38 protein-coding genes, 1 other RNA gene and 1 pseudogene are annotated in these 42,129 nt (G+C 58.5%); 20 read left to right on the forward strand and 20 right to left on the reverse strand.

The window, feature by feature from the left end; translation table 11 throughout:
- The first annotated feature begins 105 nt into the window (after positions 1–105).
- Positions 106–243, forward strand: a non-coding RNA gene (locus ABLV54_RS07790) — RtT sRNA.
- Between the two features lie 88 nt (positions 244–331).
- On the opposite strand, the pseudogene ABLV54_RS07795 reads toward ABLV54_RS07790, so the two are convergent.
- Positions 332–478 (reverse strand): annotated as a pseudogene (locus ABLV54_RS07795) (hypothetical protein); the annotation flags it as partial.
- A gap of 69 nt (positions 479–547) precedes the next feature.
- Here ABLV54_RS07795 and nadA point away from each other — a divergent pair.
- Positions 548–1,591: a quinolinate synthase NadA gene (gene nadA / locus ABLV54_RS07800; protein WP_023288879.1), complete on the forward strand. Its 1,044-nt coding sequence runs from the start codon at positions 548–550 to the stop codon at positions 1,589–1,591.
- 35 nt (positions 1,592–1,626) lie between these two features.
- On the forward strand, positions 1,627–2,346 hold the full coding sequence (gene pnuC, locus ABLV54_RS07805) for a nicotinamide riboside transporter PnuC (RefSeq protein ID WP_050532973.1): 720 nt from the start codon (positions 1,627–1,629) through the stop codon (positions 2,344–2,346).
- Here pnuC and zitB read toward each other — a convergent pair.
- Both zitB and ABLV54_RS07815 read right to left on the reverse strand, forming a co-directional pair.
- Positions 2,343–3,287 carry a CDF family zinc transporter ZitB gene (zitB, locus tag ABLV54_RS07810; RefSeq protein WP_032455168.1) on the reverse strand — a complete coding sequence of 315 codons (945 nt, stop codon included), beginning with the start codon at positions 3,285–3,287 and terminating at the stop codon, positions 2,343–2,345. The two genes, pnuC and zitB, sit on opposite strands and share 4 nt — an antisense overlap.
- A 118-nt stretch (positions 3,288–3,405) precedes the next feature.
- Positions 3,406–3,801, reverse strand: a complete 396-nt coding sequence (locus ABLV54_RS07815) for a YbgS-like family protein (protein ID WP_072413661.1) — start codon at positions 3,799–3,801, stop codon at positions 3,406–3,408.
- 315 nt (positions 3,802–4,116) lie between these two features.
- On the opposite strand from ABLV54_RS07815, the gene aroG reads away from it, so the two are divergent.
- A complete protein-coding gene (gene aroG / locus ABLV54_RS07820; RefSeq protein WP_050532971.1) occupies positions 4,117–5,169 on the forward strand; it encodes a 3-deoxy-7-phosphoheptulonate synthase AroG in 1,053 nt (350 codons plus the stop codon).
- A gap of 73 nt (positions 5,170–5,242) precedes the next feature.
- On the opposite strand, the gene gpmA is transcribed toward aroG, so the two are convergent.
- From gpmA to modE, 7 genes are all read right to left on the reverse strand, one after another.
- Positions 5,243–5,995 carry a 2,3-diphosphoglycerate-dependent phosphoglycerate mutase gene (gene gpmA, locus ABLV54_RS07825; RefSeq protein WP_002895089.1) on the reverse strand — a complete coding sequence of 251 codons (753 nt, stop codon included), beginning with the start codon at positions 5,993–5,995 and terminating at the stop codon, positions 5,243–5,245.
- A 291-nt stretch (positions 5,996–6,286) separates the two neighbouring features.
- Entirely contained in the window at positions 6,287–7,330 is a 1,044-nt protein-coding gene (gene galM, locus ABLV54_RS07830; RefSeq protein ID WP_050532970.1) for a galactose-1-epimerase, read from the reverse strand.
- The gene (gene galK / locus ABLV54_RS07835; RefSeq protein WP_032455171.1) at positions 7,324–8,472 is read right to left on the reverse strand and encodes a galactokinase; all 1,149 of its coding nucleotides are present in this window, start codon (positions 8,470–8,472) and stop codon (positions 7,324–7,326) included. The genes galM and galK overlap by 7 nt, the downstream gene beginning before the upstream one ends.
- 2 nt (positions 8,473–8,474) lie before the next feature.
- Positions 8,475–9,521 carry a galactose-1-phosphate uridylyltransferase gene (gene galT, locus ABLV54_RS07840; RefSeq protein ID WP_050532969.1) on the reverse strand — a complete coding sequence of 349 codons (1,047 nt, stop codon included), beginning with the start codon at positions 9,519–9,521 and terminating at the stop codon, positions 8,475–8,477.
- A gap of 9 nt (positions 9,522–9,530) precedes the next feature.
- Positions 9,531–10,547 (reverse strand): UDP-glucose 4-epimerase GalE, encoded by a 1,017-nt coding sequence (galE, locus tag ABLV54_RS07845; RefSeq protein WP_023288886.1) that lies wholly within the window; start codon positions 10,545–10,547, stop codon positions 9,531–9,533.
- Positions 10,548–10,756: 209 nt separating this feature from the next.
- Positions 10,757–12,229 (reverse strand): molybdate ABC transporter ATP-binding protein ModF, encoded by a 1,473-nt coding sequence (gene modF / locus ABLV54_RS07850; RefSeq protein ID WP_023288887.1) that lies wholly within the window; start codon positions 12,227–12,229, stop codon positions 10,757–10,759.
- Between the two features lie 67 nt (positions 12,230–12,296).
- Positions 12,297–13,085 carry a molybdenum-dependent transcriptional regulator gene (gene modE / locus ABLV54_RS07855; protein ID WP_004886029.1) on the reverse strand — a complete coding sequence of 263 codons (789 nt, stop codon included), beginning with the start codon at positions 13,083–13,085 and terminating at the stop codon, positions 12,297–12,299.
- A 152-nt stretch (positions 13,086–13,237) separates the two neighbouring features.
- Here modE and ABLV54_RS07860 point away from each other — a divergent pair, with 152 nt between their 5' ends.
- From ABLV54_RS07860 to modC, 4 genes are all read left to right on the forward strand, one after another.
- Complete coding sequence (locus ABLV54_RS07860; protein WP_002895156.1) at positions 13,238–13,387, forward strand: AcrZ family multidrug efflux pump-associated protein; 150 nt, start codon at positions 13,238–13,240, stop codon at positions 13,385–13,387.
- Positions 13,388–13,529: 142 nt separating this feature from the next.
- Positions 13,530–14,303 (forward strand): molybdate ABC transporter substrate-binding protein, encoded by a 774-nt coding sequence (modA, locus tag ABLV54_RS07865; RefSeq protein WP_023288888.1) that lies wholly within the window; start codon positions 13,530–13,532, stop codon positions 14,301–14,303.
- Positions 14,303–14,995 carry a molybdate ABC transporter permease subunit gene (modB, locus tag ABLV54_RS07870; RefSeq protein ID WP_023288889.1) on the forward strand — a complete coding sequence of 231 codons (693 nt, stop codon included), beginning with the start codon at positions 14,303–14,305 and terminating at the stop codon, positions 14,993–14,995. The genes modA and modB overlap by 1 nt, the downstream gene beginning before the upstream one ends.
- Positions 14,995–16,053 carry a molybdenum ABC transporter ATP-binding protein ModC gene (gene modC, locus ABLV54_RS07875; RefSeq protein ID WP_023288890.1) on the forward strand — a complete coding sequence of 353 codons (1,059 nt, stop codon included), beginning with the start codon at positions 14,995–14,997 and terminating at the stop codon, positions 16,051–16,053. The genes modB and modC overlap by 1 nt, the downstream gene beginning before the upstream one ends.
- Here the strand turns inward: modC and ABLV54_RS07880 are convergent, their stop codons facing one another.
- A complete protein-coding gene (locus ABLV54_RS07880; protein ID WP_050532968.1) occupies positions 16,054–16,872 on the reverse strand; it encodes a pyridoxal phosphatase in 819 nt (272 codons plus the stop codon).
- 228 nt (positions 16,873–17,100) lie between these two features.
- On the opposite strand from ABLV54_RS07880, the gene pgl reads away from it, so the two are divergent.
- Entirely contained in the window at positions 17,101–18,096 is a 996-nt protein-coding gene (gene pgl, locus ABLV54_RS07885; RefSeq protein ID WP_023288892.1) for a 6-phosphogluconolactonase, read from the forward strand.
- A gap of 108 nt (positions 18,097–18,204) precedes the next feature.
- On the opposite strand, the gene ABLV54_RS07890 is transcribed toward pgl, so the two are convergent.
- The 3 genes from ABLV54_RS07890 to ycgZ all read right to left on the reverse strand — a co-directional run bounded on the left by ABLV54_RS07890 (position 18,205) and on the right by ycgZ (position 19,199).
- Positions 18,205–18,471: a biofilm development regulator YmgB/AriR family protein gene (locus ABLV54_RS07890; protein WP_004886050.1), complete on the reverse strand. Its 267-nt coding sequence runs from the start codon at positions 18,469–18,471 to the stop codon at positions 18,205–18,207.
- A gap of 51 nt (positions 18,472–18,522) precedes the next feature.
- Positions 18,523–18,828: a hypothetical protein gene (locus ABLV54_RS07895; RefSeq protein ID WP_023288893.1), complete on the reverse strand. Its 306-nt coding sequence runs from the start codon at positions 18,826–18,828 to the stop codon at positions 18,523–18,525.
- A 125-nt stretch (positions 18,829–18,953) separates the two neighbouring features.
- The gene (gene ycgZ, locus ABLV54_RS07900; RefSeq protein ID WP_023288894.1) at positions 18,954–19,199 is read right to left on the reverse strand and encodes a regulatory protein YcgZ; all 246 of its coding nucleotides are present in this window, start codon (positions 19,197–19,199) and stop codon (positions 18,954–18,956) included.
- Positions 19,200–19,526: 327 nt separating this feature from the next.
- Here ycgZ and ABLV54_RS07905 point away from each other — a divergent pair, with 327 nt between their 5' ends.
- Positions 19,527–20,738: a diguanylate phosphodiesterase gene (locus tag ABLV54_RS07905; protein WP_023288895.1), complete on the forward strand. Its 1,212-nt coding sequence runs from the start codon at positions 19,527–19,529 to the stop codon at positions 20,736–20,738.
- A 154-nt stretch (positions 20,739–20,892) separates the two neighbouring features.
- On the forward strand, positions 20,893–21,627 hold the full coding sequence (locus ABLV54_RS07910; RefSeq protein ID WP_050532967.1) for a MerR family transcriptional regulator: 735 nt from the start codon (positions 20,893–20,895) through the stop codon (positions 21,625–21,627).
- A gap of 41 nt (positions 21,628–21,668) precedes the next feature.
- On the opposite strand, the gene ABLV54_RS07915 is transcribed toward ABLV54_RS07910, so the two are convergent.
- Together ABLV54_RS07915 and ABLV54_RS07920 are read right to left on the reverse strand one after the other, a co-directional pair.
- The gene (locus ABLV54_RS07915; protein ID WP_017899620.1) at positions 21,669–22,223 is read right to left on the reverse strand and encodes a helix-turn-helix transcriptional regulator; all 555 of its coding nucleotides are present in this window, start codon (positions 22,221–22,223) and stop codon (positions 21,669–21,671) included.
- A gap of 82 nt (positions 22,224–22,305) precedes the next feature.
- Positions 22,306–22,518 (reverse strand): biofilm development regulator YmgB/AriR family protein, encoded by a 213-nt coding sequence (locus ABLV54_RS07920; protein ID WP_050532966.1) that lies wholly within the window; start codon positions 22,516–22,518, stop codon positions 22,306–22,308.
- Between the two features lie 732 nt (positions 22,519–23,250).
- Here ABLV54_RS07920 and ABLV54_RS07925 point away from each other — a divergent pair.
- Entirely contained in the window at positions 23,251–23,757 is a 507-nt protein-coding gene (locus ABLV54_RS07925) for a hypothetical protein (protein WP_050532965.1), read from the forward strand.
- 16 nt (positions 23,758–23,773) lie between these two features.
- Here the strand turns inward: ABLV54_RS07925 and ABLV54_RS07930 are convergent, their stop codons facing one another.
- Genes ABLV54_RS07930 through ABLV54_RS07940 form a run of 3 tightly spaced genes read right to left on the reverse strand, consistent with a single transcriptional unit; the run spans position 23,774 to position 28,887 of the window.
- Positions 23,774–24,697 (reverse strand): acyltransferase family protein, encoded by a 924-nt coding sequence (locus ABLV54_RS07930; protein WP_072096501.1) that lies wholly within the window; start codon positions 24,695–24,697, stop codon positions 23,774–23,776.
- Between the two features lie 38 nt (positions 24,698–24,735).
- A complete protein-coding gene (locus ABLV54_RS07935; RefSeq protein WP_050532964.1) occupies positions 24,736–27,801 on the reverse strand; it encodes an efflux RND transporter permease subunit in 3,066 nt (1,021 codons plus the stop codon).
- Positions 27,802–28,887 (reverse strand): efflux RND transporter periplasmic adaptor subunit, encoded by a 1,086-nt coding sequence (locus ABLV54_RS07940; protein WP_050532963.1) that lies wholly within the window; start codon positions 28,885–28,887, stop codon positions 27,802–27,804.
- 534 nt (positions 28,888–29,421) lie between these two features.
- Between ABLV54_RS07940 and ABLV54_RS07945 the strand changes: the two genes are divergently transcribed.
- Together ABLV54_RS07945 and ABLV54_RS07950 are read left to right on the forward strand one after the other, a co-directional pair.
- Complete coding sequence (locus ABLV54_RS07945; RefSeq protein ID WP_049013653.1) at positions 29,422–29,853, forward strand: universal stress protein; 432 nt, start codon at positions 29,422–29,424, stop codon at positions 29,851–29,853.
- Between the two features lie 51 nt (positions 29,854–29,904).
- Complete coding sequence (locus ABLV54_RS07950; protein ID WP_050532962.1) at positions 29,905–32,592, forward strand: cation-transporting P-type ATPase; 2,688 nt, start codon at positions 29,905–29,907, stop codon at positions 32,590–32,592.
- A 77-nt stretch (positions 32,593–32,669) separates the two neighbouring features.
- Here the strand turns inward: ABLV54_RS07950 and ABLV54_RS07955 are convergent, their stop codons facing one another.
- Positions 32,670–33,953 (reverse strand): putative acyl-CoA thioester hydrolase, encoded by a 1,284-nt coding sequence (locus tag ABLV54_RS07955; RefSeq protein WP_050532961.1) that lies wholly within the window; start codon positions 33,951–33,953, stop codon positions 32,670–32,672.
- 214 nt (positions 33,954–34,167) lie between these two features.
- Between ABLV54_RS07955 and hutI the strand changes: the two genes are divergently transcribed.
- The 6 genes from hutI (at position 34,168) to ABLV54_RS07985 (ending at position 42,007) form a co-directional block, all read left to right on the forward strand.
- Positions 34,168–35,427 carry an imidazolonepropionase gene (gene hutI / locus ABLV54_RS07960; RefSeq protein ID WP_072096466.1) on the forward strand — a complete coding sequence of 420 codons (1,260 nt, stop codon included), beginning with the start codon at positions 34,168–34,170 and terminating at the stop codon, positions 35,425–35,427.
- The gene (gene hutG / locus ABLV54_RS07965; protein ID WP_048334463.1) at positions 35,424–36,380 is read left to right on the forward strand and encodes a formimidoylglutamase; all 957 of its coding nucleotides are present in this window, start codon (positions 35,424–35,426) and stop codon (positions 36,378–36,380) included. Before hutI ends, hutG begins: the two co-directional genes overlap by 4 nt.
- Positions 36,381–36,437: 57 nt before the next feature.
- The gene (locus ABLV54_RS07970; protein ID WP_023288907.1) at positions 36,438–37,163 is read left to right on the forward strand and encodes a histidine utilization repressor; all 726 of its coding nucleotides are present in this window, start codon (positions 36,438–36,440) and stop codon (positions 37,161–37,163) included.
- Between the two features lie 142 nt (positions 37,164–37,305).
- A complete protein-coding gene (gene hutU / locus ABLV54_RS07975) occupies positions 37,306–38,994 on the forward strand; it encodes a urocanate hydratase (RefSeq protein WP_023288908.1) in 1,689 nt (562 codons plus the stop codon).
- A complete protein-coding gene (gene hutH / locus ABLV54_RS07980) occupies positions 38,991–40,526 on the forward strand; it encodes a histidine ammonia-lyase (RefSeq protein ID WP_023288909.1) in 1,536 nt (511 codons plus the stop codon). The genes hutU and hutH overlap by 4 nt, the downstream gene beginning before the upstream one ends.
- A 98-nt stretch (positions 40,527–40,624) precedes the next feature.
- On the forward strand, positions 40,625–42,007 hold the full coding sequence (locus ABLV54_RS07985) for an amino acid permease (RefSeq protein WP_023288910.1): 1,383 nt from the start codon (positions 40,625–40,627) through the stop codon (positions 42,005–42,007).
- Positions 42,008–42,129 lie beyond the last annotated feature (122 nt).

The following is a 42,129-nucleotide window of genomic DNA, read 5'->3' on the forward strand; positions in this document are numbered from 1 at the left end:
CGACCCACCAATGTAAAAAGGCGCCCTAAAGGCGCCTTTTTGCTATGCGCGGAACTTAACGATTCGACAAAATTGTCGGGAACAATTTTGAACAACGCAGCGGCGTTGGCCCGCAGGGCGAGTCTCAGGATGAGACGAGTGTCTCTGCAGCAGGTTCGGGTCGAACGCAGTGAGACAACGGAGCCGCTTGCGGCGACGGCCCGAAGGGCGAGGCGAAGCCGAGTCATCCTGCACGACCCACCAATGTAAAAAGGCGCCCTAAAGGCGCCTTTTTGCTATCTGCCCGCCCATCAATTTCCACAATATTGTATGCAGCGCTTTCCCACGCTCGCGCTGCGCTTACCACGCCTGCACAGGGCGCGAACCGGTAGCCCGGACAGCGACGCAGCATCGTCCCCTGGAACAGGCGCTGATGTACAAAATTCATCACGACTTTTGGCGCGTAATCGGCTATCTTGTTTAGCATATAAAACACCATGACCGTATCATGGCGCGGGCAGGCCATACTAACGGTCTTAGAGTTAAGCCAGTAAAACGAGATTGCATGATGAGCGTAATGTTTGATCCTGAAACGGCGATTTATCCCTTCCCACCGAAACCGCAGCCGCTGACCGTCGATGAAAAGCAGTTTTACCGCGAAAAAATCAAGCGTCTGCTGCGCGAGCGCGATGCCGTGATGGTGGCGCATTACTACACCGATCCTGAAATTCAGCAGCTGGCTGAAGAGACCGGCGGCTGTATTGCCGACTCGCTGGAGATGGCGCGCTTTGGCGCCCGCCATTCGGCCTCCACGCTGCTGGTCGCCGGGGTGCGTTTTATGGGGGAAACCGCCAAAATCCTCAGCCCGGAAAAGACCATTCTGATGCCGACCCTGAACGCCGAGTGTTCCCTGGATCTGGGCTGTCCGATTGAGGAGTTCAACGCCTTTTGCGACGCTCATCCTGACCGCACTGTGGTGGTCTATGCCAATACGTCTGCCGCGGTGAAGGCTCGCGCCGACTGGGTGGTGACCTCCAGCATCGCCGTGGAACTCATTGACCATCTGGATAGCCTTGGTCAAAAAATCCTCTGGGCGCCGGACCGCCATCTTGGCCGTTACGTTCAGCGTCAGACCGGCGCAGATGTGCTCTGCTGGCAGGGGGCGTGCATCGTGCACGACGAGTTTAAAACCCAGGCGTTGATGCGGATGAAGGCTCTGCATCCCGAAGCCGCTGTGCTGGTCCATCCCGAGTCGCCGCAGGCGATCGTCGAGATGGCCGATGCCGTAGGCTCCACCAGCCAGCTGATCGCGGCGGCGAAAAGCCTGCCCCAGCGCCAGCTGATCGTGGCGACCGATCGCGGTATCTTTTATAAAATGCAGCAGGCGGTGCCGGAGAAAACGCTGCTGGAAGCGCCCACCGCCGGTGAAGGGGCGACCTGCCGCAGCTGCGCGCATTGTCCGTGGATGGCGATGAACGGCCTGAAAGCCATTGCCGAGGGTCTCGAGCAGGGCGGCGCTGAACATGAAATCCACGTCGACGAAGCGCTGCGGACTGGCGCATTAATTCCCCTTAACCGGATGCTGGATTTTGCGGCTACACTACGGGGATAACCTATTGCCGCGTCATCTGGCGCTGAGAGGATAAAATGGATTTTTTTAGCACGCAGAATATTTTAGTACATATACCCATCGGCGCCGGGGGATACGATCTCTCCTGGATAGAGGCCGTGGGGACCATCGCCGGGCTGTTGTGCATCTGGCTGGCGAGCCTGGAGAAGATCAGTAACTATGTCTTCGGTCTGGTCAACGTCACGCTGTTCGCCATCATCTTCTTTCAGATCCAGCTGTACGCCAGCCTGTTGCTGCAGCTGTTCTTCTTTGCCGCTAACGTTTACGGCTGGTATGCCTGGTCGCGGCAAAGCAGCAACCATGAGGCTGAGCTGCAGATCCGCTGGCTACCGCGCAGTAAAGCCCTGGGCTGGCTGGCGGCCTGCGTGGTGGCGATCGGCTTGCTGACCCTGTTTATCAATCCTTTTTTTGCTTTCCTGACGCGGATCGCGGTCAGCCTGATGCAAGTGCTCGGTTTGCAGGTCACTATGCCGGAACTGCAGCCGGACGCCTTCCCGTTCTGGGACTCCTGTATGACGGTGCTGTCGGTAGTGGCGATGATCTTAATGACCCGCAAATACGTTGAAAACTGGCTGCTGTGGGTCATCGTCAACGTCATCAGCGTGGTGATTTTTGCCCGTCAGGGCGTCTATGCGATGTCGCTGGAATATCTCTTGCTGACGTTCATTGCGCTGAACGGCAGCCGGATGTGGATAAACAGCGCGCGTGAGCGAGGTTCTCACGCGTTTTCTGGCTAATGGTGGTGGTGATGATCGTGCCCGGCGTGCATCGTGTTGAGATGGCACTCCGGGCCGCTGCAGGGCTGGTACTCCATCTGTACCGTGGCATGCTCAATTTCATATTTATGTTCCAGGAAATGCAGGATACGGTTGAGTAACGCATCATGATCGTGCGGCGGCACAACCTGCACATGCAGCGTCATCACCGGTTTTTCCCCCACCAGCCAGACGTGGACGTGGTGAACATCGCGCACCTCCGGGATAGAGCGGCGGATATCCCGCTGCAGGGCCGTCACATCCAGCGAACGCGGCGCGCCTTCCAGCAGCTCATTCAGACTCTCCTTCAGCAGACGCCAGGCGCTACGTAACACCAGGCAGGAAACCAGCACGGAAAGGATCGGGTCGACGGGTGTCCAGCCGGTGGTGAGGATCACCACGGCGGCCACAATCGCGCCAACCGAGCCCAGCAGATCGCCGAGCACGTGTAGCGCCGCGGCGCGCACGTTGAGGTTCCGCTCTTCGCTGCCACGATGCAGGATCCAGAAAGCCAGCACGTTGGCCAGCAGGCCAGCGACCGCAATCACCATCATCGTCACGCCGGCAACCGGCTGCGGGTGCTGGAAGCGCTGAATGGCCTCCCAGACAATCAGCATGGTGATCACCACCAGAGCAATGGCATTGAGAAACGCCGCCAGGGTGGTCAAACGCAGCCAGCCAAAGGTATGGCGGGCATTCGGGGGACGGCTGGCGAAGCGAACCGCCAGCAGCGCAAACAGCAGGGCGGCGGAGTCGGTGAGCATATGGCCGGCATCCGCCAGCAGGGCCAACGAGCCGGAGATCGCGCCGCCGATTGCTTCTACCAGCATAAAACCGGCGGTGACGATGAACGCCCAGAGCAGCCGGCGGGCGTTGCCGTTATCCGGAGCCTGGGCAGGGGAGTGCGAATGCGAGTGCGCCATAGTGTCGTCCCTTGATAGTTATCATTATCACGCTATGACATCATAAACAGAGAACGATAACAAACAGAGAAAAGGCGAGCCCGGCTCGCCTTTTCTCTGTTTGCACTCACCGCATCAATTATTGGGTGGTGCCGTCGGTTTTGCTGTTGTCATGGTTCATGCTGTCGCCGTTGTCCAGCTTCTTACCGGTGTCCGGACAGCGGCCGTCTTTACACATCGAGTTTTTATGGACCTCATCGCTCGACATATTGTCCTGGCTCATCGTCGAGCCGTCAGGATGAAGCATGGTGCCGCCAGTGCCAGTGCCAGTGCCAGAGCCAGAATTGATTTGGCTATTATCGACGTTATTCGGCGCCACGTTTTCACGGGCGTCCGGCGCCACCTGACCGGCATCAGCGGAAGAGTTGGCCTGGCCATTGTTGGACTGGGCGCCGGTGTCTGCCGCCAGGGCCGCGCCGCTGGCAAGACCTAAGGTGGCGGTGAGCAAAAGGGTCGTCAGTTTTTTCATGTTCATCGGATACTCCTGTTGGGTCGGGAAGCGGTAACTACGCCTCCAGCGGTAAGTGTGCCAGGGATCTGACTCGCTATGGTTAAAGACTCCGCAGACGATCGCAGTGTCACTATATAATCCTGAAACGTAAGACTTAATTAGCTTTAACAGTTAAATATTGTAGTTCATGAGTCTGGTTTCGCTACTTTATGGCGTATTTTTGCCTATTTCCAGGATTATTCCATCACTACTGTAAAATCACGTTTACACTATTTCAGCGAAGAGATAGATTGGAGGGATTGCATTTCATTGAATAAGTATGGCAACGCTGGAAAGAAGATGAATTATCAGAACGACGATTTACGCATTAAAGAGATCAACGAATTATTACCTCCCGTTGCGCTCCTGGAAAAATTCCCTGCTACCGAAAATGCTGCAAACACCGTTGCACATGCTCGCAAAGCGATCCACCAGATCCTCAAAGGTGATGATGACCGCCTGCTGGTGGTGATTGGGCCCTGTTCTATTCACGACCCGGCGGCAGCGAAAGAGTACGCTTCCCGTCTGCTGACCCTGCGCGAGGCGCTGAAGGGCGAGCTCGAGATCGTCATGCGCGTCTATTTTGAGAAACCGCGCACTACCGTCGGCTGGAAAGGGCTTATCAACGATCCCCATATGGATAACAGCTTCCGCATCAACGACGGGTTGCGCATTGCGCGCAAACTGCTGCTGGATATTAACGACAGCGGCCTGCCGGCGGCGGGGGAATTCCTCGATATGATCACCCCGCAGTATGTCGCCGATCTGATGAGCTGGGGCGCCATCGGGGCGCGCACCACCGAATCCCAGGTGCACCGCGAGCTCGCCTCGGGGCTCTCCTGCCCGGTGGGCTTTAAAAACGGTACCGATGGCACCATCAAGGTGGCTATCGACGCGATTAACGCCGCCGGCGCGCCGCACTGTTTCCTGTCGGTCACCAAGTGGGGCCACTCCGCTATCGTCAATACCAGCGGCAACGGCGACTGCCATATTATTCTGCGCGGCGGCAAAGAGCCGAACTACAGCGCGAAGCACGTGGCGGAGGTGAAAATCGGTCTGGCGAAAGCGGGACTGCCGGACCAGGTGATGATCGACTTCAGCCACGCCAACTCCAGCAAGCAGTTCAAGAAGCAGATGGAAGTAGGCGCCGACGTATGCCAGCAGATTGCCGGCGGCGAGCGCGCCATTATGGGCGTGATGATTGAAAGCCATCTGGTGGAAGGCAACCAGAGCCTCGAGAGCGGTGAACCGCTGACCTACGGCAAGAGCGTTACCGACGCCTGCATCGGCTGGGAGGATACCGAAGCGATCCTGCGTCAGCTGGCGGAAGCGGTGAAAACCCGCCGCGGCTAAGCTACGTTGCGCTCGCGCAGGTCATAAAAAAAGCGTGGAGATTTCCACGCTTTTTTATTTTCACCGGGGGAAATTACTTCGCTTTACCCTGGTTGGCGACGGCAGCCGCTTTCGCCGCGATCTCTTCCGCATTGCCCAGATAGTAATGTTTGATCGGCTTGAAGTTTTCATCGAACTCATACACCAGCGGTACGCCGGTCGGGATGTTCAGTTCGAGGATCTCGTCTTCGCCCATGTTGTCGAGGTATTTAACCAGCGCGCGCAGGGAGTTACCGTGAGCGGCGATGATCACGCGCTCACCGCTTTTCAGGCGCGGCAGAATGGTTTCGTTCCAGTAAGGCACGACGCGGTCGATGGTCAGCGCCAGGCTTTCAGTGGTCGGCAGTTCCGCGTCGGTCAGTTTTGCATAGCGCGGATCGTGGCCCGGGTAGCGCTCGTCGTCTTTGGTCAGCTCCGGCGGAGTAACGGCGAAGCCGCGACGCCACTGTTTAACCTGCTCGTCACCGTATTTCTCAGCAGTTTCCGCTTTGTTCAGGCCCTGCAGCGCGCCGTAATGACGCTCGTTCAGCTTCCAGGATTTCTCAACCGGCAGCCAGGCCTGATCCAGTTCGTCCAGCACGTTCCACAGGGTGTGGATGGCACGTTTCAGCACGGAGGTATAAGCAAAATCAAAGCTGAAGCCTTCAGCCTTCAGCAGTTTACCTGCTGCTTTCGCTTCGCTAACGCCTTTCTCGGACAGATCAACGTCGTACCAACCGGTGAAGCGGTTTTCGTTGTTCCACTGGCTTTCGCCATGACGAACCAGTACCAGCTTAGTTACAGCCATTCTCTTACTCCTCTCTACACGCCATCCCTCGCGCCGCGAACGGTGCGCTGAATATGTTGGTGTATGTGTTATTGATTGATAACTATTCTCATTATATTGCCGTGATTTGGCTCACGGCAATGCTTATCCCTAACCATAGCGAAAATAGTGGCTCAGTGTAAGGTGCTTGTAAAACACAGGTTATTTTTTTGTCCTTTGATGATGGAAAATAGAGCAGGATGCTGAAAAAAGAGGCAGGAGAGAAGAGGGCGGGGACGAAACTCAGCGCCCCCCGGCGGAGGGCGCTGGCGATTAGCGGGCGATAAACTGATATTCCGTCAGGCTGACGTACTCCTGGCCTGGACGTAACACACAGTCCGGCTGCGGCCATTCTGGATGATTCGGCGAATCCGGCAGGAATTCGCTCTCCAGCGCCAGCCCCTGCCAGTCGGCGTAGGGTTCCGTCGTCTGCGACGGGGTGCCGCCGAGATAGTTGCCGGAATAAAACTGTAGCGCCGGAGCGGAGGTATAGACCGTCATCTGCAGCTTACCGTCCTGCGACCAGACCTGCGCCGCAGGTTGACTGGCGTCGCCTCTGGCGTCCAGCAGGAAGGCATGGTCATAACCCTTCACCTTTTGCTGATCGGCATCCGCGAGGAAGTCGGCGGCGATGGTTTTCGGCTGGCGGAAATCAAAGCTGGTGCCGGCGACGTCTTTGAGTCCGCCGCCCGGGATACCATCGCTTTCCACCGGCAAATAGCGATGGGCGAGGATCTGCAGCTGGTGCTGGCGCACGTCGCCCTGGTCACCGTCGAGGTTGAAATAGACGTGATTGGTCATGTTCACCGGGCAGGGTTGGTCCACGGTGGCGCGATAGGTAATCACGATGCGGTTATCGTCGGTCAGACGATAGTGCGCGGTGGCCTGCAGAGTGCCCGGAAAGCCTTGATCGCCATCGGGCGAGGTCAGGGCGAACAGCGCTTCCTGCTCGTCAGCGCGGACGATGCGCCAGCGGCGTTTATCAAACCCTTCCGGGCCGCCGTGAAGCTGGTGGCCCGCGTCGTTTGACGGCGTGACGGTGACGAGCTGGCCGTCAAGCGGGAAGCGGCTATTGCCGATACGGTTGGCGTAGCGGCCTACCGAGGCGCCAAGAAACGCGGACTGGTGGGCATAGTCTTCCAGCTTTGCGCAGCCCAGCAGCGGATGGCGCACGCTGCCATCGGCCAGCGGCACCTCGGCGCTGAGCAGCGTCGCGCCCCAGTCCGCCACGGTGACGGTCATCCCCGCCTTATTGCGCAGGGTTACCTGCTGCCATGGCTGGCCGTCCGGCGCCAGCGCGGTAGTTTGCGTTACCATTGACCAGCCCCCTGTGACGGTTTGCAGACATAAAACGTCTCTTTAATTCCGGTTTTCGCTTCATACTCGTTGGCAACGGCCTGCTGAACGGTATCGACCAGATCTTCCGGGACCAGCGCTACCACACAGCCGCCAAAACCGCCGCCGGTCATGCGCACGCCGCCCTTATCGCCGATTGTCGCCTTGACGATCTCCACCAGGGTGTCGATCTGCGGGACGGTGATCTCGAAATCATCGCGCATCGAGGCGTGGGATTCGGCCATCAGCTCGCCCATCCGCTTCAGGTCGCCTTTTTCAAGGGCGCTGGCGGCTTCCACGGTGCGGGCATTCTCCGTCAGCACATGACGTACCCGCTTCGCCACCACCGGATCCAGCTCATGGGCGACAGCGTTGAATTGCTCAAGGGTGACATCGCGCAGAGCGGGCTGCTGGAAGAAGCGCGCGCCGGTCTCGCACTGTTCACGACGGGTGTTGTACTCGCTGCCGACGAGGGTGCGCTTAAAGTTGCTGTTGATGATCACCACCGCCACGCCTTTCGGCATCGAGACGGCTTTGGTGCCCAGCGAGCGGCAGTCGATCAGCAGCGCATGGTCTTTTTTGCCCAGCGCCGAAATCAGCTGATCCATGATCCCGCAGTTGCAGCCGACGAACTGATTTTCCGCCTCCTGGCCGTTGAGGGCGATTTGCGCGCCGTCCAGCGGCAGATGGTAGAGCTGCTGGAACACGGTGCCGACGGCGACCTCCAGCGAGGCTGAGGAGCTTAAGCCTGCGCCCTGCGGCACATTGCCGCTGATCACCAGATCTGCGCCGCCGAAGTGGCTGTTCCGCTGTTGCAGATGCTTCACCACGCCGCGGACATAGTTCGACCACTGCTGGGTGTCGTGGCTGAGAATCGGCGCGTCGAGAGAGAATTCGTCGGTCTGATTGTCGTAATCGGCGGCAATCACCCGCACGGTACGATCGTCGCGCGGCGCACAGCTGATCACCGTCTGGTAGTCGATGGCGCAGGGCAGCACAAAGCCGTCGTTGTAATCGGTATGCTCGCCGATCAGGTTGACGCGGCCTGGCGCCTGAATGACATGGCTGGCCGGGTAGCCGAAGGCCTCAGCAAACAGGGTTTGGGTTTTCTCTTTCAGACTCATCATTACACTCCGGATTCACGAAAATGGACGTCGCTGACGGCGCGCAGTCGTTCGGCAGCTTGCTCGGCGGTGAGATCGCGCTGCGTTTCGGCCAGCATTTCGTAGCCAACCATAAACTTGCGGACCGTCGCGGAGCGCAGCAGCGGCGGATAAAAGTGGGCGTGAAGCTGCCAGTGGTTATGGTCTTCATCGTTAAACGGCGCGCCGTGCCAGCCCATGGAGTAGGGGAATGAGCACTGGAACAGGTTGTCGTAACGGCTGGTCAGCTTTTTCAACGCCAGCGCCAGATCGCTGCGCTGGGCGTCGCTTAAATCGGTAATACGCTGCACGGGCGCTTTCGGCAGCAGCAGCGTTTCGAACGGCCACGCGACCCAGTAGGGCACGACCGCCAGCCAGTGATCGGTGTCGATCACCGTGCGGCTGCCGTCGGCCAGTTCGCGCCGGGCATAGTCCAGCAGCATCGGCTGGCCCTGGCTGGCGTAATACGCTTTCTGCAGACGGTCTTCCCGTTCCGCTTCATTAGGCAGGAAGCTGTTGGCCCATACCTGACCGTGCGGGTGTGGGTTGGAGCAGCCCATCGCTGCTCCTTTGTTTTCAAAGACCTGCACCCACGGGTAGCTTTTCCCGAGGTCCGCGGTCTGTTCCTGCCACGCTTTAACCACGCCTTCCAGCGCTTCAAGGCTCAGTTCCGGCAGCGTTTTGCTGTGGTCTGGCGAGAAGCAGATCACCCGACTGGTGCCGCGCGCGCTCTGGCAGCGCATCAGCGGATCGTCACTCTCCGGGGCATCCGGCGTGTCGGTCATCAGGGCCGCAAAGTCGTTGGTAAACACGTAGGTGCCGGTGTAATTCGGATTCGTGTCGCCGGTGACCCGGGTGTTGCCCGGGCACAGGAAACAGTCCGGATCGTGGGCCGGCAAGGTCTGTTTTGCCGGTGTCTCCTGCGCTCCCTGCCAGGGGCGCTTGGCGCGATGCGGAGAAACCAGAATCCACTGCCCGGTTAACGGGTTATAACGACGATGCGGATGGTCAACGGGGTTAAATACGCTCATGAAGGTTCCTTAGTCTGGATAACCCTGCGGATGGCGGGACTGCCAGTTCCAGGTGTCCTGCGCCATTTCGTCCAGGTTGCGCGTCACGCGCCAGTTCAGCTCGCGGTCGGCCTTGGCGGCATCCGCCCAGTAGGCCGGGAGGTCGCCATCGCGGCGCGGCGCGAAATGGTAGTTAATCGGTTTGCCGCAGGCCTTGCTGAAAGCATTGACCACGTCGAGCACGCTGCTGCCGACGCCGGCGCCAAGGTTGTAGATATGGACCCCGGCTTTGTCAGCCAGTTTTTCCATGGCCGCGACGTGGCCGTCGGCAAGGTCCATCACGTGGATATAATCGCGCACGCCGGTGCCATCTTCGGTCGGGTAGTCGTTACCAAACACGGCCAGCGATTCGCGACGGCCAACGGCGACCTGGGCGATATACGGCATCAGGTTATTCGGGATCCCCTGCGGGTCTTCGCCCATGTCGCCCGACGGGTGGGCGCCGACCGGGTTGAAGTAGCGCAGCAGCGCAATGCTCCACTCCGGCTGCGCTTTTTGCAGGTCGGTCAGTATTTGCTCCACCATCAGTTTGCTTTTACCGTAGGGGCTTTGCGGGGTGCCGGTCGGGAAGCTTTCGACATACGGGATTTTCGGCTGGTCGCCGTAGACGGTGGCGGAGGAGCTAAAGATGAAGTTCTTCACGCCCGCGGCGCGCATGGCGGAGACTAATTTCAGTGTGCCGGTGACGTTATTGTCGTAATATTCCAGCGGCTTGGCGACGGACTCCCCGACGGCTTTCAGCCCGGCGAAGTGGATCACCGCTTCAATGGCGTGATCGTGGAGGATCTCGGTCATCAGCGCTTCGTTACGAATATCGCCTTCAATAAAGGTGGCTTCTTTGCCGCCGAGACGCTCAATCACCGGCAGTACGCTGCGCTTGCTGTTGCAGAGATTGTCGAGGATCACCACCTCATGCCCCTGCAGCAGCAGTTGAACGCAGGTATGACTTCCAATGTAACCGCTACCACCTGTAACCAGAACTTTCATGATTCGCTCCATTCGGCTTATCGTGTATGAAGAAGATAGCATATCAAAGAAGTGAAAAGTGTGACACAGAACAAGTTAGTGGAATCGTTTACACTCAGGGGTGAAACGGCATCGCTTAATATATTTTGTTTTAAATACATTTGGTTAGGTGAGTAAGGCGCTATTTTTCTGAAAAATACCAGGGATCTTGCGATCCCCGGCAGGGGGCGTCAGGCCACGGGGCCGAGCTGATAAGTGTAACCGTCTCCACTGGGAACGAACGCCAGGCGATGGGTAATACAGTCCGGGGCATCTTCCGCATGGTGCGAGACAAACAGCAGCTGCGTGGCGCCTTCGCCTATCAGGACGTCGACGAAGCGGCGCACCAGCTGGCGATTGAGGGGATCCAGCCCCTGCAGCGGTTCATCAAGGATCAGCAGGGTTGGATGCTTCACCAGCGCGCGGACGATAAGCGCCAGCCGCTGCTGGCCCCACGACAGGCTGTGAAACGGCGCGTCGGCGGTGCGCTTATCGATGCCGAGAATATCCAGCCATTGCTGCACCAGCTTATGCTGTTTATCCGACACCGCCTGATAAATGCCGATCGAGTCAAAATAGCCCGACAGAATCACGTTGCGGACGTTGGTGCTGACCCGGTAGTCCAGATGCAGGCTGCTGCTGACGTAGCCGATATGCTTTTTAATATCCCAGATGGTCTCGCCGCTGCCGCGCCGACGGCCAAAGAGGGTGAGATCGTTGCTGTAGCCCTGGGGGTGATCGCCGGTGATAAGGCTTAAGAGGGTGGATTTACCCGCGCCGTTGGGGCCGACGATCTGCCAGTGTTCGCCGGGGTTCACGGTCCAGGAGAGGTGGTTGATGACCGGGCGATCGTTGTAGGAGACCACCCCGTCATTGAGGACGATACGCGGCGCCGTCTCCGTCAGCGTATGGCGGGCCGGTGGGGCATCCGGCTCCGGCAGGGTGATACCGTCCAGTTTTTCACTGTGCGCCAGCTGGGCGACCAGCGCCTGCTGCAGCAGAGCGTGCTTCTCGCCGGTCTCGCTGAGGAGGCAATCAGCCAGCACGCCGGCGTATTGCACAAAGTCCGGGATCTCATCGAAACGGTTGAGCACCAGCACCAGGGTGATGCCGGCGCGATGCAGGTCGGCCAGCAGGGCGGCCAGCTGCTGGCGGGAGTTGACGTCGAGGCCGTCGAACGGCTCGTCGAGGATCAGCAGTTGCGGATCGCTCATCAGGGCCTGGCACAGCAGGGTCTTACGCGTTTCGCCAGTGGACAGATACTTAAAGCGGCGGTCCAACAGGGCGCTGATGGCAAACTGTTCGGCAAGCTGCGCGCAGCGGGCCGGATCTTTCACCTCATCCTGAATAATCTCCGCGGTAGTGCGTCCGGTATCTTCTTCTCCGGGGCTGAGCAGGTCGGTGTTATTGCGCTGCCACTCGTCACTGACCAGCTTCTGCAGCTGTTCGAAGGAGAGGCGGGTTACGCGGGAGAAGAGGCTTTCGCGCTGGCCGCTGAGCAGGGTCAGGTCGCCGGCCAGGGCCCGCGCGAGGGCGGACTTGCCGCTGCCGTTGCTGCCGACGAACGCCCAGCTTTCACCCGCCGCCACGCTCAGGTGGTCTATTTTTAAGGTTTTTGTATCGCTCAGGCGAAACGTGCCTTGCGAAATTTGCAATGATGACATGATGTATCCCATTTTTTGCAGCGATGTGCATCAGGGATACGACGTCAGGCGCGCAATGTCAATGGGGTCAGCATAATGTAGCGAGAATGATGCGATCGGCGTTGAAGTACGCGATCGCCTCCGTCCCTTCGGTCAGGCCAGAGGTCTGGGCCTGCGGCAGGGTGGCGCACAGGGTCTGGCCGTCCGCAAGGGTCATCAGCACTTCGCACTGCCCGGAGCCGCATTCGATATGGCTGATGCGACCCGACAGCTGGTTCTCGGCCTGGCGGGCCACCGCCGGGTCGAGGGTGATGCCAACCCAGGGCGCTTTCAACAGGACCAGCACCTCCTGGCCCTCATCGAGCCCCAGCTTTTCAGCGCTTTGGGCGGTAATGGCGACGTTCAGGCGGGTCTGCCCGTCGGCCAGCAGCACCTCGACATGCTGCTGCACCTGCTGGCGATCGCGGCCGGTGATAGTGCCGAACCACTGGTTGCGGGCGCTGGTTTGCAGGGAAAAGCGCGAGATGGCCGCCAGCAGGCTGTCCAGCGGCAGGGCGTCGTCATCGCTGAGCACATCAAACGCTTTCTGCTGGATCTGCGCCAGCAGATCGTACAGTTGGATCAGACGCTGCCCGTAGCGGGTCAGCACCGCGCCGCCGCCGCCTTTGCCGCCGGTGGCGCGATCCACCAGCGGCTGTTCGCTGAGCTGGTTCATCTCGTTGATGGCATCCCACGCGCTTTTATAGCTGATACCCGCGTGCTTCGCCCCCTGGCTTATCGAACCGGTCTGGTCAATCTGTTTGAGCAGGGCGATCCGCCGGGGGTCGGCAAACAGGCGCTGCTGAAGCTTAAGGGTGAGAAGAATTTCGGCCTGCATAATCGTTTCCTGACAAAAAAGCGTATTGTGACCGATAGTCACCCCGTTGCAAAACCTCTCTGCGCGGTTTGTCATTAACCACCGCACAAATGGGGCGTGTTTTTTCGGCTGAAACCGTTACAATCAGGGAATCATACTATCTGGAGTGAACCATGTTAGAGCTTTTGAAAAGTCTGGTTTTTGCGGTCATCATGGTACCGGTGGTGATGGCGGTCATCCTGGGATTGATTTACGGTCTTGGCGAAGTGTTCAACCTCTTCTCCGGCGTCGGCCACAAAGATCGCAGCCAGCAAAATCATTGATTTCCCGGCGCCCGGTTTAACCGGGCGCTGTGCTATTTCCCTCCTGTATCATTTCCCTTCATTTTATTGTCCTGCGTCACTATAAAAACGCTTCGCATATCGTTATATTGTCGAGTACATAACGCATTGACAGGAGATTCAGATGACAGGTTCTTGGTTACGCGGGGTGGTCGGGGTATCGCTCACGCTGTGCGTCGCGGGTCAGGCGCTGGCGGCAGAGGGGAAAGTGACCGTTTTCGCGGCCGCGTCGTTAACCAACGCGATGCAGGATATCGCCCAGGCGTATAAGAAAGCGAAAAACGTCGAGGTCGTCTCGTCGTTTGCCTCGTCGTCGACGCTGGCGCGGCAGATTGAAGCAGGCGCCCCGGCGGACCTGTTTATCTCCGCCGATCAAAAGTGGATGGATTACGCGGCAGACAAAAAGGCCATCGATCCGGCGACCCGCGCCACCCTGCTTGGCAACAGCCTGGTGGTGGTGGCGCCGAAAGCCAGCGCGCAGGGGGCGATAACCATTGATGAGAAAACCGACTGGACCAGCCTGCTGAAAGGGGGCCGTCTGGCGGTGGGCGATCCGCAGCACGTTCCGGCAGGTATCTACGCCAAAGAAGCGCTGCAGAAACTGGGCGCCTGGGAGACCCTGTCGCCGAAGCTCGCCCCGGCGGAAGACGTGCGCGGCGCGCTGGCGCTGGTGGAGCGTAGCGAAGCGCCGCTGGGCATCGTCTACGGATCGGATGCCGTGGCCAGCAAAGGGGTGAAAGTGGTTGGCACTTTCCCGGAGGCGTCGCATCAGAAAGTCGAGTACCCGCTGGCGATTGTCGATGGCCACCGCAATGCGGCCGTGAGCGCTTTCTATGACTACCTGAAAGGGCCGGAAGCGTCGGCGATTTTTCAACGTTACGGATTTACCACCCGCTGATGTTTCTGAGCGAACCCGAATGGCAGGCGGTGCTGCTGAGCCTGAAAGTCTCCTCCCTGGCGGTGGCCCTGAGTCTGCCCTTTGGCATCTTTTTTTCCTGGCTGCTGGTCCGCCGCACCTTCCCCGGCAAGGCGCTGCTCGACAGCCTTCTCCATCTGCCGCTGGTGCTGCCGCCGGTGGTGGTGGGGTATCTGCTGCTGGTGGCCATGGGGCGGCGCGGGTTTATTGGCAGCTGGCTGTATGACTGGTTCGGCATCAGCTTTGCCTTCAGCTGGCGCGGGGCGGTGCTGGCGGCGGCGGTGATGTCTTTCCCGCTGATGGTGCGCGCCATCCGCCTGGCGCTGGAGGGGGTGGACATCAAACTGGAGCAGGCGGCGAGAACCCTCGGGGCCAGCCGCTGGCGGGTATTTTTCACCATTACGCTGCCGCTGACTCTGCCGGGAATTATTGTCGGCACGGTGCTGGCCTTCGCCCGCTCGTTAGGGGAGTTTGGCGCGACCATCACGTTCGTCTCCAATATTCCCGGTGAAACGCGCACCCTGCCTTCGGCGATGTACACCTTGATCCAGACCCCGGGCGGGGAGGGGGCGGCGGCCCGCCTCTGCCTCATTGCTATCGGCCTGGCGCTGGTCTCGCTCTTGATTTCAGAATGGCTGGCCCGCGTGAGCCGCCAGCGAATGGGAGGATCATGATGCTCGAGCTGGACTTTACCCAGACCCTCGGCAGCCACTGTCTGCAGATCCGTGAAACGCTGCCCAGCAGCGGGATCACCGCCATCTTTGGCGTCTCAGGCGCCGGGAAAACGTCGTTGATCAACGCTATCAGCGGCCTGACCCGGCCGCAGGTGGGGCGGATCGTCCTCAACGGCAGGGTGCTGAACGACACCGCGCAGCGTATCTGCCTGGCGCCGGAGCAGCGGCGGATCGGCTATGTATTTCAGGATGCGCGCCTGTTTCCCCATTATAAAGTGCGCGGCAATCTGCAGTACGGAATGGCGAAATCCATGGTCAGCCAGTTCGATAAGCTGGTGGAACTGCTGGGAATTGCGCCCTTGCTGGATCGGCTGCCGGGCCGGTTATCCGGCGGCGAAAAGCAGCGCGTGGCCATCGGCCGCGCCCTGCTGACAGCGCCGGAGCTGCTGCTGCTGGACGAGCCGCTGGCCTCGCTGGATATTCCGCGCAAACGCGAACTGTTGCCCTATCTGCAGCGGCTGGCGCAGGAGATCCATATTCCGATGCTCTACGTCAGCCACTCGCTGGACGAGATCCAGCATCTGGCCGATCGCGTGCTGGTGCTGGAGGCCGGTAAGGTGAAGGCTTTCGGTCCGCTGGAGGAGGTCTGGAGCAGCAGCGTGATGCACCCCTGGCTGCCGGCGGAACAGCAGAGTACGATCCTCAGCGCCACCGTCGCCGCGCAGCATCCGCAGTACGCGATGACCGCGCTGACGCTGGGGGATCAAATGCTGTGGGTTAACCGGCTCGATCGTCCCGCCGGGGAGAGCGCGCGGATCCGCATCCAGGCGTCGGACGTCTCGCTGGTGCTGGCCCAGCCGTCCGCAACCAGCATCCGCAATATCTTACGCGCCGAGGTGGTTCAGTGTCTGGAGGTCAACGGGCAGATTGAGGTTCAGCTCAGGGTGAGCGGCCATCCGCTGTGGGCTCGAATCAGCCCGTGGGCGCGGGATGACCTGGCGATAGCGCCAGGCCAGCAGGTATTTGCCCAGATCAAAAGCGTGTCGATTGCCGCCTGATCACAGCAGCTGACGGTAGATAAACTCGGCGATGCTGGCGGACTCATTGTCGCCGATGACCACGTTGGCGCGGGCTTTGACGTCGTCCACCGCATTACCCATCGCCACCCCGGTGCCTGCCGCTTCCAGCATACTCAGATCGTTGTAGTTATCGCCGAAGGCCACTACGTTCTGCATCGACAGCCCCTGGTCAGCGACCCACTGCGCCAGGCGTTTGCCTTTGCTGTTGCCGGCGCGAGCGATATCCACCTGGTCGTGCCACGACCATTCGCACTCGAGGCCCAGCGTCTCGCCGACCTCCTGCGCAAAGCGCTGCAGACGGGGAATGTCGTCGTCGGTGAGGGCGAATTTCCATACCGCCTTGACCTCGCGGACCGCCTGCGCCAGCGAGTCGACCTGGCTGAAGACCGGGCGCTGATCCTCCGGTAACGCCTGCGCCCAGTTGCGGGTGCGGATCACATGCCCGGTGGGCTGTTCGTAAAGCATCGCGTCATCCACATAGGCCAGGCCGTGGATCTGCTGTTCGGCGAGCATGGCGGTGAGGCTTACCGCGTGTTCCACCGACATAGGATCGGCCGCCAAAACCTTTTTTGCGTGATAATCATACAAATAAGTGCCATTACAACAAATTGCAGGTGTATCGAGAGCCAGTGCCTGATAAAAAGGATGAATAGCGACGTGATGACGTCCGGTAACGACGATCACCTGGTAGCCCGTCTCTCTGGCGCGGGCCAGCGCTTCCAGCGAAGCGTGCAGGATGGTTTTTTTGCTGGTGAGCAGGGTGCCGTCTAAATCCAGGGCAATCACGCGTGTTGTCATGTGTTATTTCCGGTTGATGTTGAAAAGTGACCTGGCCATGATGGTACACCGCCGTGGCGTCAGGACCAATTTTTCCACATCTGCCGTGAATGTCTGTATGCCCTTTGTGCCGCCGTCCGTCGGTAATTCGGCGGGCGATGCGAGTATCATGGGCGGATGTCTTATAATTTTCAGGGTGCAGTTATCCTGAAAATGAAAAATCCACGTGCAGTGAGGGAAGGAGTAGTCATGAAACAAACCGTTTATACCGCCAGCCCGGAAAGCCAACAAATCCACGTCTGGAGTCTTGAAGCGGACGGCAAACTGACGCTGGTGCAGGTGGTTGATGCCCCGGGGCAGGTCCAGCCGATGGTGGTCAGCCCCAATAAGGAGTATCTGTACGTTGGCGTTCGTCCGGAGTTTCGCGTGTTAGCTTATCGCATCACGCCGGATAACGGGGCGTTGACCTTCGCAGGGGAAGCGGCGCTGCCGGGCAGCCCGACCCACATCTCTACCGATCATCATGGTCGCTTTGTCTTCAGTGCCTCTTACAATCAGGGCTGCGTCAGCGTGACCCCGCTGCAGGATGGTCTGCCGGGCGAAACCATCACCGTGGTGGACGGGCTGGAAGGCTGCCACTCGGCCAATATCTCCCCGGACAATCGTACCCTGTGGGTGCCGGCGCTGAAGCAGGATCGCATCTGCCTGTTTACCCTCAGCGAGGATGGTTTCCTCTCCGCCCAGGAGCCAGCGGAAGTCACCACCGTCGAAGGGGCGGGTCCGCGCCACATGGTGTTCCATCCGAACCAGCAGTATGGTTACTGCGTCAATGAGCTAAACAGCTCAATTGACGTCTGGGAGCTGAAAGACCCGAATGGCAATATCGAATGTGTACAAACGCTGGATATGATGCCGTCTGATTTCACCGGCGTGCGCTGGGCGGCGGATATTCATATCACTCCGGACGGTCGTCACCTGTACGCCTGCGATCGTACCGCCAGCATCATCACGGTGTTCAGCGTGTCGGAAGATGGCAGCGTGCTGGCGGTGGAAGGCTATCAGCCGACCGAAACCCAGCCGCGCGGCTTTAATCTCGATCACAGCGGTAAGTATCTGATTGCCGCCGGGCAGAAGTCGCACCATATCGCGGTGTACGAAATTACCGGCGAGCAGGGGCTGCTGCAGGAGAAAGGGCGCTATGCGGTCGGGCAGGGGCCGATGTGGGTGGTAGTCAACGCCCACTGATCCGTCAGGCGTAAATGAAAAAACCTCGCGTCAGCGAGGTTTTTTTTAACAGAGCGGACAGGCTCTGTCGGAAAGGGGTTGCCCTGGCGGGCCTGAAGCGTGACGGCCTTAGATATCGTCCATGGTGTAGCCGACGACAATCTCCAGCGTTTTACGGATCACGTCTGCGGTCACCACGTCATCGGTGCTTTCCAGCGCCTGAATCAGCCATAAAATAATGGCCTTATTGTTCAGGTGACCTTCTGACTGGAGAATACTGTTAATGGCCAGCGACATCACGGCGGACTCATCAACCAGCTTATCACCGGCGTTACGGAAATAGTCGGAGAGCGCGGTGTCCTGCAGTCCTGCGTAAATATCGGGTTGCTGATGCATAGTCTGTCTCATCACATTCTCACTCTGTGTTATTCACCACGGTTAGGATACTCAGTGGATCTTTTTACCTTCCGGCGCCATGGCGCTTTGCGCCGGCGATCCTCGGGTTTCCCAACGGCCATTGATTTTCTTTACCTGCAAAGGCGCTTGCTTCCGCTGACGGGCAAGCTTCGCGCAAATTTCTTCAATCACGGCAGCGATAACCTTTCTTCGCTGTCGGTCTGACTCTGTCGCCTGCATCAACCGAAGTCGAACCAGCAGGGTCGGGGTGGTAATAGGGCGATTCGTTTTCAGAAGCGCGAGTACCGCCTCGCCGATGATCTCATCGGTGATTTCCTCAGTTTCACTGCTATTCATAACCGTCTCACTGCATGCCACTCTCTCCCTGAATCTGCGAACGGGCATTCAGGTCAGCAGCAGGTTTATGGAAGCGATCGCCCCTCATCTGCTACTGCGGTTGCAACAGGCGACGATCGATGACGTTATTCCTGATCGGCAAACAGCAGACCAATTAAGGTCTGATAGTGACTCTCTTCCTCGGGGGCACGGGCCCGATCGAGGCGGCTCAACAGTTTAGTGCACAGCGCCTTGCGGTTGAGATGACGCCCTTCGTTGAGAATATCCATCACAATCTGACCCAGCGTTTCCTGCTGGGAAGGTAACGATGCTTTGTTGAAATACTGGGCAATTGCGTTCGCTGTATCTGGAATGTAACCATTCTGCTGCATATCTGCTCCTTACATTTCACTCATCTGTTAACTGCCATTAAACTTATACAATAATTGTTAACCTGTACACACAAAGTTGAACAATAATGATTCAGGCATAGTTAAATCATTGATTTTTAATAATTTATTTTTATGTGTTTTGTGCGATTCTGGCTTGTAAAGGTAGGATTTAACGGTGCACGTTGTACAAGAAAAGAAAAATGAAAAAGCCTTGCACAAAAAAGGGATTTTTAGTGTATCTTTTTTGTTAAGACAAAACGTAGTTTTACAAGACGATTAGCCTGATAACTGCTACTGTGAATGCTTACCCTCCCATCTGGAATCACTATGCTAACCACCATCATTTATCGCAGCCATATTTGCGACAATGTCTCATTCAAATCGATCGAGGCCATGGTTGCCAGGGCAAACGAAAGAAATGGGCAGGCGGACGTCACCGGTATTTTACTTTTTAACGGGACGCATTTTTTTCAACTCATTGAGGGGCCTGAAGAAAAGGTTCAGGATATTTATCAGCATATTTGCCGCGATCCCCGCCATTATAACCTGGTAGAGCTTCTGTGCGATTATGCGCCGTCCCGCCGTTTCGGTAAGGTCGGTATGGAACTGTTTGATTTACGGGAACATGATCGCGAGGAGGTGCTGCAGACGGTGATGGACCGCGGGACCACAAAATATCAGCTCACCTATGACGACCGGGCACTGCAATTTTTCCGCACCTTTGTCGAATCAACGGAAAAAGCGAACTATTTTGAGATTCCTTCCGCTGACAGCTGGGTATTTATCCCCGATCAGAATACTTTCTATCCTGATACGCCGATAATTGACAATAAGGAAAGCTGGTCCTTTGCCTTCCAGCCGATCGTCGACCCTTTCGCCTGCGAAATTATTTCGTGGGAAGCGCTGTTACGCACACCGGACGGCCAGTCGCCTGGCGCCTATTTTGCCGGGCTTTCCGGGGACGATATTTATCTCGCCGATCTGCACAGTAAACGCGTCGCGCTGTCGCTGGCCGGGAAATTAGGCTTACGCAATAAGGCGTTAAGTATTAATTTACTGCCGATGACGCTGGTTAAAGCGCCGAACGCGGTGGGTTTCCTGCTCGATCAAATTCAGCGTAATGATCTTATTCCTGAACAGATTATTGTCGAGTTTACCGAACGGGAAGTGATTTCGCGGATGGATGATTTTACCGATGCGGTGCGAAAGCTAAAAGGGGCGGGCATCAATCTTGCCATCGATCACTTCGGCGCCGGGTTTGCCGGGCTGTCGCTGCTGGCGCAATACCAGCCCGACAGAATTAAAATCGACCATGAGCTGATCCGCAATATCCACCAGGATGGACCGCGTCAGTCAATTGTACAGGCGATTATCAAATGCTGTTTTTCGCTGGAGATTGCGGTCTCTGCCGTCGGCGTTGAGCGTGCTGAAGAGTGGATGTGGCTGGAATCAGCCGGTATTTCGCAGTTTCAGGGGAATTTGTTCGCCAGCGCGCGCCTGGGGGGCTTACCCGCCGTCGCCTGGCCGGAAAAAAAATAATCCACCGCGAAATCAGCCAACTATTTTTTCATCTTTTTCCCAAGCGCTGTGAGCCACAACCTGTTATCTTTATCTGTACAAGAAAATAGAGTTGTACAGGATGCCTGAATTCGTTAGTTTAGGTATTAAAGTATCAGGTTGATGTGAGGCTGCTATGGCGTTTTACAGTATCGGTGAAGTCGCCGAACGTTGCGGAATCAATCCGGTCACACTGCGCGCCTGGCAGCGTCGTTACGGTCTACTGAAACCGCAGCGTAGCGAAGGCGGGCATCGGCAGTTTGATGAAGAAGATATCCTGCGCATTGAAGAGATCAAGCGCTGGATCGAGCGCGGCGTATCCGTCGGGAAAGTCAAAGCGCTGCTGGAGGGTGACCTGCCGGCGGCGCGCGACGAATCCGCGCATCTTCAGGAAGAGATGATGTCCATTCTGCGTTATATGCAGCCCGCCAGAATCCGTGCCAAATTACTGGCGCTAAGCCATCAACACCCCGTCGACACGCTCATCGACAGCCTGTTAGTGCCGGTACGTCAGCGTCTGAAGCTCGATCAGAATACCTCTCTGGTGATTAGTAGTTTGCTGGATGGTCTGCTGATTGACTGCGTGGCGCTGTTTCTCGCCGAAGCGCGTAAAAAGAACGGCAGGGAGACGCTGCTGGTGGGCTGGAGCAATGAGGACAGGACGCGTCTGTGGCTGGAGGCATGGCGTCTTTCCCAGCGCGGCTGGCACGTCAACGTCCTCGCCGAACCGCTGGAGTCGCCGCGGCCCGAGCTGTTCCCCGGGCAGCATATCTTCGTCTGGACCGGACGCGCCGCCACCCCTCTCCAGGAAGAGCTGCTCAGCCACTGGCAGGAGCAGGGCTTCAGCATCCATTTTCACGGTAATAATTAATCGCCCCGATCCGCAAAGCAGACCGGGGCTAACGCGCCGGGTTACAGGTGGATCTGGCTCCAGGATTTAAAGGTTTCGCTGCGGCTGATATTAAAAAAATCGGTCCTACCGCTACAGCCGAGCTTTTTAATCAGATTCAGCCGGATCTGATAAATGGTTTTAATATGCAGATTCAGCGACCGGCCAATGCTGGCGACCGCTTCGCCATTGCTGATAAGTTGAATCACTTTCTTTTCCCGCTCGGTAAACTGCACCGAGGCACCCGGCGCCGGGTGGGTTTTATAGTAGCGGGTTGGCTGGTGCAGAAATATCTTTAACTCTTCCGGCGTTGAATTGGCCGGTAAGCGCAGCATAGGCAGTTCACTAAGAAAATTAAGATCGTTGCCTTCGGTTAACAAAATAAATAACGTATCCCGACGATTATAGTTATGCTGCAGTACCGCGAAATAATTGTCGCTGGTAAAGAAAACATGTTTTTTGCGAAAGTAAGATGCCGGCAGACTATTCAGAATCAGCGACATCCCATAGAGAAGAAAACGATTATCAAACCACAGATCGTAATGTTCAGTACGATAGCAGGTATTATGGTGTGACATTTTATTTGCCTCAGTTAGCCGATAGAGACCCAGGCGTGCCGGCACCGCAGGCTTAAGTCTGCTGCCAGCTCCGCGAGTTTAATTAATGATGAAGTTTGCTGTACAGCATATCCAGCGCCTGCAAATAGAGGTCGGAGAGTATTTCATTACTTTCCGTTTGCAGGCGATGCTGAATTTCCGTAATCATCCGCTCATTATTTATCGTTCTGTGCTGCTTAATGAGCGTATTTTCAATATTCTTCATCAGGGCCGAATTGAAGACAAACTCTGCTGGAATGGTATTTTTGATATGCATAGCTCGAACTCTCCCACGTATAACGCAAACTGACAATAAAAGTCGCCACGTACCATTGGTACGCGCCAAGTCACGAACAGGAAATGCAAAACCAGGAACCACCGCCTGACTTGCCGCGCCACCGTTAAACATCCCCGCTTCGTTGCGCAACAAGCAGTTAACACTCCAAACTATAGACGGTGATCCCATTATGTACAACTTTTTTCAGAACTATATGTACAACAGAACGGCTGATTTTTAGTTTGTATTTTTAGTTATTGATTTTAAATGGTTTAATTGCTTGCATAACTTGTACATAAAAGCCGGTTTGTGCAGGATCCACCTGTAAAACTAGCGGGAAGAGGCTGACGACAGGCGTGAGCTCAATGGGAAGGTATTGTGCTGGCTGGCGTGTTGGATGAAATCGCGCCGACGCAGGAAGGGGTACACAGCAACTCTGTCGTCGACAGGTGGCTTTCTTCCGCGTCGGACGCTGATCATAGCGGATATTAGGTGAGGTTTTGTCTGTTTTTTGCACAATCAGGTAAAGAGCAACACATCGGCCATTTCGTTAACGCTTCGGTCGGTTTGTTGGCGGATAAGGCGTGTGCTACGCTTTTTACTAGCGATGCGATGGTTCGGCATCGTTATCTTTCCCCCATTTCCCTGTCGGGTCTTTTACCCCTGTCACGACCGGTAAATACGGCAAAGGCAGTCTGTCTATGGACAGGCGTAGAGGTGTGAGGAGGGGAAATGCGCGGTAAAAGCGTGATGCTCCTGGCCGGGTTAGCGACTCTCGCGCAGGCGAAAGAGATTAACCTCTATTCGGTGAATACCGGTTCCTATGTTTACCATCTGACCAATAATCACGGTCAATATACTGAGAATTTCGAGAACCACTTTTTCTCGGTGGAGCGGAAATTCTCTGACGACTCGAAATACAGCCTGCTGATTGGCACCATGAATAACAGTTTCGACGATCGCTGTCTGGCGCTGGGGGTGAGAAGAGACTGGTACCACAACGGCAGCGGGTGGACCTTCAAAGGCGTTTACGGCTATACCGGCGAATTCTTCTTCGACGCCTTCGAGCATTGCGGCGATCATGGCTCCTATAAAGATTTTAAGGACGCCACCTGGATCGGCTTTTCACCCTATATCTACCATGCTATCCAGTACAACTTTACCGACTATTTCGCCCTTGAGAGCGGCATTATTATTCCCAGCGTGTTTGTGATCAGCATCCAGTGGAGCTTCCGCTAAGTTACCGCGTCGCTTGTTACAGGGTTATCACCTTCCTGAGCAGCGTACTGGAGAGCGCGGCGAGGGAAATGAGCACCGACAGGACAAACGTTAGGGCAATCACTCCCAGCTTGGTGGCTAACGAGTGAATAGGGATCAGCATCACCAGCAGGTGAAAAACGGAGTAGTGCAAAATATAGACCCCGGTCATCGCTTTGCTAACCGTCGCCAGCACGGCCTCCTTCAGCTCGCGGTTCTTTTTAAACTGCACGGCGTTAGCGGCGATCACCAGCAGGACGATCAGAATATAAATCTGCGACCCCGTGAGAATGAACGCATTGCGATCGGCTTTAAACAGCGCGAAGAAAAAGTGGCGTTCATAAAACCAGGTAAATAAATAGACAAAGGGCAGGGCGATAATGGCGGCTTTAATCACCCGCGGGTCGCGTATCCACTCCGTGACCCGCGGATCGTTAAACAACTGCCCGGTTAAATAAAAAAGTAGCCACGTCCACAGACGATACTGCGGCGCCAGGCTGAAAAGATGTCTTTCCGGGTAGAGCACCGAGAGCAGGTCGTAACCATAAGAGCAGCACAGTAGCGTCAGGACCACGGTGAAAAACAGACCGCGCCGCTGGCTGAGCCAGGCAATCAGGGGATGGAAGGTATAGATGACAATCAGGGCGAAAATAAACCAGGGCTGGATCAGGTAGCCGCGCTGGTAAGGCTCCCAGACATAATAGACCGTCACCCAAAACAGAAAGACGATCACCACGCTTTTAATTTTACCAATTTGCCAGTTGGCGTCGTGTCGCGTTTGCGCATCAAGATAGCCGGCAACCACAAAAAACAGCGGCGTGGCGATGGTCGAGACAAAGGTCAGCAGCCCGAGGATCCAGTGATAGTCATAATCAAAGCGATCCCAGGTGTTATAGATGGTGAAAAAAGTCACCGCTGTCATACAGCCGAGTGTCTTAATAATGCTCAGACCGGTACTGTTCATCGTTGAGGCGTCATATCCTTATGGTGAAAGCAGGCGTAAATCACCGGCAGAACCAGCAACGTCAGCACGGTGGCGAAGGCCAGACCGAACATAATCACCACTGCCATACTCTGGAAAAAAACATCGCGCAGCAGCGGGGCAAGGCCAAGCACGGTGGTGAAGGCGGTCAGCAGGATCGGCCGCAGACGAGATGTTGCCGCATCAATGATCGCTTGTCGTTGATCTTTCTCCTGTTTTTGTTGCTCTATCTCTTCCACCAGCACAATGCCGTTGCGGATCAGCATGCCGCTGAGGCTGAGAAGGCCGATTAAGGCCATAAAGCCGAAGGGGATGCCGGTTAGCAAAAAGCCGGGCGTGACGCCGATCAGCGCCAGCGGGACGGTCAGCCAGATGGCGACGGCGTTTTTCAGCGAACTGAACATCAGCACCGTAATGATAAACATCACCAGATAGCCAAGCGGCAGGGTCGTGAACAGCCCTTGCTGTGCTTCACTGGAGTTCTCGGCATCGCCGCCCCATTCGATGTGGTAGCCATGCGGCAGCGTCAATGCGTCAATGCGCGGTTTCACCCGGGCGAGAATATCACCCGAGGTTTGGCCGCTTTGCGGGCTGGGATCGGTCTGGACCGTCAGCACCCGGGTGCGATCCCGGCGGAGAATCAAGGGATCTTCCCACTCCAGGGAGAAGCCATGGATGACGTTACTCAACGGGATATACTGCTGGCGGCTCTGGCTCCAGACCAGCACGTTATGCAGATGGTTGGCATCCTGTCGCTCCGCTGCCGGCGGCCGGACGATCACTGGCAGCAGATCGGCGCCCTCGCGATATAACCCGGCGCGACTGCCGGAGAAATTCATCTCCAGCGCGTTATCAATGTCCTGTTTATCCACCCCCAGCTCGCGCCCCAGCGGTAGGGAGTACTGCGGGCGGATCACCTTGCTGCGGTTCTGCCAGTCGTTACGCACGCTGTCGGTCGCCGGATCCTCTGCGAGAATATCGCTCACCTGACTGGCCAGCGCGCGCAGCGTATCCGGGTCAGGGCCCTTAATGCGCACTTCAATCGCGCTATCCCCGGAGGGGCCGAACATAATGCGTTTGGTGCTGGCGTTCACCTGCGGGTAGTTTCTGGCGATCCAGGTTTCGACGTGGCGGGTGACGGGGGCGATGCCGCGCTGGTCGTCCATCCGCACCATAATCTGCGCGTAGTTGCTGTACTGCCGCTGGCCGCTGTAGGTAAGAATAAAACGCATACTGCCCTGGCCAATGGTGGCGACGGTGGTGACCACCCCCGGCTGGCCGGCGATCGACCGCTCAATATCGCGGGTCATCTGCTCGGTGGCGTTAATATCGGTACCGTAGGGCAGCCACAGGTCGACAAAGAAAATGGGCGTATTCGATGACGGAAAGAAATTCTGCCGCACGAAGGTGAAGCCCCAGATCGCCGCGGCCAGCAGGGCGCCCATCAGCACCAGGGTCAGGGTCTTTTGCTGCAGCAGTATTCGCAGCGTCTGCTGATAGCCACGGTAAAAGCGGCCGCGGTAGGGATCGGCTTTCTCCGCCGGCGCGGCGGCCGGCGGGGCGTGTTTAAACAACCACCACTTAATGAGCACCGGAGTGATGGTCAGGGCGGAGAACCAGCTGAGCATCAGGGAGATCAGCAGCACCTGGAACAGGGATTTGCAATACTCTCCGGTGGAGTCCTGCGAGAGGCCAATCGGCGCGAAGGCGAGGATGGCGATGACCGTGGCGCCGAGCAGCGGCAGGGCGGAGCGGCGGATCACATAGTTAATGGCGCCCAGCAGCGGCGATCCTTGCTGGCGGGCGATCAGCACCCCTTCGACAATGACAATGGCATTATCCACCAGCATACTCAGGGCGATGATTAGCGCCCCGAGGGAGATCCGCTGTAACTCGATCCCCCAGACAAACATGATAAGCAGGGTGCCGAGGACGTTGAGCGCCAGCGACAGGGCGATAATGATCCCGCTGCGTACTCCCATGAACACCAGCAGCACGCCGACCACGATCGCCAGGGCCATCAGGAAGTTGGTAATAAAGCCATTGACCGAGTGGGCGACCTCAGCCGCCTGATCGTAAAAAATGGCGATGTCGATACCCGCCGGTTTGTCGGCGGCCATCTGCTGGAGGCGGGCTTCAAGGGCGTGCCCGACGTCAATGACGTTGACGCCAGGAATAAAAGAGACCCCCATGGTCACCGCCTGGCGGCCGTTGGCATGATAAATACTGGACGGCGAGTCAGTCAGCCCGCGCGACAGCGTGGCAATATCCCGCAGTCGAGTGGTGGCGCTGGCGCCGTGAGGGCTGACCAGCAGATCCCCCAGTTCATCGATGCTCTGAAACTCCCCGGTGGGGTGTAGGCGGATCGATTCGCTGCCAACGCGGATCTCTCCGGCGCTGGACACCACGTTGAGCCGGGTCAGGATAGCGGCGAGCTGGTTGAGCGTGATCCCGCGCGCCGCCATCTTCGCCAGCGAGATATCAACATTGATCTGTTGCGGAATGACGCCGCCGATAGCGACTTTACCGACCCCAGGAACCAGCACCAGCTCCCGACGCAGCTGTTCGGCATAGCGCACCAGCTCGGGGTTGGTAAAACTGTCGCCCGAGATGGCGAAGAAAAAGCCAAACACATCGCCAAAGTCATCGTTGACGAAGGGGGTCACTACGCCAGGGGGGAAAAGTCGGCTGGCGTCACCGACGCGGCGACGTAGCTCATCCCAGATTTGCGGCAGCTCGCTGGAATGGTACTGCGAAGCGATATTCACCGTAATTTGCGATAAGCCATTTGAGGAGATGGAGCTGACGTTATCCAGTGAGGGAAGCTGCTGAATCGCGTTTTCCAGCGGCAGGGTCACCTCCTCCTCCACCTGTTGAGCGGACGCGCCCGGGTAGTGGGTCACGATCACCGCCGTTTTGATGGTGAAGGCAGGATCTTCCAGACGGCCGATATTGAGCAGGGCGAACAGACCACCCACCCCCAGCAGCAGAATGGCTAACCAGACGCGGGTCGGGTTATTAATAAACTGACGGGAAATGTCCATTTATAATCCTCGTTCACGCGTCCAGATCCGCACCGGCTGCCCGGCATGCAGCTCGCTCACGCCCGCCGCGACCACCTCTTCACCCGCGCGGAGACCGTCGGTGATGGCCACTCCCTGCGAGGTCACCTCGCCGACCGTGACCTTGCGCTCCTCAAGAAACCGATGCGCGTTGTCGCCTTTCACCACCCAGACGACCGGTTCATTCTTCGGCCGGTTATCCGGGTTAAACACCGCCTCTACCGGCACCATGAGCGTTTCCCTTCCGGCGGTGGCCGGTAAATTGCCGAGATTGACCGTCACGGTGCCGCTGACCCCGCCGACGGTGGGAAAATCATCCGGCCGCGGCATGGTTAAAATGATCTGCCAGGTAAGGGTGCTGTTGTCGCTGCTGCCGGTATGCTCTTTGTATTCCGCCGTAAATTCGCGGCCCGGCAGGGTATTGATCCTGACGACGGGGCGGTAGGCGGTATTGCGGATATCCAGGGAGGTGAACAGATTTTCGGGAATGCTGAAGACCACATCCAGCAGGTCGGTACGCGTCAGGGTGATCACCGGCTGGCCGGCGGCGACCACCTGATGGTTGCGGATATGCACGCCGGCGGCAATCCCGCCGAAGGGCGCGGTGAGGCTCATTTGCGCCAGCTCTTCACGGGCGATTTTTAAGGCCGCGTTGGCGGCATCGCGATTGGCGCGCTGCACGTCCATCTCCGCCTGGGAAATCGCCTGACGTCCCGCCAGGGTCTGGAAGCGATCAAACTGACGCTGGGCGAGCGTAGCCGCCGTTTGTCGTTCATTGACCCGCTGTTGGGCCTCGCGGGCATTCAGGCGCGCCAGCGTTTGCCCCTGGGCGATGGTCGCCCCCTGGCGAATATCCAGCGATTCCACCTGGCCCCCCCGCTTAAACGACAGCTCGGTGGAGTCGCCAGACTCGATACGTGCCGGAAATGTTCGCTGCTGGGTATTGCCCACGGCGGTCACCTGCGCCACCTTGACCATGCGCGGGGCGGACTCGACGGACGGCGATTTCTGATCGCAAGCGGTTGTAAATAAAATAACAACCGGGATGAGAGAAAAATAACGGTTCACAGTATTCCCCTCAGATTCAGGATTTATTTTACATTTTTATTACGCGGCGCACGCTTATTCGGCGAGGGCGGCGACAACCAGATAGGTGAATAGTCCCACCAGCGTGCAGGCGACAATGGCCAGCGCGACAAATAATCCCAGACGTAACAGGCTATAACCAAACATGATTTTCTCCCTTTACTCCCACCCGAACCGCGAATGTCATTTAATTCGGCCCCCACGGTGACCACCGGACATTCGGAGCGGCACTCCTGCTTGTAATCAGCATAGTCGGAGAAAAGGTGAAGTGTTAAAAAAGAGCATACCGCGAGCGGCAGCGGCACTGTTGGGGAAAACGCAGGAGATCTGCAGGGAATATGTGGTTTTTATAATATTTTTCAGTCTATTAATCCGTCATTTTCTAATGTTAATTTTCCTGTGCTACGTTTAATAACATCTATTCCGCTCGCCGCTTCTGTTGTTGAGATTTCGTTCCTCCCCAAGTATGGGGTTATTCATCACTACGCATTGTATTGGTAATAAAAGGATTATCTCATGTATAAAAATATCGTTGTTCCCGTTGACGTGTTTGATGCAGGCCTGGCCGACAAAGCCCTCTCTCATGCGAAATTCCTCGCCCAGCATTCTTCCGGGCAAATTCATCTTGTCCATGTCATTCCGTCATTCTCTCCGGTGTTAACGCGCGGATTTATCTCTGATGCGCGAAAGATGGAAGACCATTTGATTAATACCGCTAAGGAAAAACTGACTGAGCTGGTCAAAAAAAATGGCCTTGCGGAAGACGCCAGCCATCTTTATGTGCGCAGTGGCAATGTTCGCGATCAAGTGATTGCTCTGGCCGATGAGCTACAAGCGGACGTGGTGATTGTCGGTTCGCGCAATCCGGGGATTCAGACTCACCTGCTGGGCTCGGAAGCGGCCAATATCGTGCGCTATGCCCATGTACCGGTTTTCGTTGTGCGCTGATGACGGCGGGATGTTGTCCTGACTTCCGCTTCAGAAATCGAGGGAGAGAGTATGAATACAGATAAACCGGGGGCGCCCTATTATCAGCGCTCCGTCGAGGAGACGCTCGCCAGCGTACAGAGTTCGCCGGACGGGATTAGCGGAACAGAGGCGGCCACGCGCCTGCAGCAGTATGGCGAAAACGCCCTGCCGCAGAAGCCGGGTAAACCCGCCTGGCTGCGTTTTATTGTGCATTTTAACGATGTGCTGATCTACGTTCTGCTGGCGGCGGCGCTGCTGAAGGCGGTAATGGGCCACTGGATCGACATGTCAGTGATCCTCGCGGTGGCGGTGGTCAATGCGCTGATCGGCTTCATTCAGGAGAGTAATGCGGAAAAATCGCTGCAGAGTATCCGCAATATGCTGTCCAGTGAGGCGGTGGTGATCCGACAGGGCAACCATGAAACCATCCCCACCACCTCGCTGGTACCCGGCGATATCGTGGTGATCCGCGCCGGCGACCGTATCCCCGCCGATTTACGGGTGATTGAGGCGCACAACCTGCGGGTGGAAGAGGCGATCCTCACCGGCGAGTCGACGGTGGTGGAAAAAACCACCGAGCCGCTAAGCGGCGATTTACCGCTTGGCGATCGCAGCAACCTGTTGTTTTCCGGGACCACCGTCAGCTCAGGGGCGGGGAAAGGGATCGTGGTGGCCACCGGCGGCGATACCGAGCTGGGCCACATCAACCAAATGATGGCGGGCATTGAGAAGCACCGCACGCCGCTGCTGGTGCAGATGGACAAGCTGGGCAAAGCCATCTTCATCCTGATTCTGGTGATGATGGCGGCGCTGTTCGTCTTTAGCCTGCTGTTCCGTGATATGCCGGTCTCCGAACTGATGCTGTCGTTGATTAGCCTCGCGGTGGCCTCGGTCCCGGAAGGGTTGCCGGCGATTATCTCGATTATTCTGTCGCTCGGCGTGCAGGCCATGGCCCGCCAGAAAGCGATTATCCGCAAGCTGCCGACGGTAGAAACCCTCGGCGCGATGACCGTTATCTGTTCGGATAAAACCGGGACCCTGACCATGAACGAAATGACGGTGAAGGCGGTGATCACCGCGGACAGCGTCTATCGGGTGGAAGGGGACAGCTATGAGCCGGTCGGTAAAATCCATGCTATCGACGACCCGTCGCCGGTTGCGGTGGCGCCAGGATCGCTTCTTGAGCGCTATCTGCGCACCATCGATCTGTGTAACGACAGCCAGCTTATCAAAGAGGAAAGCGGGCTGTGGAAAATCACCGGCGGCCCCACCGAGGGGGCATTGAAGGTGCTGGCGGCGAAGATAACCCTGTCGCCGCAGCCCAGCGAGCTGCGCAGTAAAATTCCTTTTGATTCGCAATATAAATACATGTCGACGCTTTACCGGCTGGGCGAAGAGGAGGTGGTGCTGGTCACCGGCGCGCCGGATGTTCTGTTCCGCCTGTGCCAGTATCAGCAGAGCGACAGCGGGTTGCAGCCGCTGGATCTCCCGTACTGGGAAAGCAAAATTGAAGAGTACGCCCGGGAGGGGCTGCGAATGGTGGCCGCGGCCTGGAAGCCGGCTGCCGCAGGCCAGACCGAGCTGACCCATCAGGATCTACAGCAGGGGGTCATTTTATTAGGGGTTGCCGGGATGATGGATCCGCCGCGTCCGGAAGCGATCACGGCGATTGCCGACTGCCTGCAGGCCGGGATCCGCGTGAAGATGATCACCGGCGACCACCCGCAAACGGCGATGAGCATCGGCAAAATGCTGGGGATTGGCAATGCGGGGAACGCCATTACCGGGCGCGAGCTGGAGGTGATGGACGACGCGCAGCTGAGCGTGGCCGCGCAGCAGTTCGATATCTTCGCCCGCACCAGCCCGGAAGATAAGTTCCGTCTGGTGCAGGCTCTACAGAGCAAGAAAGAGATTGTCGGCATGACCGGAGACGGGGTGAACGATGCCCCGGCGCTGAAGCAGGCTGACGTCGGCGTGGCGATGGGGATCAAGGGGACCGAGGTGACCAAGGAAGCCGCCGATATGGTGCTGACCGATGATAACTTCGCCACCATCGCCAGCGCGGTCCGCGAGGGGCGCCGGGTGTATGACAACCTGAAAAAAACCATTCTTTTTGTCATGCCGACCAACCTTGCGCAGGGGTTACTGATCGTGATCGCGCTGCTGGCGGGCAACGTACTGCCGCTGACGCCGGTGCTGATCCTGTGGATGAACATGGCCACCTCCGCCACGCTGTCGTTTGGTCTGGCGTTTGAAGCCGGTGAGAAAAATATTATGCGGCGGCCGCCGCGCGACCCGAAACTGCACGTGATGGACGGCTTTGCCATCTGGCGCGTGGCGTTTGTGGGGTCGATGATTGCGGTCAGCGCTTTTATTCTCGAAGCCTGGCTGCAGCCGCGCGGCTATTCGCCGGAGTTTATCCGTACCGTGCTGTTGCAGACTCTGGTCACCGCCCAGTGGTTCTATATGCTGAACTGCCGCGTGTCGGATGGTTTCTCGTTGACCAAAGGTCTGCTGGCTAACAAAGGGATCTGGATCGTCAGCGGCGTGCTGCTGGTGCTGCAGCTGCTGATTATCTATGCACCGTTTATGCAGATGCTGTTCGGCACCACCGGGCTGCCGTTCCGCTACTGGGTGATCACCTTTATCATCGGCTTCGCCATGTTCCTGATTGTGGAGCTGGAAAAACCGCTGACCCGCAAATGGCGAACCGCCTGACGGCGTGAAGCGTTGAACGAAAAAGGAAAGAGGGGGCATCGCCCCCTCTTTTTATTGTGCTGTGCCGGTATCGCGATTTATTGTTTCGGCTCGGCGACCACGCTGCTTCCCACGCCGCGGTTGTTATATTCCCACATACGGTTGAAGCCGTTGTCGTTGAGGTTGCGCTGCAGATTGCCTTTGTCATCCGCGCTGCCGGTATTGCCGCTGAACGGACGGCCGGAGCCTACCGCCGCCGCCCACGGCTGGGCGATGTTAAAGCCTTCATTGATGGCGCTGTCGCGGATCACGACCTGGCCGTTGCTGTTGCCGTCAACGTCCAGCGCGCGGCCGAGTTGCGCGACGTTATCCCCGGAGGCGGTGAAGCGGCTGTTGGTCGCCAGGAAGCCGTAGGTCACGCTCTTCAGGGTGGCCGGCGCGAAGACGTAGGCTTCTTTCTGAGTACGCGAGTTCACCACGCGGAAGTCGGTGTTATCAAACACCACGGCGCCGCGGCCAGAAACGATATCCACGTCGCCTTCAATATAGCTGTTCGTCACCAGGGTGCGGGTCTGACGGTTGTCCTGCAGACGGTTCTGCACGCCGCTGTTGGTCACGAAGAAGGTGTTCTGGCGACCAAGAATGTTCACTTTATCGATCTGCACCTGGTCGCCATCGCTGCGCAGGGCAACGGCCTGGTGGGTGCCGGCATCGACGCTGTCGCCCAGGTTGTTGGCGATGGTCAGGTTCTGCAGCTGCAGGCCGTTATTCTGCGACCAGAAGACCGCGGAGCACATCACGCCGACGGTGGCGGTGGATTTGCTCTGGCAGCTGTCGAACATATACCACGCTGGTTTGCCCGGCATGTATTTGCCACCCGGATTGACCAGACGACGCCAGGTGTTGCGATCCATCTCGGAATCAATGGCTTCGCTGATCTTCACGTCGATCGGTTTATCGCCGGTACCATACAGGGTCAGGGCGCCCGGCGCCGCCGGAACGTAGACGGTGCCCGGGTATTCGCCCGGCATGATGGCGATAAACAGACGACGGTTAGAGTGGCGGGCAATCGCCGCATCCACCGCCGCCTGGACGGTGGTATGCGTCACGCCCTGGGTTCCCGCCGGGCCGACGATAAAGTCAGGCTGCGCCGGCAGGCTGATGGCGGACGGCGTCCAGGCCGCGGCATTGGGGGTCAGCGACTGGAAATAGGCCGCCTGGGTAAAGTTTTTCGCTTCATCGGCGTTCAGAATGGGACGCGCGCTGGTGCCCGGTGCAGTCTGCGTTGAGGGCTGTTGATCGGCAGGCGTCGAGCTACAGGCGGACAGCGTCACGCCGAAGGCCAGCGCCAGCGCCAGACGGGAAACGGAATATGTGTTCATGTTGCTCCGGGCAAAATTAAGCGTAGTGAAATACCCCGGCTGAGACGCCAGGGTATAAGTCCTTTAAAACCTGCTGTTTTATACTAACTTGAACGAAACGGGAAGACGTGGGCTGAAAAACTTACCTTCTTTACGCAATACGCCGCGTCGCCGGACGGTCTCCAGTCACAAATAAATAACATTTACTCGCGCTTTTGTTGACATTCCCGGCGTTATGAAAATAAATGTCTATACAACCCATGACAAGTTGAACGCTATGACTGAAGCCACCTCCGAACGCGTTATCTGGCGAAACGCCCGTCTCGCCACCCTGAACCCTGATGCTTCCCAACCGTACGGTCTGCTGGAGCGCCACGCGCTGCTGGTGCGCGACGGTCGCATTGCGGCGATCGTCCCCGAAGATGACCTCCCCAGCGGGCGCAGGATCGATCTCGAAGGCCGGCTGGTCACGCCGGGATTAATCGACTGCCATACCCACCTGATCTTCGGCGGCAGCCGGGCGCAGGAGTGGGAGCAGCGGCTGAACGGCGTCTCCTATCAGACCATCAGCGCCAGCGGCGGGGGGATTAATGCCACCGTGCGCGCCACCCGCGACAGCAGCGAAGCTGAATTACTGGCGCTGGCGCAGCCGCGTCTGGCCCGCCTGCTGCGTGAAGGGGTGACCACCCTGGAGATCAAATCCGGCTACGGTCTCGATCTGCAAAACGAACGCAAAATGCTGCGGGTCGCCCGCCAGCTGGCGCGTGATAACGCGGTGGAACTCTCGGCGACGCTGCTCTCCGCCCACGCCACGCCGCCGGAATATCAAGGCGACGCCGACGGCTATATTACGCTGGTCTGCGACACTATCCTGCCGACGCTGTGGCGGGAGGGACTGTTTGAAAGCGTTGACGTCTTCTGCGAAAACGTCGGCTTCAGTTCGCAGCAAACCGAGCGGGTGTTTCAGGCGGCGCAGGCGTTGGGCATTCCGGTTAAAGGTCACGTTGAGCAGCTCTCCTCGCTGGGCGGCGCCCAGCTGGTGAGCCGTTATCACGGACTGTCCGCCGACCATATTGAATATCTGACGGAAGAGGGGGTGGCGGCGATGCGCGAAAGCGGCACCGTGGCGGCCCTGCTGCCCGGCGCGTTTTACTTCCTCAATGAAACCCGCAAACCGCCGGTGGAACTGCTGCGCAAGTACCAGGTGCCGATGGCGGTGGCGACCGATTTCAACCCCGGCACCAGCCCCTTCGCCAGCCTGCATCTGGCGATGAATATGGCCTGCGTCAAGTTTGGTTTAACGCCGGAGGAGGCGTGGGCCGGCGTGACGCGCCATGCCGCGCGGGCGCTGGGGCGGCAGAACAGCCACGGTCAGCTGGCGGCGGGCTTTGTAGCGAACTTTGCCATCTGGGATGCCGAGCATCCGGTCGAGATGGTGTATGAGCCGGGGCGCAGTCCGCTCTGGGGACGCGTGGTACAAGGAGAATGGCAATGATGCTGTGGCAAGCTACGCCCGCCAACCTTTGGCAGGGGCGCGATGATAGTGCGGAAGCGCCGAATGCGCTGCGCCTGTTTCAGACCATCCCCCGCGCGGAACGCTTCGCGCCGCAGGCGCTGCCCGGCGATATCGCGCTGCTTGGCTTCGCCTGTGACGAAGGCGTCCGGCGCAACAAAGGGCGTACCGGAGCGGCTGACGGCCCGGCGACCCTACGCCGGGCGCTGGCCAATATGGCCAGCCATCAGGGCCACGACCGCTGCGTGGATATGGGCACGATTAGCGTCGATGGCGAACAGCTGGAAGCCGCGCATCAGGCGCTGCGCGAGGCGGTGACCGCCTGCCAGCGCGCCGGGAAACGCACGCTGGTTCTGGGCGGCGGCCACGAGACCGCCTTCGGTCATGGCGCGGGGGTACTGGATGCCTTCCCGGGCGAAAAAGTGGGCATTATTAATCTCGATGCGCATCTTGATCTGCGCGTTGCCGAGCGCGCCAGCTCCGGGACGCCGTTCCGCCAGCTGGCGCTGGAGTGTGACGCGCAGCAGCGCGCTTTTCACTATACCTGCATCGGCGTCAGTCGGGCGGCCAACACCCAGGCGCTCTGGGAGGAAGCGGCGCGGCGCGAGGTGGCTATCGTGGAGGATCTCCAGGTGCTGGAGGCCTTCGAAACCCGGGTGCTGGCGGAGCTTGAGCGCAACATCGCGCAGTACGATCGTCTGTATCTGACCATCGATCTGGACGTGCTCCCGGCGCGGGAAATGCCGGCGGTGTCGGCCCCGGCGGCGCTGGGCGTGCCGCTGGCGACCCTGCTGCGCATCGTTGAGCCGCTGTGCCGCAGCGGTAAGCTGCAGGCGGTGGATCTGGTGGAGTTCAACCCGCAGTTTGACATTGACGGTCAGGGCGCCCGCGCGGCCGCCCGTCTGGCATGGCAAATCGTCCATTGGTGGCAGTAGCCATTCCGGTATATTCTGGGTGTTTCGCCGCCCATTTTGCAAAAGGAAAGCCAGGCTATGTTTTCACAGCAACCCCGTTCCGCGCCCGCGCCTTTTTATGAGAAGGTGAAGCAGGCTATCGGTGAAAAAATTCACAGCGGCGTCTGGCGACCGCATGACCGTATCCCTTCCGAAGCGGAGCTGGTGGCCCAGTTCGGCTTCAGCCGGATGACCATCAACCGCGCGCTGCGCGAGCTAACGGATGAAGGCCTGCTGGTCAGGTTGCAAGGGGTGGGGACCTTTGTCGCCGAGCCGAAAGGGCAGTCGGCGCTGTTTGAGGTGCGCAGCATTGCCGAAGAAATTATTGCCCGTCACCATCAGCACCGCTGCGAGGTACTGCTGCTGGAGGAGACCCGGGCGGATCATATTCAGGCGGCGGCGCTCAGCGTAGCGGAAGGCACCCGCATCTTTCACTCGCTGATGGTGCATTACGAAAACGAGGTGCCGGTGCAAATCGAAGATCGCTGCGTTAATGCCGCGGTGGTGCCGGACTATCTCCAGCAGGATTATACCGCCACCACGCCCCATGATTATCTGTCGCTGATCGCCCCGTTAACAGAAGGTGAACATATTGTTGAAGCGGTGCAGGCCACGGCGGAAGAGTGCGCGCTGCTGCATATTCACGCCCACGATCCCTGCCTGCTGATCCGCCGCCGCACCTGGTCGACAACCCACATCGTCTCCCACGCGCGCTTGCTGTTTCCCGGTAGCCGCTATCGTCTGCAGGGCCGCTTTGGCTCCTGATCCACGCTGGCGTCAGCAAAACGTGATTGCTGACGCAATATAACAAAATTGTATCATTTCTGTTAAATCCTGGCTTGCGTATGCTTGTATATACAAGTATATGTATCTACGTAAACAACGTTCATTGTCAGGAGAAACCCCGATGTCGCAAAGCAAATATCGCCAGCTGGACGTCCGTGCGCCAAGAGGCACGACGCTGACCGCGAAGAGCTGGTTGACCGAAGCCCCGCTGCGTATGTTAATGAATAACCTCGATCCCGATGTCGCCGAAAACCCGCACGAACTGGTGGTCTATGGCGGTATTGGTCGCGCAGCGCGCAACTGGGAATGCTATGACGCTATCGTGAAGGCGCTGAAGAACCTGGAAAGCGACGAGACCCTGCTGGTCCAGTCCGGCAAGCCAGTGGGCGTTTTCAAAACCCATGAACACTCGCCGCGCGTGCTGATCGCTAACTCCAACCTGGTTCCGCACTGGGCGACCTGGGAACACTTTAACGAGCTGGATGCCAAAGGGCTGGCGATGTACGGCCAGATGACCGCCGGCAGCTGGATCTACATTGGCAGCCAGGGCATCGTCCAGGGCACCTACGAAACCTTCGTCGAAGCCGGTCGCCAGCACTATCAGGGCAGCCTGAAAGGCCGCTGGGTGCTAACCGCCGGGCTGGGCGGCATGGGCGGCGCGCAGCCGCTGGCCGCGACGCTGGCCGGCGCCTGCTCGCTGAATATTGAATGCCAGCAGAGCCGCATCGATTTCCGTCTGCGCACCCGCTACGTGGACGAACAAGCCACTTCTCTGGATGACGCCCTGGCGCGTATCAAGAAATACACCGCCGAAGGCCGGGCTATCTCCATCGCGCTGTGCGGCAACGCCGCGGAGATCGTGCCGGAGCTGGTGAAACGCGGCGTGCGCCCGGATATGGTCACCGACCAGACCAGCGCCCACGACCCGCTGCACGGCTATCTGCCGAAAGGCTGGAGCTGGGAAGCGTATCAGCAGAAAGCTGAATCCGATCCGCAGGGCACCATTCTGGCGGCGAAACGCTCGATGGCCGACCACGTGCAGGCGATGCTGGCCTTCCATGAGATGGGGGTGCCGACTTTCGACTACGGTAACAACATTCGCCAGATGGCTCAGGAAGTGGGCGTCAGCAACGCCTTCGATTTCCCGGGCTTCGTGCCGGCCTATATCCGCCCGCTGTTCTGCCGCGGTATCGGTCCGTTCCGCTGGGTGGCGCTCTCCGGCGATCCGCAGGATATCTACAAGACTGACGCGAAAGTGAAAGAGATCATCAAGGATGATAAGCATCTGCACCATTGGCTGGATATGGCGCGCGAGCGCATAAGCTTCCAGGGACTGCCGGCGCGTATCTGCTGGGTCGGTCTGGAATGGCGGCAGAAGCTGGGCCTGGCGTTTAACGAAATGGTGCGCAGCGGCGAAGTCTCCGCGCCGATCGTGATTGGCCGCGATCATCTTGACTCCGGCTCCGTCGCCAGCCCGAACCGCGAAACCGAAGCGATGCGCGACGGCTCTGACGCGGTCTCTGACTGGCCGCTGCTGAATGCGCTGCTCAACACCGCCAGCGGCGCGACCTGGGTGTCGCTGCACCACGGCGGCGGGGTAGGCATGGGCTTCTCGCAACACTCCGGGATGGTTATCGTCTGCGATGGCACCGATGAAGCGGCAGCGCGTATCGCCCGCGTCCTGCACAACGACCCGGCCACCGGCGTGATGCGTCATGCCGACGCGGGGTACGAGATTGCCATTGAATGCGCGGCAGAACAGGGTCTGAATCTTCCGATGGTGGCGGCAACGCAGGGGAACGCGAAATGAAATCTTTAACTCTGATCCCGGGTCAACTCAGCCTGTCGCAGCTCCGCGACATCTACAGCCACCCGGTGAATATTACCCTCGACAGCGGCGCGTTTGCCGCCATTGACGAGAGCGTGGCCTGCGTCAACGCTATCCTTGCCGAAGGGCGGACCGCCTACGGCATCAACACCGGTTTTGGCCTGCTGGCGCAGACCCGTATCTCGACGGAAGATCTGGAGAACCTGCAGCGTTCGCTGGTGCTGTCCCATGCGGCGGGCGTTGGCGAGCCGCTGGACGATGACCTGGCGCGCCTGATTATGGTGCTGAAGATTAACAGTCTGTCCCGCGGATTCTCAGGGATCCGCCTGAGCGTGATCCAGGCGCTGATTGGCCTGGTGAATGCCGGCGTGACGCCGTGGATCCCGGCGAAAGGCTCCGTCGGCGCCTCCGGCGACCTCGCGCCGCTGGCCCATATGTCGCTGACCCTGCTTGGCGAAGGTAAAGCGCGGGTACGCGGCGGCGACTGGCTGCCGGCCACCGAAGCGCTGCGCCAGGCGGGGCTGGAGCCGATTACCCTGGCGGCGAAAGAGGGGCTGGCGCTGCTCAACGGCACCCAGGCGTCGACCGCTTTTGCCCTGCGCGGTCTGTTCGAAGCCGAAGATTTGTTCGCCTCCGCGGTCGTCTGCGGGGCGTTAACCACCGAAGCGGCGCTGGGCTCCCGTCGTCCGTTTGATGCGCGCATCCATGAAGTGCGCGGCCAGCGCGGGCAGATTGACGCGGCGGCGCTGTATCGCCATCTGCTGACCGACGACAGCGCGATCTCGCTGTCGCACCATAACTGCAGCAAGGTGCAGGACCCGTACTCCCTGCGCTGTCAGCCGCAGGTGATGGGCGCCTGCCTGACCCAGATCCGCCAGGCGGCTGAGGTGCTGCTGGCCGAAGCCAACGCGGTGTCCGATAACCCGCTGGTCTTCGCCGCCGAGAATGACGTGATCTCCGGCGGTAACTTCCACGCCGAGCCGGTGGCGATGGCGGCGGATAATATCGCGCTGGCGATTGCCGAAATCGGCTCGCTCTCCGAGCGTCGCATCGCGCTGATGATGGACAGCCATATGTCGCAGCTGCCGCCGTTCCTCGTCAAAAACGGCGGGGTGAACTCCGGGTTTATGATTGCCCAGGTCACGGCGGCGGCGCTGGCCAGTGAAAACAAAGCGCTGTCGCACCCGCACAGCGTCGACAGCCTGCCGACCTCCGCCAACCAGGAAGATCACGTCTCGATGGCGCCGGCGGCCGGTCGCCGCCTGTGGGCGATGGCCGAGAACACCCGCGGCGTACTGGCCGTCGAGTGGCTGGCGGCGGCGCAGGGGCTGGATATGCGCGAAGGGCTGACCACCAGCCCGCTGCTGGAAGAGGCGCGCCATCTGCTGCGCGAACGCGTCCCTCACTATACGCAGGATCGCTACTTCGCCCCGGATATCGATAATGCCATTGCGCTTCTGGCGGCCCGTCACCTGACGCGTCTGCTGCCTGCCGTACTGCCAGGCCTGCACTAATCACCGTTGTTCTCTGTACCCGCGTCGGGGGAAATCATTCCCCCGACCGCCCTACATCGCATATTTGTCGTCAAATAAAAAAACCAGGACACCTGTATATGCAACAACAACACAAGCCACATCTGCTGCGCGGGCTCAATGCCCGGCACATTCGATTTATTGCGCTCGGCTCCGCGATCGGCACCGGGCTGTTCTATGGCTCGGCTTCCGCCATCAAGGCGGCGGGCCCGGCGGTGCTGCTGGCCTATTTGATTGGCGGCGCGGCGGTGTTTATCGTCATGCGCGCGCTGGGCGAGATGGCGGTGCGCAACCCGGTTTCCGGCTCCTTCGGCAGCTATGCCCGCCAGTATCTCGGCCCGCTGGCCGGGTTTATTACCGGCTGGACCTACACTTTTGAAATGGTGATCGTCGCCCTGGCCGACGTGACCGCCTTCGGCATCTATATGGGATTGTGGTATCCCGATGTCCCGCGCTGGATCTGGATCCTCAGCATCATCTTCTTTATCGGCGCCATGAACCTGTGCAACGTGCGGGTGTTCGGCGAGATGGAGTTCTGGCTGTCGCTGGTGAAGGTGGTGGCGATTATCGCCATGATGCTGGCGGGGGCGGGGATCATCTTCTTTGGTTTCGGCCATAGCTTCCCGGCCACCGGGCTGGAAAATCTCTGGAGCCACGGCGGCTTTGCCCCTAACGGCTGGCAGGGCGTTATCGCTTCGCTTGGCATCGTGATGTTCGCCTTCGGCGGGGTGGAGATTATCGGCGTCACCGCCGCGGAAGCGAAGGATCCGAAGAAGGTCATCCCGCAGGCCATCAATACCATTCCGCTGCGCATTATCCTGTTCTACGTCTGCACCCTGGCGGTGCTGATGGCGATTTTCCCGTGGAACAGCTTTGGCGAGCAGGGGAGTCCGTTTGTGCTGATTTTCGACGGTCTGGGGATCCCGGCGGCGGCGACAATCCTTAACATCATCGTGATCAGCGCCAGCATCTCGGCGATTAACAGCGATATCTTCGGCGCCGGACGCATGATGTACGGCATGTCGAAGGAGGGGCTGGCGCCGAAAAGCTTCCAGCGCATCGCCAGCAACGGCGTACCCTGGATGACGGTGGTGGTCATGGGCGGCGCGCTGCTGGCGGCGGTGGTGCTGAACTATCTGATCCCCGAGCAGGTATTTGTGCTGATTGCTTCGCTGGCGGCATTCGCCACGGTGTGGGTATGGCTGATGATCCTGCTGTCCCATTTCGCCATGCGCCGTAGTTTGTCTGCCGAAGAGCGCAGCCAGATTGCCTTCCCCGTTCCGTTCTGGCCGGTGGCGCCGCTGTTAACGCTGCTGTTTATGGGGCTGGTCATCGCTGTGCTGGGGATGTTTGCCGAGACGCGGATGGCGCTGATCGCCGGCCTGGTCTGGCTCGGGCTGCTGACGGTGGTGTGGTACGCGCGGGTGCGTAAAACCGCGCTGCAGGTTGTCACTGAGCAGTAAATCAGATCTCCCCGGCGGCGCGGCGCTTGCCGGGGCGACGAGGTGTAGACCTGGGAGAGGCCCCTCCAGGCCGGGTAAGGCGCAGCCGCCACCCGGCACAAAATCGGCTCTGTGCCTGCTGT

Origin of the sequence: Klebsiella sp. JB_Kp042, from assembly GCF_040065275.1 — a bacterium.
GTDB lineage: Bacteria > Pseudomonadota > Gammaproteobacteria > Enterobacterales > Enterobacteriaceae > Klebsiella > Klebsiella quasipneumoniae.

Excerpts from the sequence above, each read along its gene's own strand:
- nadA (WP_023288879.1), top strand. The coding sequence starts at position 548 with ATGAGCGTAATGTTTGATCCTGAAACGGCGATTTATCCCTTCCCACCG.
- pnuC (WP_050532973.1), top strand. The coding sequence starts at position 1,627 with ATGGATTTTTTTAGCACGCAGAATATTTTAGTACATATACCCATCGGC.
- zitB (WP_032455168.1), bottom strand. The coding sequence starts at position 3,287 with ATGGCGCACTCGCATTCGCACTCCCCTGCCCAGGCTCCGGATAACGGC.
- ABLV54_RS07815 (WP_072413661.1), bottom strand. The coding sequence starts at position 3,801 with ATGAACATGAAAAAACTGACGACCCTTTTGCTCACCGCCACCTTAGGT.
- aroG (WP_050532971.1), top strand. The coding sequence starts at position 4,117 with ATGAATTATCAGAACGACGATTTACGCATTAAAGAGATCAACGAATTA.
- gpmA (WP_002895089.1), bottom strand. The coding sequence starts at position 5,995 with ATGGCTGTAACTAAGCTGGTACTGGTTCGTCATGGCGAAAGCCAGTGG.
- galM (WP_050532970.1), bottom strand. The coding sequence starts at position 7,330 with ATGGTAACGCAAACTACCGCGCTGGCGCCGGACGGCCAGCCATGGCAG.
- galK (WP_032455171.1), bottom strand. The coding sequence starts at position 8,472 with ATGAGTCTGAAAGAGAAAACCCAAACCCTGTTTGCTGAGGCCTTCGGC.
- galT (WP_050532969.1), bottom strand. The coding sequence starts at position 9,521 with ATGAGCGTATTTAACCCCGTTGACCATCCGCATCGTCGTTATAACCCG.
- galE (WP_023288886.1), bottom strand. The coding sequence starts at position 10,547 with ATGAAAGTTCTGGTTACAGGTGGTAGCGGTTACATTGGAAGTCATACC.
- modF (WP_023288887.1), bottom strand. The coding sequence starts at position 12,229 with ATGTCATCATTGCAAATTTCGCAAGGCACGTTTCGCCTGAGCGATACA.
- modE (WP_004886029.1), bottom strand. The coding sequence starts at position 13,085 with ATGCAGGCCGAAATTCTTCTCACCCTTAAGCTTCAGCAGCGCCTGTTT.
- ABLV54_RS07860 (WP_002895156.1), top strand. The coding sequence starts at position 13,238 with ATGTTAGAGCTTTTGAAAAGTCTGGTTTTTGCGGTCATCATGGTACCG.
- modA (WP_023288888.1), top strand. The coding sequence starts at position 13,530 with ATGACAGGTTCTTGGTTACGCGGGGTGGTCGGGGTATCGCTCACGCTG.
- modB (WP_023288889.1), top strand. The coding sequence starts at position 14,303 with ATGTTTCTGAGCGAACCCGAATGGCAGGCGGTGCTGCTGAGCCTGAAA.
- modC (WP_023288890.1), top strand. The coding sequence starts at position 14,995 with ATGCTCGAGCTGGACTTTACCCAGACCCTCGGCAGCCACTGTCTGCAG.
- ABLV54_RS07880 (WP_050532968.1), bottom strand. The coding sequence starts at position 16,872 with ATGACAACACGCGTGATTGCCCTGGATTTAGACGGCACCCTGCTCACC.
- pgl (WP_023288892.1), top strand. The coding sequence starts at position 17,101 with ATGAAACAAACCGTTTATACCGCCAGCCCGGAAAGCCAACAAATCCAC.
- ABLV54_RS07890 (WP_004886050.1), bottom strand. The coding sequence starts at position 18,471 with ATGCATCAGCAACCCGATATTTACGCAGGACTGCAGGACACCGCGCTC.
- ABLV54_RS07895 (WP_023288893.1), bottom strand. The coding sequence starts at position 18,828 with ATGAATAGCAGTGAAACTGAGGAAATCACCGATGAGATCATCGGCGAG.
- ycgZ (WP_023288894.1), bottom strand. The coding sequence starts at position 19,199 with ATGCAGCAGAATGGTTACATTCCAGATACAGCGAACGCAATTGCCCAG.
- ABLV54_RS07905 (WP_023288895.1), top strand. The coding sequence starts at position 19,527 with ATGCTAACCACCATCATTTATCGCAGCCATATTTGCGACAATGTCTCA.
- ABLV54_RS07910 (WP_050532967.1), top strand. The coding sequence starts at position 20,893 with ATGGCGTTTTACAGTATCGGTGAAGTCGCCGAACGTTGCGGAATCAAT.
- ABLV54_RS07915 (WP_017899620.1), bottom strand. The coding sequence starts at position 22,223 with ATGTCACACCATAATACCTGCTATCGTACTGAACATTACGATCTGTGG.
- ABLV54_RS07920 (WP_050532966.1), bottom strand. The coding sequence starts at position 22,518 with ATGCATATCAAAAATACCATTCCAGCAGAGTTTGTCTTCAATTCGGCC.
- ABLV54_RS07925 (WP_050532965.1), top strand. The coding sequence starts at position 23,251 with ATGCGCGGTAAAAGCGTGATGCTCCTGGCCGGGTTAGCGACTCTCGCG.
- ABLV54_RS07930 (WP_072096501.1), bottom strand. The coding sequence starts at position 24,697 with ATGACAGCGGTGACTTTTTTCACCATCTATAACACCTGGGATCGCTTT.
- ABLV54_RS07935 (WP_050532964.1), bottom strand. The coding sequence starts at position 27,801 with ATGGACATTTCCCGTCAGTTTATTAATAACCCGACCCGCGTCTGGTTA.
- ABLV54_RS07945 (WP_049013653.1), top strand. The coding sequence starts at position 29,422 with ATGTATAAAAATATCGTTGTTCCCGTTGACGTGTTTGATGCAGGCCTG.
- ABLV54_RS07950 (WP_050532962.1), top strand. The coding sequence starts at position 29,905 with ATGAATACAGATAAACCGGGGGCGCCCTATTATCAGCGCTCCGTCGAG.
- ABLV54_RS07955 (WP_050532961.1), bottom strand. The coding sequence starts at position 33,953 with ATGAACACATATTCCGTTTCCCGTCTGGCGCTGGCGCTGGCCTTCGGC.
- hutI (WP_072096466.1), top strand. The coding sequence starts at position 34,168 with ATGAAAATAAATGTCTATACAACCCATGACAAGTTGAACGCTATGACT.
- hutG (WP_048334463.1), top strand. The coding sequence starts at position 35,424 with ATGATGCTGTGGCAAGCTACGCCCGCCAACCTTTGGCAGGGGCGCGAT.
- ABLV54_RS07970 (WP_023288907.1), top strand. The coding sequence starts at position 36,438 with ATGTTTTCACAGCAACCCCGTTCCGCGCCCGCGCCTTTTTATGAGAAG.
- hutU (WP_023288908.1), top strand. The coding sequence starts at position 37,306 with ATGTCGCAAAGCAAATATCGCCAGCTGGACGTCCGTGCGCCAAGAGGC.
- hutH (WP_023288909.1), top strand. The coding sequence starts at position 38,991 with ATGAAATCTTTAACTCTGATCCCGGGTCAACTCAGCCTGTCGCAGCTC.
- ABLV54_RS07985 (WP_023288910.1), top strand. The coding sequence starts at position 40,625 with ATGCAACAACAACACAAGCCACATCTGCTGCGCGGGCTCAATGCCCGG.